The sequence below is a fragment of the Enterobacter cloacae complex sp. P2B genome (assembly GCF_014895985.1).
Classification (GTDB): Bacteria; Pseudomonadota; Gammaproteobacteria; order Enterobacterales; family Enterobacteriaceae; genus Enterobacter; species Enterobacter bugandensis.
Map to the genome: position 1 here is coordinate 114660 of NZ_JADBQQ010000007.1, position 57069 is coordinate 171728.

The following is a 57069-nucleotide window of genomic DNA, read 5'->3' on the forward strand; positions in this document are numbered from 1 at the left end:
TGGTGAAGCGCCACCTGCGCCCGACACCACGTATTCTGCACGGTCAGGCGCTGCGCGAGCGGGCCAGTTCGGCTATCGATCTCTCTGACGGTCTCATCTCGGACCTCGGCCATATCCTGAAGGCCAGCGGGGTGGGCGCGCGCGTTGACCTGGATCTGTTCCCGCTGTCGGAGCAACTGCTTCGCCATGTGGAGCCTGAGCAGGCGCTGCGCTGGGCGCTCTCCGGTGGGGAAGACTACGAGCTGTGCTTCACGGTGCCAGAGCTGAACCGTGGAACGCTGGACGTGGCATTGGCCCATCTTGGCGCAAAGTTTACCTGCATCGGTCAGATCATGCCGGAGAGTGAAGGGCTGAAGTTTGTGAAAGACGGTGCGCCCGTTACGCTGGACTGGAAAGGGTACGATCACTTCGGGTAAGTTTGTGCGCTCAGTATTGCCGGGTAAGCGTACGCCACCCGGCAAGTGTTTACTTAAACCCCACCACCGGATGCTGCTGATACGGCGTCTCCAGCTCGGCAACCTGCTCCGGCGTCAGCGATAAATCTACCGCGCTTAACAACTCGTCCAGCTGTTCTTCCCGCGATGTACCAATAATCGGTGCGGCGACACCCCGCTTGCCCAGCAGCCACGCCAGCGCCACCTGCGCGCGCGTTGCGCCGATATCGTCGGCGATCCCGGCTAAACGTTCGGCAATCAGCGCATCGCTGGCTTCGGTACCGGAATAAAGATTTTTACCCACTTCATCCGATACCAGCCGCGCCGTGGTTTCTCCCCACGGACGAGTTAAGCGTCCGCGCGCCAGCGGGCTCCACGGGATCACCGCCACGCCTTCTTGGTAGCAGAGCGGCAGCATCTCGCGTTCTTCTTCCCGGTAAATCAGGTTGTAGTGATCCTGCATGGTGACAAAGCGCGCCCAGCCGTGCTGCGCCTGGAGATCGAGCGCCTGAGCAAACTGAGATGCGTGCATTGACGACGCGCCGATATAACGCGCTTTACCCGCTTTCACGACATCGTTCAGCGCTTCAAGCGTCTCTTCAATTGGCGTGTTGTAATCCCAGCGGTGAATTTGCAGCAGGTCGACGTAATCCATGTTCAGGCGTCTGAGGCTGTCATCAATGGAGCACAGGATCTGCGCGCGAGAGAGGCCTTCAGCCAGATCGCCTGACGGGTAATACACCTTGGTGGCGACCACAATCTCATCCCGACGAGCAAAATCACGCAGAGCGCGGCCCACAATCTCTTCGCTGCTGCCGTCAGAGTAGCTGTTGGCGGTATCGAAGAAGTTGATGCCGCCGTCTATGGCGCTCTTGATGATAGGGCGGCTGCTCTCTTCCGGCAGCGTCCAAGCGTGGTTTCCCCGGTCAGGCTCGCCAAAGGTCATGCAGCCCAGGCAAAGCCGGGACACCTTGAGGTCCGTTTTTCCTAATGTCGTGTATTGCATGGTTCCGCTCCTGCTGTTTAAACAATACGTTTAAGCATAGCAGGAGCAGAAAAGGGGAGGGATCAGGCCAGCCAGCTGCAGATTCTGGCTTCGATACCGGCGGCGTCCAGGCCGATATCGGCACGCGCCTCGTCCTGAGTGCCTTGCGGGATGAAGTGGTCCGGCAGGCCGAGGTTCAGCACCGGAACCATTTTACGGTTCGCCATCAGTACCTCGTTAACGCCGCTGCCCGCACCGCCCATGATGGCGTTCTCTTCCAGCGTGACCAGCACGTCATGGCTTTCCGCCATGCTCAGAATCAGAGATTCATCGAGCGGCTTCACAAAGCGCATATCCACCAGCGTCGCGTTCAGGGTTTCAGCGACTTTTGCCGCTTCCGGCATCAGCGTACCAAAGTTCAGGATCGCCACTTTTTCGCCGCGACGTTTCACCAGACCTTTACCGATGTCCAGTTTTTCCAGCGGCTGAAGTTCAACGCCAAGGGCATTGCCGCGCGGATAGCGTACCGCGCAGGGGCCGTCCTGATAGTGGTAGCCGGTATACAGCATCTGACGACACTCGTTTTCGTCGCTTGGCGTCATGATGACCATGTCCGGGATGCAGCGCAGGAAGGAGAGATCAAACGCCCCCTGGTGCGTCTGGCCGTCAGCCCCCACGATGCCCGCGCGATCGATAGCAAACAGCACCGGCAGCTTCTGGATGGCAACGTCATGGATCACCTGGTCGTAGGCGCGCTGCAGGAAGGTGGAGTAAATCGCCACCACCGGCTTGTAGCCGCCAATCGCCAGCCCCGCCGCGAAGGTGACCGCGTGCTGCTCGGCAATGGCGACGTCGAAATACTGGTCCGGGTATTTTTTGGAGAACTCGACCATGCCGGAGCCTTCACGCATGGCAGGCGTGACCGCCATCAGCTTGTTATCTTTTGCCGCCGTCTCGCACAGCCAGTCGCCAAAGATTTTTGAGTAGCTTGGCATTCCGCCGCTGCTTTTCGGCAGGCAGCCGCTGGTATGGTCGAACTTTGGCACCGCGTGGAAGGTGATCGGATCTTTCTCTGCCGGTTCGTAGCCACGCCCTTTTTTGGTCATGATGTGCAGGAACTGCGGGCCTTTCAGGTCGCGCATGTTTTTAAGCGTGGTCACCAGACCCAGCACATCGTGCCCGTCCACCGGGCCGATATAGTTAAAGCCCAGCTCTTCGAACAGCGTGCCCGGCACGACCATGCCTTTGATATGTTCTTCGGTACGCTTGAGCAGCTCTTTGATCGGCGGCACGCCGGAGAAAACTTTTTTCCCGCCTTCCCGCAGCGATGAGTAAAGCTTGCCGGAAAGCAGCTGCGCCAGATGGTTGTTCAGCGCGCCGACGTTCTCGGAGATCGACATTTCGTTATCGTTGAGGATAACCAGCATGTCCGGCTTGATATCGCCCGCGTGGTTCATGGCTTCAAAAGCCATCCCGGCGGTGATCGCCCCGTCGCCAATGACGCAGACGGTGCGGCGCTGCTTGTTCTCTTTCTCGGCAGCAACGGCAATACCGATGCCCGCGGAAATGGAGGTCGATGAGTGGCCGACGCTCAGCACGTCATACTCGCTCTCACCGCGCCACGGGAACGGGTGCAGGCCGCCCTTCTGACGAATGGTGCCAATTTTATCGCGACGTCCGGTCAGAATTTTGTGCGGATAAGCCTGGTGGCCCACGTCCCAGATAAGCTGATCGAACGGCGTGTTATAGACGTAATGCAACGCCACGGTCAGCTCAACCGTGCCAAGCCCGGAGGCGAAGTGGCCGCTGGAGCGGCTAACGCTGTCGAGCAGGTAGCGACGCAGCTCGTCACACAGCTTCGGCAGACTCTCTTTCGGCAACAGACGTAGCTCCTGGGTGGAGTCAACTAACGCCAGTGTCGGGTATTTGGCAATATCAAAACTCATCAAAGGCTCATCGAGATATATAGTTTATTTATCACGCTGGATTATATAGTCCGCTAGCGCTTCCAGTGCCGAGGTATCCAGCGATTGCGCGGCCAGCTCATTCAGCGACTGGCGGGCATCGTCAATCAGATCCCGGGCTTTACGTTGGGCTTGCTCAAGACCCAGCAGGGCGGGATAGGTACTTTTGCCAAGCTGCTGGTCCGCACCCTGACGTTTACCCAATGTTGCAGTATCGCCCACCACATCCAGAATGTCATCCTGAACCTGGAATGCCAGACCGATACTTTCTGCGTATCTGTCCAGAATCGGCAGGGCTTTGCGCCCTTGCTCACCCGCGCTCAGCGCGCCCAGGCGAACGGCGGAACGAATAAGCGCGCCCGTCTTATGGCGATGAATACGCTCCAGCTGTTCCAGATTAACCTGACGTCCTTCCGCTTCAAGATCCAGCGCCTGACCGCCGCACATGCCGGCCACGCCGCTGGCCATTGCCAGTTCGGAGATCATCGCCAGGCGGTCGCGGTCGGCCACTTCCGCCATCGGCGCATCACTGAGAATCGAGAACGCCAGGGTTTGCAGAGCATCGCCCGCCAGAATGGCATTCGCCTCGCCAAACTTAATGTGGCAGGTTGGCTGACCCCGGCGCAGATCGTCGTCGTCCATCGCCGGGAGATCGTCGTGGATCAGCGAGTAGGCATGGATGCACTCCACGGCGGCTGCCGGGGCGTCCAGCGTATTATCGCTGATGCCAAACATGTTGCCCGTGGCATACACCAGGAACGGACGCAGGCGTTTTCCCCCTAAGAGTGCGCCATAGTGCATGGCTTCAACCAGTGGAGTGTTCTGAAAAGGCTGCGGCTCAATAAAACGGCGCAGGGCGTCGTTGGCGCGAACGACGCGCGCCTGAAGCGCGTTGGTAAAATCCATTTACTCGGCGTCCGGTGTGAATGGCGTGGTTTTAGCGTCTTCGCTGTCGGAAAGCAGGATCTGCACACGCTGCTCGGCCTGCTGGAGTTTTACCTGCCCCTGGCGCGCAAGCTGCACACCGCGCTCAAATTCGTTGAGGGCGTCTTCCAGCGGTAAATCGCCGCTCTCGAGGCGGGTAACAATCTGCTCAAGCTCACTCAGCGCAGTTTCAAAACTGGCCGGTGCGTCGTTCTTCTTCGGCATAGTGAATTAACTCTTATATTCTTCGCCCCAACATGGTAACGGACTCGGGGCAATTATCAAATAACGCGAGTGGCGCGATGGTGGTATACTTGCGCGCCTGGATGCAGCCACGGGTGTGGGCTGCTGTATCATTTTCCACTACAAGCCTTTATAAGCTTGCCTAAGAAACATTGCCGCCATGAAGTTTATCATTAAATTGTTCCCTGAAATCACCATCAAAAGCCAATCTGTGCGTTTGCGCTTTATTAAAATTCTCACCGGGAACATTCGTAACGTATTAAAACACTACGACGAAACGCTCGCCGTAGTGCGTCACTGGGACCACGTTGAAGTCCGCGCGAAAGACGAAAGCAAACGCCTTGATATTCGCGACGCGCTGACCCGTATTCCAGGTATTCACCATATTCTGGAAGTGGAAGACGTTCCGTTCAGCGATATGCACGATATCTTCGAAAAGGCGCTGGTACAGTACCGCGATCAGATCGAAGGCAAAACCTTCTGCGTGCGCGTGAAGCGTCGCGGTAAGCACGAGTTTAGCTCGATTGAAGTCGAGCGCTACGTCGGCGGCGGTCTGAACCAGCACGTTGAGACGGCGCGCGTGCGCCTGACTAACCCGGACGTCACCGTTAACCTTGAGATCGAGAACGATCGTCTGCTGCTGGTTAAGGGCCGTTATGAAGGTATTGGCGGTTTCCCGATCGGCACGCAGGAAGATGTGCTGTCGCTGATCTCGGGCGGCTTCGACTCCGGCGTCTCCAGCTACATGCTGATGCGTCGCGGTTGCCGCGTGCACTACTGCTTCTTCAACCTGGGCGGCGCGGCGCATGAAATTGGCGTTCGTCAGGTGGCGCATTACCTGTGGAACCGCTTCGGCAGTTCCCACCGCGTGCGTTTTGTGGCGATCAACTTTGAGCCGGTAGTGGGCGAAATCCTTGAAAAAGTGGATGACGGCCAGATGGGCGTGATCCTCAAACGTATGATGGTGCGCGCGGCGTCCAAAGTCGCCGAGCGCTACGGCGTGCAGGCGCTGGTCACCGGCGAAGCGCTGGGCCAGGTCTCCAGCCAGACGCTGACCAACCTGCGTCTGATCGACAACGTATCAGATACGCTGATCCTGCGTCCGCTGATCTCCCACGATAAAGAGCACATCATCGACCTGGCGCGTGAAATCGGCACCGAAGACTTTGCCCGCACCATGCCGGAATACTGCGGCGTGATCTCAAAAAGCCCGACCGTCAAGGCAGTGAAGGCGAAGATCGAAGCGGAAGAAGAGAACTTCGATTTCAGCATCCTGGAAAGAGTGGTGGCAGAAGCGTCCAACATCGACATCCGCGAGATTGCCCAGCAGACCGAGCAGGAAGTGGTTGAAGTGGAAACCGTGAGCGGTTTCGGTGCGAACGATGCGATTCTGGATATCCGCTCCATTGACGAGCAAGATGACAAGCCGCTTAAGGTGGAAGGCGTAGAGGTGGTTTCTCTGCCGTTCTACAAGCTGAGCACTAAGTTTGGCGACCTCGATCAGAGCAAAACGTATCTGCTGTGGTGTGAGCGCGGGGTGATGAGCCGCCTGCAGGCGCTGTACCTGCGCGAGCAGGGATTCGCGAATGTGAAGGTGTATCGTCCGTAGCGTGCGGCCTGGTGCCCTCACATTAAAAACGGCAACCAAAGGTTGCCGTTTTGCTTTTACCTAGCGCCACCCGGCTTTTTTTATGCACTACTCTTCATAGTAATTATAAATCCCCGCCGGCATCACCAGCGACGACGCCACTTCGTAGGCCTTCTCCCGCCCGACCAGCAGATCAATAATCTTTAAGCCAAAATCAATCGCGGTGCCGGGTCCCTGGCTGGTCAGCAGGTTGACGCGCGGATCCCAGACGACGCGTTTATCCACCCAATGCTCCTCCGGGATCGTATCCTTAAGCCCCGGGAAGCCGGTCATATTGCCGATGGGGAAGATGTCGTGCGGAATCAGAACTGTTCCAGCGGCGGCACAGATTGCCGCGACGATGCGGCCGGACAGATGAAACTGACGCACGGTCTCGACCAACAGCGGGCTGTCGCGGAAACATTCCGCGCCTTTTAAGCCGCCGGGCAGGACGATGATGTCGTAATCGCCGTCAGCAACCTGGACAAGCGGTGCGTCTGCCAGGATTTTCACCCCTCGTGAACAGGTGATTGCCAGATTGCCGTCGCTGGCTACGCTGGCGGTTGTTACCTTAATGCCGCCACGTACCAGTAAATCAATAGTAGTGACCGCTTCCATCTCTTCGCTACCAGGAGCGAGGCAAATCAGTGCCGACGCGCTCATATTCATTCTCCTTACGTTTAACCAGGTCATACAGACGGGCGTTTTCCGGCACGGCGATGCCGTGCGAGCGGGCGCGCTTTAGCAGATAGCCGGTAATGTAATCTATCTCCGTATGGCGTAATGCCCGAACGTCCTGCAGCATCGAGGAGATGTTCTCAGCCGTACTCTCAATAACCTGCTCGACATAACAGCGTAAATCCTCTGCTGAGGTGTGCAGGCCTTCTCGCTCAATGACCGACGCGACTTCTGCACACAGGGACGCCACCTCCTGCGGATGGTTTTTCAGTTCCCCGTTCGGGCAGTTCCACAGCGCCGTCAGCGGATTGATCACGCAGTTTACGGCCAGCTTGCGCCACAGCTGAGGGCGGATGTTGTTGTGCCAGGCGACGTCCGGCAAGACCTTTTGCAGAACATCGGCCAGATAGCTGTAGTCGCCATCCTGTGTTCTGGCCGGGCCGATGTGCGTCACGCCGCTGGCGACATGCACGATAATAGTCCCGTCGCGACGCGCAGCGTGGGTGGTGGTCGCCATTAGCAGAGGCTGCGGGACGCTTTTCAGCTCATCAAGGGTTCCCATACCGTTATGCAGCAGCAGAATGGGGGACGTGGGGGGGAGCTGCGCGGCCAGAGTCTTAACCGCATCTGAGACCTGCCACGCCTTGAGCGTCACCAGCAACAGGTCGCTTTGCGCCAGGAAATCAGGATCGTTCGCGGTGAGGGATTCGTTAAAAATGCTTCCGTCTTCACCAATCAGGTTGACACTGCAATAGGGCTGGGGCACGCGCAGCCAGCCCTGAACCTCATGTCCGTGCTTGCACAGCGCGGTCAGCCACAGCTGGCCGAGCGCTCCGCATCCGAGCACCGTAATTTTCATTGTTCCTCCTCACCTGCAACTGCGCCAGGTGTTACAGCTTAATTATACAGCTAAGCTTCTGTTGAGTTATGCCTCGTAGCGGGTATTATGCAACGCAACAAAAGTGAAGGGAGAAGAAAAGATGCCATCTTTCGATATTGTTTCCGAAGTTGATATCCAGGAAGTTCGCAACGGCGTTGAGAACGCAACCCGCGAAGTTGAGTCACGTTTCGATTTTCGCGGCGTTGAGGCGTCGTTTGAGCTGAACGACGCAAATAAGACCATTAAGGTGCTGAGCGAGTCTGATTTCCAGGTGAATCAGCTGCTCGACATTCTGCGCGCCAAGCTGTTAAAACGCGGCATCGAAGGAACGTCTCTGGACGTGCCGGACGAGTTTGTCCACAGCGGTAAGAACTGGTTTGTAGAAGCCAAACTGAAGCAGGGCATCGAGAGTGCGGTGCAGAAGAAGATCGTTAAGCTGATTAAAGACAGCAAGCTGAAGGTGCAGGCGCAGATCCAGGGCGAAGAGATTCGCGTCACCGGAAAATCCCGCGACGACCTGCAGTCCGTGATGGCGCTGGTGCGCGGTGGGGATTTGGGACAGCCGTTCCAGTTTAAAAACTTCCGCGATTAAGACAAAAAAAGCCCGGTTCAACCGGGCTTTTTTCACGCTTTAAGCGCCTGCTCCACCTCAAAGCGGTTCGTCACTTTGCTGTCAATTTTGACATAAGCACTGCGCTCTTCGGGAACAATCAGCACCTCTGTGACCCCTTCTTTTCCTTCCAGACGCTGCTTCAGCGCGTCGCTAATCTCCACGTCATCCGGGATTTCTACCCGCAGGCTGCTCACGTAGCGAGGCTCTTTCATGGTGCTGGCGACCAGCAGCCAGACTGTTGCCAGCAGCGCGCCCGCGAGAAACACGGTTTGTGAATCAAACAGGCCGTCGACCCAGCCGCCAAGCGAGCCGCCGATCGCCACGCCGAGGAACTGGCTGGTGGAGTAAATGCCCATTGCCGTGCCTTTGTAACCGGCGGGGGACTCTTTGCTGATCAGCGACGGCAGCAGGGCTTCCATCAGGTTAAACGCCAGAAAGAACAGCTGCACGCCTGCGATCAGCTCCCAGAAGTGCGGACCAGCGCCCCAGAGCACAATCTCGGCAATCAGCAGTAACGCCACGCAGCCCACGAAGACGCGTTTCATTTTGCGCTTCACTTCGGCGTAAATAATAAAGGGCACAACGGAGACAAACGAAATCAGCATTGTGACCAGATAAATTTTCCAGTGCTCGGCCGCTGGGAAACCTGCTGCGGCAAGCTGGCCGGGCAGGGCGACGAAGGTGGACATCAGCAGAATATGCAGGCACATAATGCCGAAGTTAAGCTTTAGCAGACGCGGCTCGGCGATGACTTTGCTAAAGCAGCCTTTAACCATCCCGGATTCACGGTTAAGGACATGATTTTTACTGTCTGGCACAACCCACAGGGTGAGTGCGATCCCGATGGTCGCCAGCACCGCAATCATCCAGAACAGGGCATGCAGACCCAGTTTGTGCGTAATGATGGGACCGAGCACCATAGCAATCGCAAACGTCACGCCAAAGCTCACGCCGATGAACGCCATCGCTTTGGTGCGGTTTTGCTCACGGGTTAAATCTGACAGCAGCGCCATCACCGCAGCGGCAATCGCACCGGAGCCCTGCAGGGCGCGGCCCAAAATAATGCCCCAGATGGAGTGGGAGAGGGCGGCAATAACGCTCCCGAGCACAAAGATCAGCAGCCCGCCGACAATCAGCGGCTTGCGACCCACCCGATCAGAGAGCAGGCCAAAGGGGATCTGGAAAATTGCCTGCGCCAGGCCGTAGATACCGATCGCCAGACCAATCAGCGCTTCGCTGGCACCCTGTAACGCCATGCCGTACGTGGTCAGAACGGGCAGGACCATAAACATGCCAAGCATCCGCAGCGAGAAAACAGTCCCTAAACCCCAGGTCGCACGCAGCTCGCCCGGCGTCATTTTATAATCGTTCATTACCACCTCAGTTCAAAAGCAGGCCATAGTGTAGTGCGGGGAAGGGGCGGGGTAAATAAAGGCTTATTTAACAAATATTACATGCGTAATTAATAGATTTCGTGAATAAAAAAGGGTGCCGAAGCACCCTTTTCATCATCACATAAACTTACCAGACGTAAGTCAGCAGGTTTTGCGAGTCCGGCACCATGAAGTCTACGGACATCATCACGGACAGGGAGGTGATGGCGACAATCGAGAACACAAACAGCTTGCGCGCCCAGACTTTGTCATCTTCCACCTTGTAGCCGCGCAGGGCCATGCCGAGCCACCAGACGCTCACCGCGGCCGCTACCACCAGATATTTATATCCGGCGTAACCGCCCAGAGAGAGCATCAGCGTTGCCACGGCAAAAGCGATGATGTAGAGCGTGATGTGGTTCTTGGCAACTGAAATGCCCTTCACGACCGGCAAAACCGGAATGTTCGCTGCCTGATAATCCTTGAAGCGGAAAATCGCGATGGCATAGGAGTGCGGCATCTGCCACAGGCTAAAGATAGCCAGCAGGATCAGCGCACCGCTGTCGAACTCGTTCGTGACGGCGCAGTAGCCAATCACCGGCGGCGCAGCGCCGGAAAGAGAACCAATCAGCGTGCCATAGACGGAGTGACGCTTCATATACAGGCTGTAGACGCCTACATACACCACGAACCCCATCACCCCCAGCCAGCAGGCCAGCGGGTTAGCACCAAACCACAGCAGCATAAAGCCAGCAATACCCAGCAAGGTGGCGTACACCAGCGAGACGGAAGGGGCAATCAGGCCTTTAACCAGCACCCGATTCTTGGTCCTTTCCATCTTCTTGTCGATATCCATGTCGATGTAGTTGTTAAATACACAACCGGACGCAACCACCAGTGACACACCGACCAGCGTGTAAATAAAGAGGGTGTAATCAATGCTGCCTTTAGAGGCCAGCAGGAACCCTCCGATTACGGAGATCAGGTTGCCAAAGATGATGCCTGGTTTCGTGACTTGCAGGTATTGCTTAAACATACTCGCCGCTCTTAGTGAACCATCATGTTGTAGTTGAGGTTCCACATAATCCAGATGGAACCGACTACCAGGATAGCGATGATAATCACGGTAAAGATAAAGGCAGTCATATTCCAGCCTTCATCGGACTTGGTGTTCATGTGCAGGAAGCAAACCAGATGCACCAGAATCTGAATCACCGCGGTCACCAGGATTGCTCCCAGGATAACCGGCTTGGACGCAGAACCGCTCATCACCATCCAGAACGGGATCACCGTCAGGATGATCGACAGGATGAAACCTGTCATGTAGGTTTTTACGCTGCCGTGGGAAGCGCCATGATCGTTAGAATGACTCATTACATCGCCCCCATCAGATAGACAACAGAGAACACGCAGATCCATACCACGTCCAGGAAGTGCCAGAACAGGCTCAGGCACATGATACGGGTACGGTTAGTGCTGGTCAGGCCGCGGCGGGAGATCTGGAACATCAGTACTGCCATCCAGATCAGACCCGAGGTCACGTGCAGACCGTGGGTACCCACCAGCGCGAAGAACGCGGACAGGAAGCCACTGCGATCCGGACCGAAGCCTTCCATAATCAGGTGGTGGAATTCATAGATTTCCATCCCGATAAAGCCAGCACCAAACAGCCAGGTCAACGCCAGCCAGGAGACAACCTGGCTCTTGTTGTTTTTGTACATGGCGATAGCCGCCATGCCGTAGGTGATGGAGCTGAATAACAGCAGTGCGGTTTCAACCAGAACGAACGGCAGTTCAAAAATGTCCTTGCCGGTCGGGCCGCCCGCTGTGCCGTTCACCAGAACGGCATAGGTCGCGAACAGACAGCAGAACAGAATGCAGTCGCTCATCAGGTAGATCCAGAAACCGAAGACTTTGGTCGGTCCTGTATCATGGTGCGCATGTTCATGCGCGTGGGCAGTTGAGTGCGCCAGAGTATCAGTTGCCATTTTTCAGCCCCGCTTTAGAAATCTCGTCGAAATGCTGATTTTCCAGCTTTTCAACTTCACGGACTGGTACGTAGTAGTCCACGTCCTCGTCAAAGCTCTTCACAATCCAGCTGATTACGATGCCAGCGAAGCCAACAATCGCCATCCACCAGATGTGCCAGATCATTGCGAAACCAAATACCGTTGCGAAAGCGGCAATCACGATGCCCGCAGCGCTGTTTTTCGGCATATGGATCTCTTCGTAATGCTCAGGTTGCTTGTACGCTTCACCTTTTTCTTTCATTTCCCAGAATGCGTCACGCTCGTGAATGTGCGGCACTACGGCAAAGTTATAGAACGGTGGTGGAGAAGAGGTTGCCCACTCCAGCGTACGGCCACCCCATGGGTCACCGGTCAGGTCGCGGTTCAGGTTACGGTCGCGGATGGACACGTAGTACTGAATCAGCTGGCACAGAATACCGCAGGCAATCAGCGCTGCACCGCCCGCTGCAACCATCAGCATTGGGTGGAACTGCGGATCGATCTGCTGGCTCAGACGACGGGTCATACCCATGAAGCCCAGCACGTACAGCGGCATAAACGCCACGAAGAAGCCAATGATCCAGAACCAGAACGCGCGTTTACCCCAGGTTTCGTTCAGCGTGAAGCCAAACGCCTTAGGCCACCAGTAAGTCACACCTGCGAAGCAGCCGAAGACCACGCCGCCGATAATAACGTTATGGAAGTGCGCAATCAGGAACAGGCTGTTGTGCAGAACGAAGTCAGCACCTGGCACCGCCAGCAGTACGCCGGTCATCCCACCTACGGAGAAGGTCACGATGAAGCCGATGGTCCACAGCATTGCTGAGTGGAACACGATACGGCCCTGGTACATGGTGAACAGCCAGTTGAAGATCTTCACCCCGGTAGGGATGGCAATAATCATGGTGGTGATACCGAAGAAGGCGTTTACGTTCGCGCCCGCACCCATGGTAAAGAAGTGGTGCAGCCAAACGATGAACGACAGAACGGTAATACACACGGTTGCCCACACCAGAGAGGTGTAACCAAACAGACGCTTACGCGAGAAGGTTGCCGCGATTTCGGAGAACACACCGAAGACAGGCAGAACCAGAATGTACACTTCCGGGTGACCCCAGGCCCAAATCAGGTTGATGTACATCATCATGTTGCCACCCATATCATTCGTGAAGAAATGGGTGCCCAGGTAGCGGTCCAGGGTCAGCAGCGCGATGGTGACGGTCAGAATTGGGAACGACGCGATAATCAGTACGTTGGCGCACAGAGATGCCCAGGTAAATACTGGCATCTTGAACATCGTCATACCTGGTGCACGCATCTTCAGGATGGTCACGAAGAAGTTGATACCGGTCAGGGTAGTACCGACACCGGAGAGCTGAAGCGCCCAAATCCAGTAGTCAACGCCTACACCCGGACTGTACTCAATTCCCGAAAGCGGCGGGTAAGCCAGCCAGCCGGTCTGTGCAAATTCGCCCACGCCCAGTGACAGGTTAACCAGGATAACGCCGACAACCGTGAACCAGAAGCTCAGGTTGTTCAGGAACGGGAACGCTACGTCGCGCGCGCCAATTTGCAGCGGAACGACAACGTTCATCAGACCGATTACCAGCGGCATCGCCACGAAGAAGATCATGATAACGCCGTGGGCGGTAAAGATCTGATCGTAGTGGTGCGGTGGCAGGAAGCCGGCTTCGCCCGCAGACGCGAGTGCCTGCTGGCTACGCATCATGATTGCATCCGCAAAGCCACGAATTAACATGACGATACCGACGATGCAGTACATGATACCGAGTTTTTTGTGGTCAACCGAAGTCAGCCACTCATTCCACAGGTAGCTCCACTTACCGAAGTAAGTGATCAGGCCAACTAAGGCCGCGCCACCAATGATAATTGCAGCCACCGTAACCATGATAATCGGTTCATGGTAGGGCACTGCATCCAGTGTCAATTTTCCGAACATTTTCTTCCTCGGCCCCTTAGTGAGCGATTTCCGCGTGGCTCATGTCCATGCCTTCCATACCTTCGTGCGCGCTGTGCTCGCCTTCTGGCTGGGTCATGTCCATGCTCTTGCCGTGATCCATAAATTTGCCAATAACGTCTTTGAACAAATCTGGTTTCACGTTAGAGAAGTACTCCACCTTGTTGTATTCGCTAGGTGCAGCCACTTTTTCGAACGCCGCCATGTCAGACATGGTGTTTGGAGACTGCTTCGCTTTTTCAACCCACTGGTCGAAAGCGGCACGGTCCGGCGTCGCAATAGCTTTGAACTTCATACCTGAGAAGCCCGGGCCGCTATAGCTGGCGGAGATACCATCGTAGGTGCCTGCTTCATTCGCGATCAGATGCAGGTTCGTCTGCATACCGGCCATCGCGTAAATCTGGCTACCCAGACGCGGGATGAAGAAGGAGTTCATTACGGAGTTGGAGGTCACTTTGAACTGAACCGGAGTGTTCGCCGGGAAGGCGATTTCATTCACGGTAGCAATGCCCTGCTCTGGATAGATGAAGAACCATTTCCAGTCCATGGAGACCACTTCAATGGTAATAGGTTTTTCATCGTGAACCAGCGGCTTGCTTGGCTCAAGTGCGTGAGTGGTTTTCCAGGTCAGCACGGCAAGGAACAGGATGATCAGGATAGGTACCGTCCAGACCACAGCTTCAACTTTGTTGGAGTGTGACCAGTTCGGGCTATACTTCGCATCTTTATTGCTCGCACGATACTTCCAGGCGAAACCAACAGCCATCAAAATGGCAGGAATAACCACAATCAACATCAGGCCAAAAGCCGTCAATATCAGTGAACGTTGTTCCAGTCCAATCTGTCCTTTGGGGTCTAGTAGTGCAGAATCACAGCCACTGAGTAATACAGTACCTGCGAATAATGACAACCATCCCAAACTTTTATTGTATTTCCTGAGTCTCATTTAACGACCTCAATTCCACGGGAGTCTGGTGGCGTTTAAAGTGTGCGGGCATTTTACGGGAAGGTTACATTACTGTAAACATCATTAGGCCTGTGTCAGGAAGGTGTTACCGGGTTCTGCCGCACGTGTCACAAGTGTTGCAGATTATGTCGGTTTTTATGACCGAAGCCGCATGATATGGGCTTTATAACGAAAGGACCCCCAAGCATACCCTAAAAGGGGCAATTGGTATAACCATTGTTAAAAATATACAAAAAATTAACAATTAATTATCAATAAAAAGACATCTAAAAAACGAAAAATCAAACTTTCCAATGCTGAATCGTTTAATGAAAAATAGCGTTTTGGAATTGGCTCCAATAATTTCCAAATCCTATCCCGCACAAAACAACAAATATTTTTTTAGCGGCTGTTGGCTATTTCACCGTTATAATTTCGGTTAGTGATTACAACGGGAAATAACCTTTCACTTTTTCTTCAGGTCATCTGCGTTTTACGCAATGCCATAAAATCGAGCAGACCGCCCGTCAGGATCCCGGCGATGGCCAGCAGGGCTCCTGCGTCCAGCAGAAGAGCTTCGAGGGGGAGCGCCAGAGACGTACTGGCGTTAACGATAAGTACCACAAGCCATAGCGCCAGCGCGCCGCAGCCCGCCATTAGCAGACGTAACGCAAATCGGTAGGCGCGGTGATATTCAGTACGCGGCATAAAGTGTTCGGTCCGCTGGGTATATTCCAGCGTCTGGCGACACACCAGCAATAATAAAATCCCCGGCACGGCAGCCGCGACCGAGAAGAGATAAAACGTTGGCCAGCCGTGGGCTTCTACAAACCAGCCGGCAATCGGACCTACGTACACGCGGCCAACGGCCGAGAGCGCCGAGAGCAGCGCAAACTGCGTGGCGGAAAACGATTTATTGCACAGAGTCATCAGCAGGGCGACAAACGCCGCCGTCCCCATGCCGCCACAGAGATTTTCAAAGAACACCGCCGCGGCCATGCTGAACATATGCTTGTCAGTCACCGACAGCAGCCAGTAGCCCGCGTTAGATGCGCCCTGCAGGATGCCGAAGATCAGCAGCGCGCGGAACAGCGTCAGGCGCTGCATCAATACGCCGCCATAAAGCGCACCGACGATGGTCGCAAACAGCCCCAGCGTTTTATTCACCACGCCCACTTCACCGGCATCAAAACCGACGCCGCGGATCAGGAAGGTGGTGGTCAGGCTCATGGCAAAGGCATCGCCCAGCTTATAAAGGACGATGAGCAGCAGGATCAGCCAGGCATTGTTGCGGCCAAAAAAGTCACGCAGCGGTTCGGCCACGGCCTGTTCCAGAGAGCGGGGAACCGGAATGACGTCGCTCGGTTCGGGTGCAAATAGCGTAGCGATAATGCAGGGGATGAGCAGGGCAGCCATCAGCCAGTACATACCCTGCCAGCCGAGATAACGGTCGGCCAGCCACAACGCCAGCCCGCCGGAGACCAGCATCCCGAGGCGATAGCCCAGCACGCTGATCGCCGCACCGGCCCCGCGCTCTTCCGCAGGTAACACGTCCGTCTTCCAGGCGTCGAACACGATGTCCTGAGAGGCGGAACAGAAGGCTATCACCACCGCAAGCGCGGCCATCCAGCGGAGCTGTGTGGTCGGCTCAAGAAAGCCCATCGCCGCAATCGCCAGCAGCAGCAGGACCTGTGTCATCACTAACCAGCCGCGACGACGCCCCAGAAACGGCGGCGTATAGCGATCCATCACCGGCGACCACAGGAACTTAAAGACATACGCCTGACCGACAAGCGAGAAGAAACCAATGGTTTTGAGATCGATGTTCTCAACCGTCATCCACGCCTGAAGCGTGCCGGAGGTGAGCGCGAGGGGTAAACCGGAGGCAAAGCCGAGGATCAGCAGAATCGCTGATTTCGGTTGCTGGAAAATGCGTAAGTAGTGACTGGACATGTTCTTATGAACTGACCCGGTGAAGCACCGGGTCAGTGAGCAGGATTAACGTGCGTTCTGCTTGATAAAGTCGTGAATGCTGGTGTCCTGCGCCATATCGGCGATGGTGTCCGTCAGCACGCTGTTAACGGCGTTAGCAATATTCTTGTTAGAGGCCTGGAACGCGCCTTCAACAGAGTAGCTGGCGCGGTAGTTTTTGGTCATCTTGTTGCCGTTCTTCGCGGTGGCAATGATGGCGATATCCGCTTTGGTCGCAATGTTGTAGCGCACGTTGCCCTGAGAGACGTCTGCGTACAGGTTGTTGACGATAATCTGCAGATCAACCGCGCCGCTTGGGCCAATCATGTAGCCGCGAGCGGTCATTTGCTTCTCAAGCACTTCCTGCAGCAGGAAGCGCAGGTCGCGGGACGCGGTCAGCGTCACCTGCTGGTTGTCGCGGGTCACTTTTGCCAGCGCCTGGTCCTGACGCTGATCGGCACCGTTAATGCTCACGGTGACGCCCATCAGGCTTGGGTCCTGCTGAGGCAGGGTGATTTTTGGTGAGACATCAATAGTGGTAGGCGGAGTCGCACAGCCTGCCAGCATAAAAAGGGCTACCAACGGAAAGAAGAGTTTTTTAAACATTTTCAGGTTCTCAACGAATCGTAAGCATTAAAGAGAGAAAAATTGCCGCCATCATATCATCGACTACGGCCAGGGGAAGTGGTCAACGCATGTAAATTCATCGTCTTGTCTGAAAACTGACCAGCTCATCCTTTTTCTCCTCCCGCCAGAGACGACAGGTATGAGTCTCACAGTGAACTTCATGCATTTGAATGAGAAAATCAGACGAAAGCTAAATATTTGTTGTCAAGGTGTAATGGAAACGGTAAAAGCGGCTAACATTTAAAGGGATGGGTGACATCTTAGCGTTGTCGGAGGAGTAATTTCATGATGATACGTGAACAGATAGAAGAAAAATTAAGGGCAGCGTTCAACCCTGTGTTCCTCGAAGTCGTCGACGAAAGCTATCGTCATAACGTGCCGGCAGGTTCTGAAAGCCACTTTAAAGTGGTTCTGGTTAGCGATCGCTTCACGGGAGAACGTTTCCTGAACCGACATCGCCTGATCTACAGCACCTTGACGGAAGAACTCTCCACGACCGTGCATGCGCTGGCACTGCATACCTACACCATTAAGGAATGGGAAGGCTTGCAGGATACGGTTTTTGCGTCGCCGCCTTGTCGCGGTGCAGGCACCATCGCCTGATAAATCGGATTTGCAACGGCTGGAGCTTTTCCAGTATGTTGCTTACAGATTTCCTCAAAACGGCCTCCGGGCCGTTTTGTTTTGTCTGAGTTTTGAGCGGATGGTGCGATTTTAAGGCTAAAAATAGCCTTAAAGTGTGAAAAAAGCCGCAGCAACATGCTCCAACCGTTCTCGACTCACCTAAGTGATGCCGCTATAATGCCGCGTCTTATTGAATGTCTTCGGGATGATTCTGGCGACAGGGAATGTGAATCTGCACTAAGAGAGCATCCCGGTATAACAGACAGATTCAGAGTTGACCGAGCACTGTGATTTTTTTGAGGTAACAAGATGCAAGTTTCAGTTGAAACCACTCAAGGCCTTGGCCGCCGTGTAACGATTACTATCGCTGCTGACAGCATCGAAACTGCTGTGAAAAGCGAGCTGGTCAACGTAGCAAAAAAAGTACGTATTGACGGCTTCCGTAAGGGCAAAGTACCAATGAATGTTGTTGCTCAGCGTTATGGCGCTTCCGTGCGTCAGGATGTGCTGGGTGAACTGATGAGCCGCAACTTTATCGACGCGATCATCAAAGAAAAAATCAATCCAGCCGGCGCGCCAAACTACGTGCCAGGTGAATACAAACTGGGCGAAGACTTCACCTACTCCGTAGAGTTCGAAGTGTACCCGGAAGTTGAGCTGAAAGGCCTGGAATCTATCGAAGTTGAAAAACCGATCGTTTCCGTGACCGACGAAGACGTTGACGGCATGCTGGACACCCTGCGTAAGCAGCAGGCGAACTGGAAAGAGAAAGAAGGCGCTGTTGACGCGGAAGACCGCGTAACCATCGACTTCACCGGTTCTGTAGACGGCGAAGAGTTCGAAGGCGGCAAAGCGTCTGACTTCGTACTGGCAATGGGCCAGGGTCGTATGATCCCAGGCTTCGAAGACGGCATCAAAGGCCACAAAGCGGGCGAAGAGTTCACCATCGACGTGACCTTCCCTGAAGAGTACCACGCTGAAAACCTGAAAGGTAAAGCAGCGAAGTTCGTCATCAACCTGAAGAAAGTTGAAGAGCGCGAACTGCCAGAACTGACTGAAGAGTTCATCAAGCGTTTCGGCGTGGAAGATGGTTCTGTTGCTGGCCTGCGTACCGAAGTGCGTAAGAACATGGAGCGCGAGCTGAACGGTGCTGTGCGTAACCGCGTGAAATCTCAGGCGATTGAAGGTCTGGTAAAAGCGAACGAAATCGACGTTCCTGCTGCCCTGATCGACAGCGAAATCGACGTGCTGCGCCGTCAGGCTGCACAGCGCTTCGGTGGCAACCAGCAGCAAGCGATGGAACTGCCGCGCGAGCTGTTCGAAGAGCAAGCGAAACGCCGCGTTGTTGTTGGCCTGCTGCTGGGCGAAGTGATTCGTACCCACGAGCTGAAAGCTGACGAAGAGCGTGTGAAGGGCCTGATCGAAGAGATGGCGTCTGCATACGAAGATCCATCAGAAGTGATCGAGTTCTACGGTAAGAACAAAGAGCTGATGGACAACATGCGCAACGTCGCACTGGAAGAGCAGGCTGTTGAAGCGGTACTGGCGAAAGCGAAAGTGACCGAAAAAGCGACCTCTTTCAACGAACTGATGAACCAGCAGGCGTAATTTCGCTCTAACGGTTTAAAGTTTGAACAAAAAACCCGTTGCCTTCCGGCGACGGGTTTTTTTTATCGCTGCATGGGTTCTGGAAGGGTGCTAAAACGCCCTTTCAGTGTTAGCGTTACAACAAAAGGTTGTTATGCTTGAAATAGGGCGTGGCGAACCCCATAAGTATGTAATCACGATGATTGAGACTGGCTGATAATCCGTCCATAAGGTTACAATCAGTACAGCAGGTGTTTTCAATTTTGAACCAGGAGACGGAAATGTCATACAGTGGCGAACGAGATAACTTTGCACCCCATATGGCGCTGGTGCCAATGGTTATTGAACAGACCTCACGCGGTGAGCGTTCTTTCGATATCTATTCCCGTCTGCTCAAGGAACGCGTTATCTTTCTGACTGGCCAGGTAGAAGACCATATGGCTAACCTGATCGTGGCGCAGATGCTGTTCCTGGAAGCGGAAAACCCGGAAAAAGACATTTACCTGTATATCAACTCGCCTGGCGGTGTGATTACGGCGGGCATGTCCATTTATGACACCATGCAGTTCATCAAGCCAGATGTCAGCACTATCTGTATGGGGCAGGCTGCATCCATGGGGGCCTTCCTGTTAACCGCAGGGGCGAAAGGTAAGCGTTTCTGCCTGCCTAACTCCCGCGTGATGATTCACCAGCCGCTGGGGGGTTACCAGGGGCAGGCGACGGATATCGAAATCCACGCCCGCGAAATTCTGAAAGTAAAAGCGCGCATGAATGAACTTATGGCGCAGCATACAGGTCAATCTCTTGAGCAGATCGAGCGCGATACCGAGCGCGATCGCTTCCTCTCTGCTCCAGAGGCAGTTGAGTACGGCTTAGTCGACTCCGTATTGACCCATCGTAATTGATGCCCGCGACGCGAGTGTGCCGCTATACTAAGGTAGGGCGGCACGCTGCTTAAAGCACACGCGTCTTAGAATGGCATTTGCGTCGTCATGTGCGGCACAAAGAACTTAAAAAGAGGTTTGGACTCATGACAGATAAACGCAAAGATGGTTCGGGCAAACTGCTGTACTGCTCTTTTTGCGGCAAAAGCCAGCATGAAGTGCGTAAACTGATTGCCGGGCCGTCCGTGTATATCTGCGACGAATGCGTCGATTTATGTAACGACATCATTCGCGAAGAGATTAAAGAAGTTGCGCCGCACCGTGAGCGTAGCGCATTGCCAACGCCGCATGAGATTCGTCATCACCTTGACGACTATGTCATCGGTCAGGAGCAGGCAAAGAAAGTGCTGGCGGTGGCGGTATACAACCACTACAAACGTCTGCGTAACGGCGACACCAGCAATGGCGTAGAACTGGGCAAAAGTAACATTCTGCTGATCGGGCCAACCGGCTCCGGTAAAACGCTGCTGGCGGAAACCCTGGCGCGCCTGCTGGATGTTCCGTTTACCATGGCGGATGCCACCACCCTGACCGAAGCCGGTTATGTGGGTGAAGACGTTGAGAACATCATTCAGAAGCTGCTGCAGAAGTGCGATTACGACGTTCAGAAAGCACAGCGTGGGATTGTTTATATTGATGAGATCGACAAGATCTCCCGTAAATCAGACAACCCGTCCATCACCCGTGACGTGTCGGGTGAAGGGGTGCAGCAGGCCCTGCTGAAGCTGATCGAAGGTACGGTTGCGGCCGTTCCGCCGCAGGGTGGACGCAAACATCCGCAGCAGGAGTTCCTGCAGGTCGATACCTCCAAGATCCTGTTTATTTGCGGCGGCGCGTTTGCTGGTCTGGATAAAGTCATTTCCCACCGTGTTGAAACCGGCTCCGGCATTGGTTTTGGCGCAACGGTGAAGGCGAAGTCCGAGAAAGCCAACGAAGGTGAACTGCTTTCGCAGGTTGAGCCTGAAGATCTGATCAAATTTGGTCTGATCCCTGAATTCATTGGCCGTCTGCCGGTTGTGGCAACGCTGAATGAGCTGAGCGAAGACGCGCTGATTCAGATCCTGAAAGAGCCGAAAAATGCGCTGACCAAGCAGTATCAGGCGCTGTTCAATCTGGAAGGCGTTGAGCTGGAATTCCGTGACGAAGCGCTGGATGCGATTGCCAAGAAAGCGATGGCGCGTAAAACCGGTGCGCGTGGTTTGCGCTCTATCGTTGAAGCGGCATTGCTCGACACCATGTACGATTTGCCGTCGATGGAAGACGTCGAAAAAGTGGTTATCGACGAGTCCGTGATCGGCGGCCAATCCAAGCCGCTGCTGATTTACGGTAAACCGGAAGCCCAGCAGGCATCTGGCGAATAATTCACCAAATCATACAAGCAGTTAATCAAAAAGGGGGGATTTTATCTCCCCTTTACTTTTTCCGTATTCATAGCGTTGAATGTGTGGGAAACATCCCCATATACTGGATACATGTTAATGGTTATGTGAAGCACTGTGACATGACCAGCTTACCTGGCGGACACTAAACTAAGAGAGAGCTCTATGAATCCTGAGCGTTCTGAACGCATTGAAATCCCCGTATTGCCGTTGCGCGATGTGGTGGTTTATCCGCACATGGTCATACCCTTATTTGTAGGGCGGGAAAAATCTATCCGTTGCCTCGAAGCCGCCATGGATCATGATAAAAAAATCATGCTGGTGGCCCAGAAAGAAGCATCAACGGATGAGCCGGGTGTAAACGATCTTTTCACCGTCGGGACCGTGGCCTCTATTTTACAAATGCTGAAGCTGCCGGACGGCACCGTGAAGGTGCTGGTCGAAGGCTTACAGCGTGCGCGTATTACCACGCTGTCAGACGATGGCGAACACTTCTCTGCCAAGGCAGAGTACCTTGATTCACCTGAACTTGATGAGCGCGAGCAGGAAGTGCTGGTACGTACCGCGATTAGCCAGTTCGAAGGCTATATCAAGCTGAACAAGAAAATCCCACCAGAAGTGCTGACGTCGCTGAACAGCATCGACGATCCTGCGCGTCTGGCGGACACCATCGCTGCACACATGCCGCTGAAGCTGGCTGACAAACAGTCCGTGCTGGAGATGTCCGACGTTAACGAACGTCTGGAATATCTGATGGCGATGATGGAGTCTGAAATCGATCTGCTGCAGGTTGAGAAGCGCATTCGTAACCGCGTGAAAAAGCAGATGGAAAAATCTCAGCGTGAGTACTATCTGAATGAGCAAATGAAGGCCATTCAGAAAGAGCTGGGCGAGATGGACGACGCACCGGACGAAAACGAAGCGCTGAAGCGTAAGATCGACGCGGCGAAGATGCCGAAAGAGGCGAAAGAGAAAGCCGAAGCAGAACTGCAGAAGCTGAAAATGATGTCTCCGATGTCGGCTGAAGCAACCGTCGTGCGCGGCTACATTGAGTGGATGGTGCAGGTTCCGTGGAACGCCCGCAGCAAGGTCAAGAAAGACCTGCGTCAGGCCCAGGAGATCCTCGATACTGACCACTACGGCCTGGAACGCGTGAAAGACCGCATCCTTGAGTACCTCGCGGTACAGAGCCGTGTAAACAAAATTAAAGGCCCAATTCTGTGCCTGGTAGGACCGCCGGGGGTGGGTAAAACCTCTCTGGGCCAGTCCATCGCCAAAGCGACCGGACGTAAGTACATCCGTATGGCGCTGGGCGGCGTGCGTGATGAAGCGGAAATCCGCGGTCACCGCCGTACCTACATCGGTTCTATGCCGGGTAAACTGATCCAGAAAATGGCGAAAGTGGGGGTTAAAAATCCGCTGTTCCTGCTTGATGAGATCGACAAAATGTCGTCGGACATGCGCGGCGACCCGGCGTCTGCTCTGCTGGAAGTGCTTGATCCAGAACAGAACGTGGCGTTCAGCGATCACTACCTGGAAGTGGACTACGACCTCAGCGATGTAATGTTCGTGGCAACGTCCAACTCCATGAACATACCGGCACCGCTGCTGGACCGTATGGAAGTGATCCGCCTCTCCGGTTATACCGAAGACGAAAAGCTGAACATTGCTAAACAGCACCTGCTGCCGAAGCAGATTGAGCGTAACGCGCTGAAAGCCAACGAGTTGACCGTCGAGGACAGCGCGATTATCGGCATCATTCGCTACTACACCCGTGAAGCGGGCGTGCGTAGCCTTGAGCGCGAAATATCTAAGCTGTGCCGTAAGGCGGTAAAACAGCTGCTGCTGGATAAGAGCCTGAAGCACATCGTGATTAACGGTGACAATCTGCATGCCTACCTCGGCGTTCAGCGCTTCGACTATGGCCGCGCGGATAACGAAAACCGCGTGGGTCAGGTGACCGGTCTGGCATGGACGGAAGTGGGCGGCGATCTGCTGACCATCGAAACCGCCTGTGTGCCGGGCAAAGGCAAGCTGACCTACACCGGCTCGCTGGGTGAAGTGATGCAGGAGTCCATCCAGGCTGCGCTGACCGTGGTGCGCGCGCGCGCGGAAAAACTGGGTATCAACCCGGATTTCTACGAAAAACGCGACATTCACGTTCACGTTCCTGAAGGGGCGACGCCGAAAGATGGCCCAAGCGCGGGTATTGCCATGTGTACCGCTCTGGTTTCCTGTCTGACGGGCAACCCGGTACGTGCCGATGTGGCAATGACCGGTGAAATTACCCTGCGCGGTCAGGTCCTGCCAATCGGCGGGTTAAAAGAAAAACTGCTGGCGGCACACCGCGGTGGGATCAAAACCGTATTGATCCCTTACGAAAACAAACGCGATCTGGAAGAGATTCCGGACAACGTGATTGCCGATCTGCAGATCCATCCTGTTAAGCGAATTGAGGAAGTTCTCAGTCTGGCACTGCAGAATGAACCCTCCGGAATGCAGGTTGTAACCGCAAAATAGTGACCTCGCGCAAAGAGCGTCAATAAAAACAAGGCTGGTAAGTCATTTCGCACTTGCCAGCCTTTTTTTGTATAGCTAATTTAGATTGCTGATTAGGTCAGCCATCAACAACGGGTGTTGTAAGGTCATGGCAGGCCTGATATAACTGCTGCGCGGTCGCGTTGTGAAGGACTCAGGCGCGATATAAATTATAAAGAGAGGAAGAGAACAGTGAATAAATCTCAACTGATTGACAAAATTGCTGCTGGTGCTGATATTTCTAAAGCTGCAGCTGGACGTGCGTTAGATGCATTAATTGCTTCTGTTACTGAATCTCTGCAGGCTGGGGACGACGTTGCACTGGTAGGCTTCGGTACTTTTGCTGTTAAAGAGCGTGCTGCCCGTACTGGCCGCAACCCTCAGACCGGTAAAGAGATCACCATTGCTGCTGCTAAAGTGCCGGGTTTCCGTGCAGGTAAAGCGCTGAAAGACGCAGTAAACTGATTGCTTTCCCGTTTCAGGGAAGCCGGATAGTACAAGGGCGCATCGTTTGATGTGCCTTTTTTGTTTGTCCAGACCTGATTTGTGCGAGTTTATGCGAGTTGTGGGCTGACAATCGCCCCGTTTTCTTGTCACAATACGCCTTCACGCGCGACGGGCAGGATTTTCCGTCAGCGTCAGGTAACCAGTCACCTACAGCGGAGTGTTGTTACACCATGATGGACAGCTTACGCACGGCTGCTAACAGTCTCGTGCTCAAGATTATTTTCGGTATCATTATCGTGTCGTTCATATTGACCGGCGTGAGCAGTTACCTTATTGGCGGTGGCGCGAACTATGCCGCAAAAGTGAATGGCCAGGAAATCAGCCGTGATCAGTTCGAGAATGCTTTTGCCGGTGAGCGTAACCGTATGCAGCAACAGCTGGGCGACCAATTCTCTGAACTGGCGGCGAATGAAGGGTACATGAAAACCCTGCGCCAACAGACACTGAACCGTCTTATCGACGAAGCGCTGCTGGCTCAGTATGCCAAAAAGCTGGGCCTTGGCATCAGCGACGAGCAGGTCAAAAAAGCGATCTTCGCCACTCAGGCATTCCAGTCTAACGGTAAATTCGACAACGCGCGTTACAACAGTATCGTTAACCAGATGGGCATGACGGCGGATCAGTACGCGCAGGCGCTGCGTAACCAGCTGACAACCCAGCAGCTCATTAACGCTGTCGTGGGTACCGATTTCATGCTTAAAGGTGAAACCGACGAACTGGCCGCGCTGGTGGCACAGCAGCGCGTGGTCCGTGAAGCGACAATTGATGTGAACGCCCTGGCGGCGAAACAGCAGGTGAGCGACGCAGACGTTAATGCTTACTACGAGCAGAATAAAAACGCCTTTGTTTCTCCGGAGCAGTTCCGCGTCAGCTACATCAAGCTGGATGCAGCTGCGCTGCAGGAAAGCGCGTCTGATGCCGAGATCCAGTCTTACTACGACCAGCATCAGGATCAGTTCACTCAGCCGCAGCGTAACCGCTACAGCGTGATTCAGACCAAAACTGAAGCAGATGCTAAGGCGGTACTGGATGAGCTGAACAAAGGCGCTGATTTCGCCACCCTTGCGAAAGCGAAATCCACCGACATTATCTCTGCGAAAAACGGCGGTGATATGGGCTGGCTGGAAGACGCAACCACGCCCGACGAGCTGAAAAATGCCGGCCTGAAAGAGAAAGGCCAGCTGTCTGGTGTGATTAAATCATCCGTTGGTTTCCTGGTCGTGCGTCTGGACGACATCACCCCGGCGAAAACCAAGCCGCTGGCTGAGGTTCGTGATGATATTGCCGCGAAAGTGAAACAGGAAAAAGCCCTGGATGCCTACTACGCGCTGCAGCAGAAGGTGAGCGATGCTGCCAGCAACGACAACGAATCTCTGGCAGGTGCAGAGCAGGCGGCGGGTGTGAAAGCGGTTGAGACCGGCTGGTTTGGTCGCGACAACCTGCCGGAAGAGCTGAACTTCAAACCGGTTTCTGATGCCATCTTTAACGGTGGTCTGGTGGGCGAGAACGGCACGCCGGGCAGCAACTCTGACATCATTACCGTTGACGGCGATCGCGCCTTTGTTCTGCGCGTCAGCGAGCACAAGCCAGAAGCGGTCAAACCGCTGGCGGAAGTGAAGGATCAGGTCGTCGCTCAGGTTAAGCACAACAAAGCAGAACAGCAGGCTAAACTGGACGCTGAGAAGATTCTGGCCGATCTGAAAGCGGGTAAACAGGACGCGCTGAAAGCGGCAGGTCTGAGCTTCGGTGAGGCGAAAACGCTTAGCCGCACCGGTCAGGACCCAATCAGTCAGGCCGCGTTTAGCCTGACGCTGCCGGCAAAAGACAAGCCAAGCTTCGGTACCACCACCGATATGCAGGGTAACGTTGTTCTGCTGGCGCTGGACGACGTGAAAGCCGGCACTCTGCCAGAAGCGCAGAAGAAGGCGATGGTTCAGGGCATTACTCAGAACAATGCTCAGATTGCTTTCGAAGCCATGATGAGCAACCTGCGTAAAGACGCCAAAATCAAGCTGGGCGATGTCATGACTCAGCAGCAGTAATTACGTGTCTGCTCGCAGATTTTCGTAACGCTCTGCAAAAACTAAAGGCCGCTTTCGCGGCCTTTTCCATTTCTGCAATCTGCTGTTTGTGCCTGTTTTCACAGGCGGCTATCGTTGCGTGGCTGTCAACAAACAAGGAGATAACAGCATGAAATGTGGAATCAAAGCACTGTTAATTACGCTGGCTATTGCCACCACCGGGATGAGCGCGGGCGCGCAGGCGGCGGCGACCGCCGCCAAACCACAGGCTACGCAGAGCAAGTCCGACGCGGCCGCGCCGGTACAAGGGCAGACCAAAGCGGCTGACGCCGGTAAAAATGCGGATGATGACGGTACGCGGGTCAGCATTAACTCGGCCTCGGCAGAGGATCTCGCCCGCGCAATGAATGGCGTGGGCCTGAAAAAAGCGCAGGCTATCGTCAGCTATCGTGAAGAGTACGGCCCATTCAAAACGGTCGACGATCTCAAACAGGTTCCGGGCATGGGCAGCGCGCTGGTTGAGCGCAACCTCTCACACCTGACACTGTAATAACGCAATTTCTTGCACTGCGGCAAAAGTTTGCCAGGATAAAGAGGTCATACCAGTTATGACCTCTGATCCTATAACAATGAAAGGCTATTGCGCTATGCAGACAAAAATCAAAGTACGCGGTTTCCATCTTGATGTTTATCAGCACGTCAATAATGCTCGCTATCTCGAGTTTCTTGAAGAAGCGCGCTGGGACGGGCTGGAAAACAGCGAAAGCTTTCAGTGGCTGACCGCGCACAACATCGCGTTCGTGGTCGTCAATATCAACATCAACTATCGCCGTCCGGCCGTGCTGGGCGATGTGCTCACCGTGACCAGCCAGGTACAACAGCTAAACGGCAAAAGCGGCGTGTTAAGCCAGGTGGTGACGCTCGATCCAGAAGGGCAGGTGGTGGCTGATGCACTGATCACCGTTGTCTGTATCGATCTGAAAACTCAGAAAGCGCTGCCGCTGGAAGGGGAATTGCGGGAAAAGCTGGAGTTGATGATCGTATAAGACATATTAAGGCGCACTCGTGCTGTCGACTCCTGTTTTGCGACAGCACGGTCAAAAAACGCTATTTAAGTCCGGTCTTTTGCTTCATTGCCGCCATCACGCCGACTTTATCAGCCAGGTAATGGTTAAGCCCGTTAGCGCGCAGATTACAGGCGGCGCACTGGCCGCAACCGTCGCCTTTGATGCCGTTATAGCAGGTGAGGGTTTCGCTGCGAACCAAATCCAGCTTGCCCCAGTAGTCGGCCAGCGCCCAGGTTTCGGCTTTATCCAGCCACATGAGCGGGGTTTCAAAGCGCGTCTCTTTCGCCATCCCCAGATTGACGGCGTGGTTGAGCGCTTTGACAAACTCATCGCGGCAGTCCGGGTATCCTGAGAAGTCGGTCTCGCATACGCCCGTAATTACCGCTTCGGCTTTTACCTGATAGGCATAAATCGCCGTCAGGGTCAGGAACAGAATATTACGCCCCGGCACAAACGTGTTCGGAATGCCGCTGGCATCGGGTTCGTAGTCCGGTACAGGAATACTGTCCCGGGTGAGGCTGCTGACGGCCAGTTCATTTAACAGCGTAACGTCCAGCACCTTGTGCGCGCGTGCCCCTAGTTTGAGGGCCAGTTCACGGGCAACGTCGATTTCAGCGCGGTGACGCTGGCCATAATCGAAAGTCACACAGTGAACTTCATCATACTGATGAAGGGCCTGAACCAGGCAGGTTGTAGAGTCTTGTCCTCCGCTGAACACGACGACGGCACGTTTCATAAATCATCTCGACTGTTACGGTAAAAACGTTATGTTACCGTCTGGCTACGGCGGCGACCAGCTTCTTCACGATTTGGGGGCGGGTAGCCAGGCTTCGGTAAAATCAAACCAGCCGCGGGTGTTGAGGCGTATGCCGTTGACTCCCGGCGGGGCGCTGATTTGATATTGATAGTTAAAAAGTGGCGTCAGCACCGCATTCTCCATCAGGCGGTTGAAAATGGCTTGCAGGCCGGCGTGTCGGTCCCGAGCTTCGGCCTGAGACTGCACCGCATCCAGCGTGGCTTGCAGATGGGCGTAGGCCGGTGCGCTTAACACGTGCGGCCACAGGGCATCGCAGCGCAGCCACTGCTCAAGCGTATACGCTGGCGCTTCGCCAATCAGCCTGTCCCCCATCATGATATCTGCATCGGCAAGCTGCTGGCATCCGTCCCACGTCTTGGCGTCGTGGAAGATGACGGTCAGGTCACAACCCTGTCGCGCCAGGTACGCCTTTAACTGGCTGGCCATGGTGTGAAGCTCAACGGGAAGATGGTAAACCAGCGTCAGCGCCTCAGGCAGGGCAACGTCCGTTAAGTCAGGCCATTCGGGGATTGTCCAGCCGGGAAGCAGTTCCCCGGTGGGCGTAATGAGTCCTTCGTTGAGCGGAAGCGTGTGCAGAAGCCTGGAGAGATGGATGATATTGATAAGCCGCTTCGCCTGGATCTCACTCAGACGCGCGCTCTGTTTCAGCGTGAGGTAACAGAAGCCCAGGCTGGTGCTGCTGCTGACCAGCCTCAGGGTTTCAAGCTCATCGGCCTCGCCAATCGCGATTTGCACCGGGTGACGACAGCTGGTGCCCAGCCTGTAATCAAACAGCTGGGGGGTGATCCAGTATTCGATGGCTTTGAGCAGCGGATGGCTCAGGTGGTATTGCTCATGGCTTTCCAGACGAACCAGGTCGGGCTCAAAGGCGGCCAGCCGGAAGGGGCCGCAGCCAAGTTCAGGATAGTCGGGATGCGCCAGACGGCTGCAGTAGGTTGCCAGCCTGTGCGCCAGCCAATAGTCCGGTTGATGCAGCGTAAATGTCAGACACTGTGGATGCGTTGTTTCGATACGTAAAACGCTCCTGAACAGGGTGCGCAGGGCGGGAAGCGTCAACAGTGCCGTCAGGCTTCGCTGGAGCTGCGCCGTTTCTATTTTATCGCCGTTATGCCAGTGCAGGGTGGAGCGAATGTAGAAATGCCAGCGCAGCCCGTCAGCAGAGACCTCCCAGTGATGCGCGAGATCGCCCGTGGGTTCACTGCTGTTACCGTTAAAACGCGTCAAGCCTGAAAATACCTGTCCCGCCAGATGCTGCTCCGCCCGGCCAGGCAAAAAGCCCGGCTGAAGCGGCTCCAGCGAGCGATAGTAGGGGATGCGCAGCGTCGGCGTGTCGTTTTGCCACTGCCCGCCTAAAAACGGATGCAGCAACGATCTCAGTGCTTCAGGAGCAAGCTGGGCCAGCTCCAGCGCGTTATGCTGCTGCCCGCTCTTCAGCGCCTCTTCCATCATCGCATTGCGCAGTGACTCCGGGCTGGCATGGAACGTCAGCTCACCGCGTTTGCCGCGACCAGACCGCGCGTGCCAGCTGAGCCAGCCCGCCTCCTGAGCCTGACGCAGCAGGGTGCGGACATGGCGCTCGCTACAAAAACAGCGGCTGGCAAGCTCACTTATGGTGACCTGCTGTGGAGCGCCAGCGGAAGGTTGCCACAGGCGTTGATACTGGTTAAGACGGTTAAGCTGGCGCATAAGAAACCCGGAACAATAATTTTCATCTATTCACTATTACTTCCGTATATCTCACACGATACTGATGCACAAGTTAATCGCATCACATTTCAGGAGTAATCATGGCCCGCCTCGCTGCATTTGATATGGACGGTACGTTGTTAATGCCGGATCACCGTCTGGGGGAGAAAACGCTGAGTACCCTGAAGCGTCTGCGCGAGCGTGATGTCACCCTGACGTTTGCCACTGGCCGCCACGTGCTGGAGATGCGTCATCTGCTGGGCACGTTTTCCCTGGATGCGTTTTTAATCACGGGTAACGGAACGCGCATTCACACCGTTGAAGGAGAGGTGCTGCACCGCCAGGATCTCAACCCGGAAGTGGCGGATAGTGTTCTGCACAGCACGTGGGACACGCAGGCCAGTATCCACGTATTCAACGATCAAGGCTGGTTTACCGGAAGCGAAATCCCCGAATTATTACACGCGCATGTTTATAGCGGCTTCAAATACCAGCTTATCGATCTGCGCCGGATCCCTGCCCACGCGGTGACCAAGATTTGCTTCTGTGGCGATCATGACGATCTTTGCCGCTTACGCATTCAATTAAATGAGGCGCTGGGCGACCGGGCGCACCTGACCTTCTCGGCGGTGGATTGTCTTGAAGTCCTGCCGGTGGGCTGTAACAAAGGTTCAGCCCTGGCGGTGCTCAGCGACCACCTGGGCTTAACGCTGCAGGAGTGTATGGCGTTTGGCGACGCCATGAATGACCGCGAAATGCTGGGCAGCGTGGGGCGCGGCCTGATTATGGGGAATGCGATGCCGCAGCTGATCGCAGAGCTTCCTCATCTGCCGGTTATCGGACACTGCGGCAACGAAGCGGTGTCCCATTTTTTGACGCATTGGCTGGACAACAACAACCTCCCATATTCCCCCGAATAGTGAGACCCTTCCAGCAAGCCAGACTTCGGTCTGGCTTTTTTTTATTTCAGCAGCTGCGCAATCTGCGCTTTCCACGGGGTGATGTCGCCGATGTTGGCCTGTACCCACTCCGCATTGTAGTAGGTCTCAAGGTAGCGCTCGCCGCTGTCGCACAGCAGCGTGACGATGGAGCCGGTACGGCCTTCCTCGCGCATGCGTGCCGCAAGCTGCAGTACGCCCCACATGTTGGTGCCCGTTGATGCACCAACTTTGCGGCCGAGCTGCGTCTCCAGCCAGTGCGCGGTGGCGACGCTGGCGGCGTCCGGCACGCGGAGCATTTCGTCGACAACGTCAGGAATGAACGACGGTTCCACGCGCGGGCGGCCAATTCCTTCAATTTTACTGCCCACCGGGCTGCGCAGGCCGGCATCGCGGCTTTGCCAGTAGTCGAGGAACACGGAGTTCTGGGGGTCAACTACCATCAGCTGGGTATCGTAGCCCTGACAGCGAATGTAGCGTCCGATAGTGGCTGACGTGCCGCCCGTACCGGCGCTCATCACAATGTACGACGGAACCGGATGCGGTTCGTGGGTCATCTGGCGGAAAATACTGTCGGCAATGTTGTTATTGCCGCGCCAGTCCGTTGCGCGCTCGGCAAAGGTGAACTGGTCCATATAGTGGCCGTTTAGCTCGCGGGCGAGTATTTCAGAGGCGGCATAGATTTCGCAGGCGCTTTCCACAAAATGGCAGCGTCCGCCGTAAAATTCGATCTGCTCGATTTTTCGTTTTGCGGTGCAGGAGGGCATCACGGCGATAAACGGCAGGCCCAGCAGACGAGCGAAATAGGCTTCAGACACCGCCGTTGAACCGGATGAGGATTCAATAATGGTCGTGCCTTCTTTGATCCAGCCGTTGCACAAACCGTATAAAAACAGAGAGCGCGCCAGGCGATGCTTCAGGCTACCGGTAGGATGGGTGCTTTCATCCTTCAGGTAGAGCTGAATACCGCCAAATCCCGGCAGGGGGAGGCGAATCAGGTGGGTATCCGCCGAGCGCTGGTAGTCGGCATTGATTTCGCTGATGGCATGTTTAACCCAGGTGCTATTCATCGTAGTTATCCGTTTGTCATTTTGTGCCCAGCATAGCGAAAAGCACAGAAAAAATTGTTGCTATCTGGCCTTTAAAATAGAATGAAGGGAGAAAAATTTTCTCTATGAGGTGGGTATGCTAGATAAAATTGACCGCAAGCTCCTTTCATTGCTGCAAAGTGACTGTACCCTCTCTTTGCAGGCGCTGGCAGATGCCGTTAATCTGACCACCACACCGTGCTGGAAGCGCCTAAAAAAGCTGGAAGATGACGGCATTCTTCTGGGGCGCGTCGCATTACTCGATCCCGAAAAACTGGGGCTTGGGCTGACAGCATTTGTGCTGATAAAAACCCAACACCACAGCAGCGAGTGGTATTGCCGCTTCGTCACTCAGGTGTCTGAGATGCCCGAGGTGCTCGGCTTCTGGCGTATGGCCGGCGAGTACGATTACCTGATGCGCGTCCAGGTGGCTGACATGAAGCGCTATGATGATTTCTACAAGCGGCTGGTGAACAGCGTCCCGGGCTTGTCGGACGTCACCTCAAGCTTCGCCATGGAACAGATTAAGTACACCACAGCCTTACCCATTGAATAACTTCGTAAAATACCTTCAGGAACAAACCGCGTGCGATTATTTGCCCAATTAAGCTGGTACTTTCGTCGGGAGTGGCAACGCTACCTCGGTGCAGTCGCCCTGCTTATTATCATTGCCATTTTGCAGCTGATCCCGCCGAAGGTGGTGGGCTACGTCGTGGATGGCGTCACTGAACAGCATTACACCACCGCACGGGTGTTGATGTGGGTCGGCACGCTGGTGCTGACGGCGGTCATTGTTTATCTCCTGCGCTACGTCTGGCGCGTGCTGCTGTTTGGTGCGTCCTATCAGCTGGCCGTTGAGCTGCGTGAAGATTTTTACCGCCAGCTGAGCCGACAGCATCCCGAATTTTATCTGCGTCATCGCACCGGGGATCTCATTGCCCGCGCGACGAACGACGTCGATCGCGTGGTCTTTGCCGCCGGGGAAGGGGTGTTAACGCTGGTGGACTCGCTGGTGATGGGCTGTGCGGTGCTGATCGTCATGTCCACGCAGATCAGCTGGCAATTAACCCTGCTCGCCCTGCTGCCGATGCCGATCATGGCGCTGGCGATCAATCGCTACGGCGAACAGCTGCACGAGCGCTTCAAGCTGGCGCAGGCGGCTTTTTCTTCTCTGAACGATCGCACCCAGGAGAGCATGACCAGCATCCGCATGATCAAAGCGTTTGGCCTGGAAGATAGGCAGTCCGCGCTGTTTGCGGCCGATGCGGCAGACACGGGGGCGAAAAACATGCGCGTCGCGCGTATTGATGCGCGATTTGATCCAACGATTTATGTCGCAATCGGCATGGCAAACCTGCTTGCCATTGGTGGCGGGAGCTGGATGGTGGTGCAGGGCACATTGACCCTGGGGCAATTGACCAGCTTTGCGATGTATCTGGGGCTGATGATCTGGCCGATGCTGGCGCTGGCCTGGATGTTTAACATCGTAGAGCGCGGCAGCGCCGCCTACAGCCGCATCCGCGCCATGCTGGCCGAAGCGCCGGTGGTCAATGACGGCAGCGAAGCGGTGCCGAAAGGGCGCGGCGTTATGAACGTCGACGTTCGCAAATTTGTCTATCCGCAAACGGAACATCCGGTGCTGGAGAACGTTAGCTTTACGCTGCGGCCGGGCCAGATGCTGGGCATCTGCGGCCCGACGGGGTCCGGAAAAAGTACCGTGCTCTCTCTGCTTCAGCGCCACTTTGACGTCACCGAGGGCGATATCCGTTTCCATGATATCCCCCTGGCGAACCTGCTGCTGGACGAGTGGCGTGGCCGTCTGGCGGTAGTCAGCCAGACGCCGTTTTTATTTTCGGACACCGTGGCGAATAACATTGCGCTTGGTCACCCGTCGGCGACGCAGGAAGAGATCGAACACGTGGCGCGCTTAGCCAGCGTACATGACGATATTTTGCGTCTGCCGCAGGGCTACGAAACGGAAGTCGGGGAACGTGGCGTCATGCTGTCCGGCGGGCAGAAACAGCGAATCTCGATTGCTCGCGCGCTGCTGCTGAATGCTGAAATCCTCATTCTGGATGATGCGCTCTCCGCCGTGGATGGTCGTACCGAGCATCAGATTCTGCATAACCTGCGCCAGTGGGGCGACGGACGCACGGTGATTATCAGCGCCCACCGTTTGTCAGCGCTCACCGAGGCCAGCGAAATTCTGGTCTTACAGCACGGACACATTGCCCAGCGCGGGCAGCATGAAACGCTTGCCGAGCAGCCGGGCTGGTATCGCGATATGTACCGCTATCAACAGCTTGAGGCGGCGCTGGACGATGCGCCGGAACAGGATCAGGAGGCCACCAATGCGTAAGCTCGGAACGATGTGGCCGACGCTCAAACGTCTGCTGGCCTACGGCTCGCCGTGGCGCAAACCGCTCTCCGTGGCCGTGCTTTTACTCTGGATAGCGGCGATTGCTGAGGTGAGCGGGCCGCTGCTCATCAGCTACTTCATCGACAATATGGTCGCCAAAAGCTACCTGCCGCTGGGGCTGGTGGCGGGCTTAGGCGTGGCCTACGTTGGGTTGCAGCTGGCGGCGGCAGGGCTGCACTATGCGCAGTCGCTGCTGTTTAACCGTGCCGCCGTGGGCGTGGTTCAGCAGCTGCGCACGGATGTAATGGACGCGGCGCTTCGCCAGCCGCTCAGCGAGTTTGATATCCAGCCGGTCGGGCAGGTGATTTCGCGCGTGACCAACGATACCGAAGTGATCCGCGACCTGTACGTCACCGTGGTCGCGACGGTGTTACGCAGTGCGGCGCTGATCGGCGCGATGCTGGTGGCGATGTTCAGCCTCGACTGGCGCATGGCGCTGGTGGCGATTACCATCTTCCCGGCGGTGCTGATCGTGATGATCATCTACCAGCGCTACAGCACGCCAATCGTGCGTCGGGTGCGCGCCTATCTGGCCGACATTAACGATGGCTTCAACGAAGTGATTAACGGCATGAGCGTCATCCAGCAGTTCCGCCAGCAGGCGCGCTTTGGCGAGCGGATGGGCGAAGCCAGCCGATCGCACTATATGGCGCGTATGCAGACGCTGCGCCTCGACGGCTTCCTGCTGCGTCCGCTGCTCAGCCTTTTCTCTGCGCTGGTGCTTTGCGGTTTACTGATGCTCTTTGGCCTGAGCTCAAGCGGTACGATTGAAGTGGGCGTGCTGTACGCTTTTATTAGCTATCTGGGGCGCCTTAACGAGCCGCTGATCGAGCTCACGACCCAGCAATCGATGCTGCAGCAGGCGGTCGTCGCCGGCGAGCGCGTGTTTGAGCTGATGGACAGGCCGCGCCAGGCCTACGGTCATGACGAGCGACCTCTGCAAAGCGGCGCCATTGCCTTTGATAACGTCTCGTTTGCCTATCGCGAAGACCGGCTGGTGTTGCAGGACATTACGCTGGATGTCCCGTCGCGCGGTTTCGTGGCGCTGGTGGGACATACGGGCAGCGGCAAGAGCACGCTCGCCAGCCTGTTGATGGGCTACTACCCGGTCACGCAAGGCGAAATCCGCCTCGACGGTCGCCCGCTCGCGTCTCTCAGCCACAACGTGTTGCGTAAAGGCGTCGCGATGGTGCAGCAGGATCCGGTCGTCCTGGCCGATACCTTCTACGCCAACGTGACCCTGGGGCGAGACTACTCTCAGGAGCAGGTATGGGAGGTGCTGGAAAAAGTGCAGCTGGCAGACCTGGCGCGCGGGTTTAGCGACGGGATTAACACCCGGCTGGGCGAGCAGGGAAACAACCTTTCCGTTGGGCAAAAGCAGCTTCTCGCGCTGGCGCGGGTGCTGATTGAAACTCCGCAGGTGCTGATTCTGGATGAAGCGACGGCCAGCATTGACTCCGGCACCGAGCAGGCTATCCAGCAGGCGCTGGCCGCGGTACGCGACCATACGACGCTGGTGGTGATTGCCCATCGCCTTTCCACCATTGTCGATGCCGATACCATTCTGGTGCTGCATCGTGGACAAGCCGTGGAGCGCGGGACGCACCGTGAGCTGCTGGAAGCCAAAGGGCGCTACTGGCAGATGTATCAGCTTCAGCTGGCGGGCGAAGAGCTCGCGGCCAGCGTGCGCGAGGAAGAGTCGCTCAGCGCCTGATGCACCAAAACAAAGCAACGCGCTAACAGTCATTCCTGTTGGTGCAATACTGAAATGCACCGTGCACCGACATGGTGCGTTTTTTTTCGCCGGTTCATTAAGGAAGACGGCATAACGCTCGTCGCACCGCTTTTCTCCCTCCATTTCATTTCTGGCACACCCCTTGCAATACCTTCTGCGTGAGCTGCGGCCATTACCGAATTCTGACTGGAGGGGATCTATGAAGCTGGTTACGGTGGTAATCAAACCATTCAAACTGGAAGACGTGCGTGAAGCATTGTCCTCAATGGGTATTCAGGGACTGACTGTCACCGAAGTGAAAGGCTTTGGTCGTCAGAAGGGTCATGCCGAGCTTTATCGCGGGGCGGAATACAGCGTTAACTTTCTGCCAAAAGTAAAAATTGATGTCGCGATTGCTGACGATCAGCTTGATGAAGTGATTGATGTGATTAGCAAAGCGGCCTACACCGGCAAAATTGGCGACGGCAAAATTTTCGTTGCCGAACTGCAGCGCGTCATTCGCATTCGTACCGGCGAATCTGACGAAGCGGCACTGTAAATAACGCCTGGCACACAGTGATAGGGATCGAGAAAATGAAGATAGCAACACTTAAAACGGGTCTGGGTTCGCTGGCACTGCTGCCGGGCCTGGCGCTGGCTGCTCCTGCCGTGGCAGACAAAGCCGATAACGCCTTTATGATGATCAGCACCGCGCTGGTGCTGTTCATGTCTATCCCGGGCATTGCGCTGTTCTACGGCGGCCTGATCCGCGGCAAAAACGTTCTCTCCATGCTGACGCAGGTTGCCGTGACGTTCGCGCTGGTCTGCGTGCTGTGGGTGGTTTACGGTTACTCGCTGGCCTTCGGTACCGGCAACGCCTTCTTTGGTAACTTCGACTGGGTAATGCTGAAAAATATTGAGCTGACCGCGCTGATGGGCAGCTTCTACCAGTACATCCACGTCGCGTTCCAGGGCTCGTTCGCCTGCATTACCGTCGGGCTGATTGTGGGCGCGCTGGCGGAGCGCATCCGTTTCTCTGCCGTTCTGATCTTCGTGGTGGTCTGGCTGACCCTCTCCTATGTGCCGATTGCGCACATGGTCTGGGGCGGTGGTCTGCTGGTAACGCACGGCGCGCTGGACTTTGCGGGCGGTACCGTTGTACATATCAACGCCGCGGTAGCGGGTCTGGTGGGCGCATACCTGATTGGCAAACGCGTGGGCTTCGGTAAAGAGGCGTTCAAACCGCATAACCTGCCGATGGTGTTTACCGGTACGGCTATCCTCTACTTTGGCTGGTTCGGCTTCAACGCCGGCTCCGCAAGTGCCGCTAACGAAATCGCCGCGCTGGCCTTCGTGAACACCGTTGTGGCGACGGCGGGTGCAATTCTCTCCTGGGTATTCGGCGAGTGGGCGGTACGCGGTAAACCTTCCCTGCTGGGTGCCTGTTCAGGGGCGATTGCCGGTCTGGTCGGTATCACCCCGGCGTGTGGCTATGTGGGTGTCGGTGGTGCGCTGCTGGTGGGACTGGTCGCGGGCCTGGCAGGTCTGTGGGGCGTCACCGCACTGAAACGCGTGCTGCGCGTGGATGACCCTTGCGATGTGTTCGGCGTCCACGGCGTGTGCGGCATCGTTGGCTGTATCATGACCGGCATCTTCGCCGCGAAATCACTGGGTGGCGTGGGCTACGCAGAAGGTGTCACCATGGTTCATCAGGTGCTGGTGCAGCTGGAAAGTATCGCTATCACCGTGGTGTGGTCTGCCGTTGTCGCCTTCATCGGCTATAAGCTGGCGGATATGACCGTTGGGCTGCGCGTACCGGAAGAGCAGGAGCGCGAAGGTCTGGACGTCAACAGCCACGGCGAGAATGCGTATAACGCCTGATAAAAAGCAAAACGGCAACTTCGGTTGCCGTTTTTAATGTTTATTCCCTCTCCCATGGGAGAGGGTCAGGGTGAGGGCATCAGGCCGCCACACCATTACCCGCGATTACGCATTACCCCTTCCTGCACCGTAGAAGCGACCAGCACGCCGTCCTGGGTATAAAACTCTCCACGCACAAACCCGCGAGCGCTCGACGCTGACGTACTCTCCACGCTGTAAAGCAGCCACTCATTCATATTGAACGGACGGTGGAACCACATGGAGTGATCGATGGTTGCGACCTGCATCCCTTTTTCAAGGAAACCAACGCCGTGCGGCTGTAGCGCAACCGGCAGAAAGTTAAAGTCTGACGCGTAGCCCAGCAGATACTGATGCACGCGGAAATCTTCCGGCACGGTGCCATTGGCGCGGATCCAGACCTGACGCTTCGGCTCGGCGGTGTGGCCTTTCATGGGGTTGTGGAACTCAACCGGGCGGATCTCCAGCGGTTTATCGCAGAGAAACTTCTCTTTGACCTGCGGCGGAAGCAGATGCGCCAGCGCGCGGGCGATATCGGTCTCTGATTTGAGTTCGTCCGGCGACGGTGCTGGCGGCATCACTTTCTGATGTTCATACCCCGGTTCCGGCGCCTGGAAAGAGGCGGTCATATAAAAGATTGGCTTACCGTTCTGAACGGCCGCCACGCGGCGTGCGCTGAAGCTGTTGCCGTCTCTCAGGACTTCAACGTCATACACGATCGGTTTTGCGCTGTCGCCAGGGCGTAAGAAATAGCTGTGGAATGAGTGCACCAGGCGGTCTGCAGGGACGGTCTCCTTTGCAGCGTAGAGCGCTTGTCCAACGACCTGGCCGCCGAAAACCTGACGTAAGCCGAGGTCTTCGCTCTGCCCGCGATAGAGTCCTTCCTCAATTTTTTCCAGATTCAGTAATGTCAGCAGATTGTTCAGTGCCTGACTCATAATTATCCTCAATAAACGCCGTAGCGAAAGATAGGCAGAGTATAACGCAGAAATGAAAGTGGTCCGATGGGTAGAATAATCTGAATGTCGGCACGTTTTTAGGCATTAATCGGTGATCTGTGCCACACTTAAAAACGTTATGTGATTGAAACGACATCGGATGGGATCGATCCCGCTGGTGCATTGATGATAAGGAGACTTCAATGAAACTCGTGCCCATGCTAAGTGGTGTAGCTATTGCGGTGGCGTTGTCCGCCTGTGCCGGTAAGAGCGCCCAGGTGCCGGTACCAGCTGCAGATCCGAACGGGATTAATACCCTTTCACAGCAATCCATTCAGCAGCCTAACGTTTCCGGTACAATCTGGATTAAACAGAGAGTCGCTTTGCCGCCGGATGCGGTACTAACGGTCACGCTGTCTGATGCTTCCCTGGCGGACGCGCCGTCGAAGGTGCTGGCTCAGCGCGCGGTCCGTACTGAAGGTAAGCAGGCTCCGTTTAGCTTCGTGTTGCCGTATAACCCGTCAGACGTGCAGCCGAATGCCCGTATTCTGCTGAGCGCAGCGGTAACCATCAACGGCAAGCTGGTCTTTATCACCGATACGGTCCAGGAAGCGATTAACCACGGTGGAACCAAAATCGACCTGAATCTGGTGCCGGTGCAGCAAACCGAAGTCCCGGTTGCTCCACAGACCAATCAGCCGTCCCTGCCAACCCCACCGACCCAGATGTAACTGTTGCTCTTACCCTCTCCTTCGGGGGAGGGTTTAGTACACCCAGCGGTATTTCTGCAAATCTATCTGTCCTGCGCCCGACACCTGCACACCCTCTGAAAGCAACGCCTGACGCTGACGCTGGAGATCCGGCCCGGTCAGCGAGATAGCGCCATGACGGTTCACTACCCGATGCCAGGGCAACGTACTGCCTTCCGGCAGCCGCTTCAAGACGCCGCCGACCTGTCGCGCCGCGCGCGGAGAGCCTGCCAGCCTTGCCACATCACCATAGGTGGTGACATAGCCTTCCGGAATCGAGGCCACGATTTGCCATACGCGCTGGGGAAAGGAGTCGTTTTCGTCCATACCTTCACCTGTGGGGATGTTTGGACCGTCATGGTAAACGAAGATCGTCCTGATTGCTGCGCCTGTTTGCGCAAGAAACCAGCATCCGGTTCCTGGTCGCTTGCAATTGGCTCTTCGCACAGGGATAATGCGCCAGCGCGTTGGTTATCAACGCTCTCAATGGGGGCTCTGTTGGTTCTCCCGCAACGCTACTCTGTTCACCAGGTCAGGTCCGGAAGGAAGCAGCCAGGGCAGACGACGTGGGTGCCGGGATGTAGCTGGCAGGGCCCCCACCCATTTCTGGCCTCATCCATCTTTCCTGTTTCCATCTCTTTTTAGCCTTTATTCCACAATAATATAATGCCTATACCGTGTAATATATATTTCATCGCTCTGAAATATTACTGTCATAAACCTGTAATAATAGACTGGCATTTTATAATTGGACGTCTATTTTCGTCAAAATTCAAAAAAATATAGATCTGGATAACAGTGATAACTTCGTGTATTAAATAAAGTACTTATTCCGAAGGGAAGTGACAAACATGGCTACTGCAGTTTTAAATGTTAAAATTGACGAAGCGCTAAAAGAAAGACTCCGCCACTCTGCGGAAGTAAATAACGAAAATTTAAGCGTGACCACAGAGAAACTGCTGCTGCTGGCGTTTGAAGCAGTAGAAGAGGCGGGAGTATCGGAAGAGGATATTGATAATCAGCATACGGAAGAAGAGAATGTTTCTCCTTTTACTCCTAAAGAAATCAAGGCTCTACGTAAACTTCTGAAGAAGAGAAAATGAAACAACAACTGTCAACTGCCAGTGACTACAACGAGGCCTGCGCTCTGTTGCGTTCAGGCTACGTGAAGCATGTACGTCTTGGCTGGAATGTTGGAAGCGATGAGTTCTTTCGTATTGCGTCTGACTGGTGTGATACCGGTGCAAAAATAAAGAAAGACGGTGATAATTTCGTTATTTCCCTGAAAGGTTTCCCCATTCCTCCTCAGCACTAAATCCTGACCAGTGAAAACTGCTGACTGCATATATTACAGTCAGCAGTTTTTATTTTATGATCCAGTTCAAAATTTTAATATTAAACCAGGCGGCGTTTGACTGCTGGCGTATTTGAATTTAGCGCGAGCCATAACGGTTTAATCCGCAGCAATGCCGCTTCCAGCTCCGCTGGCTCCAGCGAAAAGGGCATACGTAAAAAGCGGTCAAACGCCCCCGATAAGCCAAACCGCGTCCCGGTTCCCAGGTTAATCCCGATGATTTCTGCCCGTGCGGCAAGCTGTGTCGCCAGCATGCCAGGAAGTTCGATCCAGTAAGAGAGCCCACCCTCCGCCTCATGAAACGTCCACTCCGGGAAATGTTCTCGCAGCAGGTTACTGCAGCGATCGCGCCGTTCCGCCAGCATCTTGCGGCGAGCGGGCAGAAAACGCTCGCTGTTGTCGATAAGCCACAGCGTCGCCAGCTGCTCAAGCAGCGGCGAGCCTAAATCCAGCGTATCGCGCGTCTGGGCGAGCGTGGCGATAGTCCGCGAGGAGGCGCGGATCCAGCCGAGACGCAGCCCGCCCCAGAAGCTTTTTCCGGCAGAGCCTAGCGTAATCACGCTGGCCTGCGGGTTAAACGATGCCAGCGGTGGCGGCGGTGGCGAATCAAACCAGAGATCGACCATCGTTTCATCCACGACCAGCGCCGTGCGGGTCTGGGCTGCTATATCAGCGATTGCCTGACGGGTGGCGATATCCATGCATCGACCGGTTGGGTTGTGAAAATCTGGCATCAGGTAGGCCAGGCGCGGCGCGGTCTGGGCAAGCGTAGCCGCAAAGCCATCCGTATCCCAGCCCGTTTCCGGTAACGACACTCCTACTGGCCGACACTGTGCTCCCTGAATAGCGGCAATCGCCAGCGGATAGGTGGGGTGATCGACCACGACGCGATCCCCCGGTCCGGCCATCATCCGCAGCACCAGCGCGAACCCGCTGACGGCACCGTTGACCACCATCACCTCGTCTGCACGGGTGGGAAGACCTCGCGCGGTATAGCGCGCAGCGATGGCCTCCCGTAGCGACGGCAGCCCAAGCTGCTCGTAGCCCGTCAGCGATAGGTGTTGAGTAATAGCCGTAAGTGCATGGGTGTAAGCCTGGTGGATCTCCGGCCCTGCGCTGAGGGCGGCAGTGGAAAGATCCAGGGCGACGCTCGCTGCGGAAAGGGTGGGAACGGCGCGTGCATCCGGGAGGATGACGCGCGACCCGCTGCCGTGGCGGCTTTCAAGATAACCCTCTTCACGCAGGTGGGCGAGGGCGCTGCTGACGGTGGTTCGGCTGACGTTCAGCGCCGTCGCCAGCTCACGCTCACCCGGCAGGCGCGTATGCAGCGCCAGCCGGCCATCAAGGATTAATAAGCGCAGCGCGTCGGCCAGCTGGCGCCAGAGCGGAGTGCGGGATGAAGTTTGCTGCCAGTGCCCTATAAGGCGTACCACAGACTGGCTTCCGAAGCGGCGTGATGACATGAGCAGTCCACTATTTAAAAACTGGACATTAATCTTAGTGCCATTTTAGGTCAGGATGAAAGCCGGGTTCACTGGAGAAGATAAAAATGGTACGTCGTCTGCTACAACTTTATGTCGGTTTAGGGCTGTATGGGCTTTCCACCGCGATGTTTATTCGTGCGGATCTGGGGGTCGATCCGTGGGATGTGTTTCACCTTGGCGTGGGAATACAGCTGGGGATGAGCATCGGGACGGTGATCATTTTGACCGGGGCTGCGGTGCTCTTACTGTGGATCCCACTGCGTCAGATGCCCGGTCTTGGCACGATCAGCAACGTGATTTGTATCGGTCTGGCGGCGGACGCCAGCATGGCGCTTATCCCCGAACTGAGTTCGTTATCCGTGCGCATCGCTTTCCTGGTGTCGGGCATCGTGATGAACGCGATCGCCACCAGCATGTACATCGGGGCCGGTTTCGGGCCTGGTCCGCGCGACGGCCTGATGACCGGCATTCACGCCCGGCTGGGGTGGTCCATTCGCAGCGTGCGTACCTCCATCGAAGTGTCCGTCCTGCTGATTGGGTGCGTGCTGGGTGGCTCGTTTGGGGTGGGAACCGTGGCGTATGCTCTGACCATTGGCCCGCTTATTCAGCTCTGTTTGCCCTGGTTCCGCCAGAAGCCGCGCGGTGAAAAAATGACGCAGCCGGAGCGGGTTGTTTAATTTGCGAAGCGCTCACATGTTTTAACGGCGTCGCTGTGCCAGAATAGACGCTTCGAAAATCGCGATGCCAGAACGCATGAAAGCAATCACTCTTTATGATGTCGCCCTCCTTGCGGGGGTTTCTTATCAGACCGTTTCCCGCGTGATTAACGACGCGGAGCACGTCTCTGCCCGCACGCGGGAAAAGGTGCAGCAGGCAATGGCGGAGCTGCATTACGTTCCCAACCTGCGGGCGCAGCAGCTGGCGGGGAAACGCACCCGTACGCTGGGGCTCATTACCACCGATCTGGCGCTGCACGCGCCTTCGCAAATTGTCTCGGCGGTAAAATCCCGGGCTGCAGGGCAGGGGGCGAGCGTCCTGATTTCCATGGTGGAGCAGCCGCAGCAGTGTCAGGCGGCGCTTCAGGCGCTGCTGGCGCAGCGGGTAGACGCGCTGCTGGTAAATGTGCCGCTTGACGATCCGCACGCCGAAGCGCTCAGGTCGCTGGCGACGCCCGTCCCGGTGCTGTTCCTCGACGTGTCACCTTCAGCGCAGGTAAATAGCCTCGTGTTTAACGCCGAGGAGGGGGCACGCCTGGGCGTTGAGCATCTGCTTTCGCTGGGGCATCAGCATATTGCCCTGCTGAGCGGGCCGGAAAGCTCGGTCTCTGCGCGCGCGCGTCTGGCGGGATGGAAAGCGACGCTGGCGCAGGCGGGTCTTGACGCGGCTGCGGTGGCCTACGGCGACTGGAGCGCGGCCAGCGGCTATGAGAAGGGACATGTGCTGCTCTCGGGGGCGGTACTGCCGGATGCCATTCTGGTGGCGAACGATCAGATGGCGCTTGGGGTAATGCGCGCCTGTGCGGAAAAAGGGATAGCTGTTCCTGGCCAGATATCGGTGGTCGGGTTTGACGATACGGCCGACAGCGCCTGGTTTTCTCCGCCGCTGACGACCATTCGTCAGGCGTTTCGCGAGGCGGGCGAGCGCAGCGTGGAGTGGCTTCTGTCCCCCAGCGGGGGGGAGGAGTGCTGGCAGGTTCAGCTGCCGGTAACGCTGGTGACCCGCCATTCCAGCGCGCGCCGTACCCCGCAGCAGGCCGAACGCGAGGATCTGGCGCAGCAGCTCAGAAGCCTGGCCCTCCTTGCCGGGCAGCTTGCCCGCAAATAAAACTTTGTGATCGGACTCGCTACCCCGCGATTGCGTGCTTTACCGTCGCCGGGTGCCAGGGCATGTTAACCAAAATTGTGAGCGCTTCGCAAAGAGGTTAATATGCCCAACACTTTATCGCTGACTCTCAGCGCCATTCTGGCCCGACGGGACTGGGAAAACCCGGGTGTCACCCAGTGGAACCGTCTGGAGGCACATGCGCCGTTACACAGCTGGCGTCTTGAACAGCCTGCCCTGGATGATGCTGGATCCGCCAGCAGACGCTCCCTCAATGGGGTGTGGCGATTTAACTACTTTCCTGCACCCGAGCAAATCCCGGAGGCGTGGGTAACCGAAGACTGTGCGGACGCTGTTGCGATGCCCGTGCCGTCGAACTGGCAGATGCAGGGGTTTGACACGCCCATCTACACCAACGTCACCTATCCTATCCCCGTTAATCCGCCTTTTGTGCCGCAGGAAAACCCAACCGGCTGTTACTCGCTCACATTTAATGTGGATGACGCGTGGCTTCAGAGCGGGCAGACCCGCATCATCTTTGACGGCGTGAACTCTGCGTTTCATCTGTGGTGCAACGGGCGGTGGATGGGCTATTCCCAGGACAGCAGGCTGCCTGCCGAATTCGATCTCTCGACGGTCCTGCGGCCCGGTGAGAACCGCCTGGCGGTCATGGTGTTGCGCTGGTGCGACGGCAGCTATCTGGAAGATCAGGACATGTGGCGCATGAGTGGTATTTTCCGCGATGTGACGCTACTGCATAAACCCGAAACGCAGATTGCCGATTATCGCGTGGTGACGGACCTGAATGCGGAACTGGACCGCGCGGTGCTTAAGGCAGATGTCGCGCTGGCAGGGGCGGGCTTTGCAGACTGCGAGGTGGTCTTTACCCTGTGGCGCAAGGGTGAAAAATGCGCCAGCGTTTCCCGGCGTCCGGGGTCTGCCGTTGTGGACGAGCGCGGCAGCTGGGACGAACGCTTAACGGTGGCGATCCCCATTGACCGTCCCGCGCTCTGGAGTGCTGAAACGCCGGAACTGTATCGCCTGACGATGGCGCTTCTCAGTCCGCAGGGCGAGGTGCTGGAGGTTGAGGCGTGCGATGTGGGCTTCCGCCGCGTTGACATCAGCAACGGCCTGCTGAAGCTTAACGGTAAGCCGCTGCTGATCCGCGGGGTTAACCGTCACGAGCATCACCCGGAAAACGGTCAGGTGATGGACGAGGCGACCATGCGTCGCGACATCGAAATCATGAAGCAGCATAACTTCAACGCCGTTCGTTGCTCGCACTACCCGAACCATCCGCTGTGGTACAGCCTTTGCGATCGCTACGGACTGTACGTCGTTGACGAAGCCAATATTGAAACCCACGGCATGGTGCCAATGAGCCGCCTCGCTGACGATCCACGCTGGCTGCCCGCCATGAGTGAGCGCGTAACCCGCATGGTGCAGCGCGATCGCAATCATCCCTCAATTATCATCTGGTCGCTGGGTAACGAGTCCGGCCACGGCGCGAATCATGATGCGCTGTACCGCTGGCTGAAAACCACCGATCCCACGCGCCCGGTACAGTACGAAGGCGGCGGGGCGAATACGGCGGCGACCGATATTGTTTGTCCGATGTACGCCCGGGTCGATTGGGATCAGCCCTTCCCGGCGGTGCCTAAATGGTCAATCAAGAAATGGATCGGCATGCCCGACGAAACGCGTCCGCTGATCCTCTGTGAATACGCCCACGCGATGGGAAACAGCTTCGGCGGGTTTGCGAAATACTGGCAGGCGTTTCGCAGCCATCCTCGCCTGCAGGGTGGGTTTGTCTGGGACTGGGTCGATCAGGCACTGACGAAGAAAGACGAAAAGGGCAACGCGTTCTGGGCCTACGGCGGGGATTTTGGCGATACGCCGAACGATCGCCAGTTCTGCCTTAACGGACTGGTATTCCCCGATCGCACGCCGCATCCGGCGCTGTACGAGGCGCAGCGCGCCCAGCAGTTCTTTACCTTTACGCTGGTCAGTACCTCTCCGCTGGTGATTGAGGTGCAAAGCGGCTACCTGTTCCGCCCTACCAATAACGAGGTGCTGAGCTGGACGGTTGCCCGGGACGGAGACGTGCTGGCCGCAGGTGAGGTGACGCTCGCGATAACGCCTGAAGGCGCCCGGCGTCTGGAACTCGACCTGCCGGAGCTGAAGGCCGGGCCGGGTGAAATCTGGCTGAACGTTGAGGTTCGCCAGCCGCTGGCAACGCCGTGGTCACCGGCAGGCCATCGCTGCGCGTGGGAGCAGTGGACGCTTCCGGCCCCACTCTTTATTGCACCGTCAGCCTCTACGGGCGAGCCGCCGGTTTTAACGCAAAACGATCGCATCCTGGAGGTCACGCATCGTCAACAGCGATGGCAGTTCGATCGCGCATCCGGAAACCTGACTCAATGGTGGCGAAATGGCGTTGAAACGCTGCTTTCACCCGTGACGGATAACGTCAGCCGCGCGCCGCTGGACAACGACATTGGGGTGAGCGAAGCGACGCGCATCGATCCAAACGCGTGGGTTGAACGCTGGAAAGCGGCGGGCATGTACGATCTCACCTCGCGCATGCTGCACTGTGAGGCAGAGCAGCATGCGCGTGAGGTGGTGGTTACCACGCTTAATGTCCTGGAGCATCGCGGCAGGGCGCTGTTCCTGAGCCGTAAAATCTGGCGGGTGGACGAGCAGGGTGTTCTGCATGGCGACATTCAGGTCGATATTGCGTCTGATATCCCGGAGCCCGCGCGCATTGGCCTGAGCGTTCATCTCGCTGAAACGCCAGAAAAGGTTGACTGGCTGGGGCTGGGTCCGCATGAAAACTACCCGGACAGAAAGCTGGCGGCGCAGCAGGGGCGCTGGACACTGCCCCTGGCAGACATGCACACGCCGTATATCTTCCCGACGGAAAATGGTTTGCGCTGCGATACCCGCAAACTTGTGCTGGGTGCGCATCAGCTGAATGGCGCGTTCCATTTCTCAGTGGGCCGCTATAGCCAGCAGCAGCTGCGTGAGACAACCCATCATCATCTGCTGCGGGAAGAGCCGGGGTGCTGGCTCAACCTCGATGCGTTTCATATGGGGGTGGGCGGCGATGACTCCTGGAGCCCCAGCGTTTCGCCGGAATTTATCCTGCAGACGCGCCAGCTTCGTTATACCTTTAGCTGGCAGCAGACTCTTACCTGACCTGAGAGGCGGCCACCGGGCGTGGCCGCCTGCTTACGCCAGAATGCCGCTCAGGCCATGCAGGCTCATGTAAATCCCTACCACGATAATCAACGCGGCGGAGATCCACGGCGCTTTGCGAGAAAGTTCGCTAAATCCGGGCCAGCGTTTTGTCGCGTGCTTGAGGCTCAAGGCGGCAATCGCGCCGGAAGCGACCAGCGTTAATGCCAGACCGATGCTGAAGCTGAAAACCAGCGTCGCGCCGAGCGCAAAATGCTTCAGCTGCAGGCAGATCAGCAGAACGGTGATGGACGCTGGGCAAGGGATAAGCCCGCCGGTCAGGCCAAACATCGCGATCTGTCCTGTCGTCACGTTTTGTCCGTTGAAACGCCGGTTGATATCCTGCGCGTGCGCGCGCTGGTGGGCGTCCTGCCACTCCTCTTCAACCAGCGGGTGTTCATGGTGATGATCATGGTGGTCATGGTCATGGTCATGATGGTGGTGGCAATCGTGATGATGATCGTGTGGCCGGCTCTCTTTCCAGGTTCGCCACGCCATCCACAGGGCGATTGCAACGATCAACACCCCGGAGATCAGCTGGAACCAGGGTTCGGACGTATGTGCGTCCCAGCCACGGCCAAACCATAGTCCTGCCATGGCAATGATCCAGACTACCGCCGTATGGGAAAGCGTAGCCGCCAGACCGAGCAACACAGCCTGCTTCAGCGTGCCGCGGATAGCCACGATAAAGGCAGCCATCATTGTTTTTGAGTGGCCCGGCTCCAGGCCATGCAGCGCACCGAGCAGGATAGCGCTGGGAACAAACAGCCAGGCATTACCCTGCTGCAGGAGTGAAGCAAAATCGTTCATTGAAATTTCCAGTATGGAAAGCGTGCGCAAATAGTACTCCCCCCCAGTAGCCTAATACTACCCCCCAGTAGAAAAATACTCAGGGGGAGTAGAGCGTGATATGCTTTAAAAGCCAAAACTGAGGGAGACAGAGATGTCACATACCGTTCGCGATAAGAAGATGTTATTGACTCGCCTGAAGAAAATTCAGGGGCAGAGCACCGCGCTGGAGAAGATGCTCAACAGCGATCACGAATGTGCCGAGGTGTTACAACAGCTGGCGGCGATCCGTGGCGCGGTCAATGGCATGATGATGCAGGTGATTGAAGGGCATCTTACCGATCATGTCGTGAAAGAGCCCGAAGAGGCGCAGCGTGAAGCCGATCTTGGCGTCGTGCTGCAGGTGATCAAATCCTATCTTAAGTAGAGCGCGTGGCGAGGTTGTTCTCTGCCCAAAGGATAAATTCCGTCCTGGGCAGCGCCTTACTGTAGAACCACCCCTGCCCATACTGCACGCCGTGGCGGTGCAGCCAGGTAAGCTGCCCTTTGGTCTCCACGCCTTCCGCCACCATTGCCAGCTGCAGCGACTTCGCCATTTCGATAATGTGCGGCGTTACGTTTTTGTACTCCAGTGCATCCACGAACGATTTGTCAATTTTTAGCGTGTCGACATCGAGATGCTGCAGATAGCTGAGGCTGGAATAGCCCGTGCCAAAATCATCAATGTAGACAGGGTGGCCCGAACGGCGAAACGCGGCGATAGCCGGCGCGCTGATTTTGGGGTCGGCAAAGCCACGCTCGGTTAACTCAAGGGCGATTTGTCGGGGATGAATCTGCCACTTATTCAGGAGTTGGCTCAGTAAAGGCGGCAGATTACCGGAGGTCAAATCGGCCGGGGCGAGGTTGATGGAGATATGCTGATCGGGGTGGAGCCGCAGCCAGTGGCCCATATCTTCAAACACTTTTTCCATAACTAACTGCGTCAGCTGCGAGATGAGGCCGGTTTGCTCGGCAAGCGGCACAAATATATCAGGCGAGAGACTGCTTCCGTCTGGCTGGGGCCAGCGCGCAAGCGCTTCCGCACCCACGATTTTTCCACTGCACAGCGCCACGATGGGCTGATAGTGAACCACAAAATCGCGGCTGTTAATGGCGTCCAGCAGGCGATTGCGCGGCGACTGGATACGTCGCAGGATCCGCAGGACAAACAGTGCCGCCAGCAGGCTTATCATGACGCCAAACGGCAGCCAGAAAAGCAGCTGTCGGTGCCAGCTTTCAGCCAGGGGGGTGAGCGATGCCCACGTGACGACAGTAAATCCAAGCTCAGGTACCGGCTTCATGACGTACATGGAGCCCTTGTACTGAACGCTGGAGACGCCTAGATCGTTGATCCGATCGCGGATATGCGGATCAAGCGTGTTACTGCTGGCGAAAATAAGATGCGTTGCGCTTCCCACCAGAGCGGCATCAATGGCAATCGCCCCGAAAGGGATCACATCCACAAGCGAGGCAGGATCGACCAGAACAAGGTAATGGCCCTTCCCGAGCACGGCCATATAGCGGTGAAAGCCAAGATCGTTCTGTGCGGTAAGCCACGCGCTGTAGCCATCTTCGGTGATACGCATGGGAGGAGGATAAGCGGCGGATTTACTCGCCTGCTCAAGCGAAGAGCAGAGGGGTGTGAGGTTGTCGATATAGATCACCTCCTGGATATAGCGCCACGAGAACGCGACCCGACGTATCTCCCTCAAATGCAGCGGACTACAGGGAACGCCCTTAAATCCCTGCAGGTGATTTAACGCTTCTTTAGCCTGATCCACGACCCTGTCGGTGCGCATCAGCACGCGAGAAGCATAGCTATCCAGCGCATCAACAAATTTCTCTTCCGCCTGGCGATGGGCAAGCCAGATGCTGAGGCAAATGGGAACCAGCACGGAAAAGATAAGTACGCCAGTCACCAGACTGACCAGATGTCGGGTTTTCATGCTGTCGTTTCCTTTCCCATATGCCCGAATCCGGACGCTGAGTTTCCTGCCTGAAGAGAAAGATTTTACCGCGAAATGAAATAGTTATAGCACGTGGGGGCAGGGTTTTCATGTTATCTAAAGCAAATCAGAAAATATCCTCAGGAGAGAGAGGGTTGTTTTTTCAACCTTGCCTGGATATTATTTGTTATGTTATAACAAAACACAAAGGATTTATGATGAAACCAAACATCCATCCAGCGTATCGCACCGTGGTATTCCACGACACCAGTGCCAATGAATACTTTAAAGTGGGTTCAACCATTAAAACCGACCGCGAAATTGAACTCGACGGTGAAACGTATCCGTACATCACTATCGAGGTTTCTTCAAAATCGCATCCGTTTTATACCGGTAAGCAAAAAACGTTTTCCACGGATGGCAGCGCAGCGCGCTTCCGCAAGCGTTTTGGCGGTTTTCTTAATGCGAAGCGGGGCTAACCATGCAGGTGCTTAACTCATTGCGCAGCGCAAAACAGCGTCACCCGGATTGCCAGATAGTCAAACGCAAGGGACGCTTGTACGTGATTTGCAAATCCAATCCGCGCTTTAAGGCGGTGCAGGGACGTAAAAAAAGACGCTAGACGCGCGTTTCTCGCCAGCTTTCCAGGGATCTTTTCTGTTTGCCATCGGCAGTAAAATTGTCGGTGGCAAGCCAGCCTTCAAAGGCGCTCGCCAGCGCCGGCCACTCTTTGTCGAGAATCGAAAACCAGTCGGTATCCCGGTTACGGCCTTTTATGACCAGCGCCTGGCGAAAACGGCCTTCAAACTGAAAGCCCAGACGCAGTGCCGCTTTGCGTGATGGTTCGTTCAGGCTGTTGCATTTCCATTCATATCGCCGGTAGCCCAGGGTATCGAACGCGTACTGCATCAGCAGATATTGCGCTTCTGTTGACATGGGCGTGCGGCTTAACAGCACGGAGAAGTGAACGTGTCCCACTTCCACAACGCCGTTTTTAGGATCGATCCGCATCAGGGCCAGCGTCCCGACCGGGGCCTGGGTCTGATTATCTATAACGGTAAAGTGCATCGGGTCAGATAACTCACACACGCTTGCCACCCATTCGGCAAACTCAGCGGCCGTGGCATCGGGTTCACGCAGAAGCCACGTCCAGCTCCGGGTGTCTCCGGCCAGAGCATAGGCGGAGAACAGCGCCCCGGCATGCTCCACGCGCAGCGGTTCAAGCCGACAATAATGCCCCTGCAGTACCACCCGGGACGGATGAGGGCGAGGCTGCCAGTCGGTAAGGGCTTCGCCCACAGGTTGTCCATACTCATTGAATGTCTTCATCTTTATTTCCGTGACGTTGAGAAGAGTTCCAGATTAGAAAATTACTGGTTCCTTAAAAAGAACCACTCAGCTATGTTTTGGTGGTACCACAAGGAGATGAGATGAACATACCGGGCGATGAACTTTATACCTTGCTCCATGCTGCGCTTAAAACGCGTGGGGAAGAGACGCTCCAGCGCGCGCTCTATCTCGCTTTGCGGGAGGCCATACTGGGCGGAAGGCTTCGGTCCGGCAGCCAGCTGTCCGGCTCGCGAACGCTGGCGCAGCAGCTTTCCGTTTCACGGAACACCGTCAATGCGGCGCTGGACCAGCTCACGCTCGAAGGCTATTTGCTGCGTAACCGTCAGGGGACGCGGGTGGCGCAATTCGCCCATCGTGCCAGCCCGCGGGTTCTGACCGATCCTGAGGTCAGGCTGGCAAAACGTGTCGTCCAGCTGCCTGCGCCTGTGTCGCGCGACACCCCGGTGATGGCCTTTACGCCGGGAACGCCCGCCATCAACTATTTCCCCTTGCCGCTGTGGCGGCGATTGTACGATCGTGTCCTGCGGGAGGAGGGGAGCGCTCTGCTGGGCTATGGCGACCCGGCCGGTGAGCCGTCGCTGCGGGCAGCCATCGCCCGTCACCTTGCGCTTTCTCGCGGCATTGACTGCGACGCCAGCCAGATTGTGATAACCGAAGGGGCGCTGGAGGGCGTCAATCTGTGCACGATGCTGTTAAGCGAGCCGGGGGATGTCGCCTGGGTGGAAAATCCCGGCTACAGCGGGGCCAAAAGCGCCTTCGTCAAAACCGGCCTTGCGATGATCGGCATACCGGTGGATGACGAGGGAATGTGCTGGGAAGGGTTGCATGCGCCTTCACCTGCGCTCATTTTCACTTCGCCGTCGCATCAGTTTCCTTACGGGAGCGTGCTCAGCGCGCGGCGGCGTCTGGCGCTGCTGGAACTGGCCCGCCAGCACAAGGCCTGGATCATTGAGGACGATTACGACAGCGAGTTCCGCTATGTCGGCGAGCCCGTACCGGCGATGCTGGGCATGGTCAACAACGCGCCCGTTGTGTATCTGGGGACGTTCAGTAAAACGCTGTTTCCGTCGCTCCGAATGGGGTTCATGGTGTTACCGCCAGCGCTGGCGAAAGCGGCGCGTCCGGCCATCGGCTCGCTGCTGCGCGGCGGGCATCGCGCAGAACAGCGCACCCTGGCGCTGTTTATCGAGGAGGGGCACTATGCCCGTCATCTTGCCGCCATGCGTCGCCTGTATCGTAAGCGTTACCGCCAGCTGCGGGAGGTGCTGAGCGCAGAGCTTTATACTCCGCACCGTGTTCTTGCCGGTGAAGGGGGAATGCACCTGACATTGGCGATTGACGGTATCGACGACCAGCGGCTGGTGGAGAAAGCGAGGGCATTTCAGCTTGCACCCGCTGCGCTGAGCGGCTATTACCTGGAGACGAAGCAGGGGCAAACCGGCCTGGTTTTAGGTTACGGCAACACCTCTGCTTCGCAGTTTGCGCCGGGTATCCGACGCCTGCAGGCGTTAATTACGCAGCAGCAGGGCGGGAAAGGGTAAAAACATCATAAAAAGAGAGCTGGCCTTTCGTTGCGACCATTTTCTGCAGCTTCTCTTTGTGCACGGTTTCGACAGCCGGAGAGTGCAGGATGCTGTCGATAAGCTCATTTGGCACAAAACGCGTGTTGTACCATTCGCCGTTGTAGCAGACCCGGAAATCGAGGACATCGATATCTTCGTAACGGTAGCGGGGATTCACGTCGAAAAAGAAAAAGGCGTTAAACACGACAAACAGCACCACCAGCAGCCAGACGGAGTCCACCAGCGTTTCGGACTTCAGCATGACAATCAGCGTTGCCAGCCAGGCGGCATACATGGCAATAAACAGCCCGGGATGTTTGCGGATAAAGCTAATGCTAAAGCGCGGGCGATTGTCTCGCTTTTCGCGGTGGTTAAGATCGTTGATGGTAGCGGTAAGCAGGCGCTGTATCTCGGTCATTTTTGGCCTTTTGAGTGTTGACAATACAGGGTATCTGCCAATTTTAGGGGAGCCATCCGGCTGAAAAAAGTAACAGTCGGGCGCTAAAAGACCATAACAGTTGGCCCCCCGGATCGTTACAGCGTTTTGATGATTTTCGCCGGGTTGCCGCCCACGACGACGTTAGCCGGCACGTCTTTCGTCACGACGGCACCGGAAGCCACAACCACATTATCCCCGATGGTGACGCCTGGGTTAATGACCGCACGTCCACCAATCCAGACATTATTGCCAATGGTGACGGGCTTACCAAACTCCACTCCGCTGTTACGTTCTTGCGCATCCAGCGGATGGGTGGCCGTATAAATATGAACGCCCGGCGCGAGCATGCAGTTGTCGCCAATATGTACAGGGCAGACATCCAGCATTACGCAATCGAAGTTGGCGTAAAAGTCTTTGCCCAGATAAATGTTATATCCATAGTCACAGCGGAAGCTCGGCTCAATATACGCCCCTTCGTTTTGTCCCAGCAGTTCCGCCAGAATGTTCTGGCGTTCTGTTTTTTCGTCAGGCGCAGTGTGGTTATAGCGGTGAAGCAGATGGCGCGCCCGAAGCCGATCGGCGCGTAACGTCTCATCACCAGGGCGGTAATGTTCACCTGAAATCATCTTCTGTTTTTCTATGCTCATCGGAAACCTCTCTGGATGTTATTCCTGAAGGGTAATCGCAACGGGCGTTAAGGGGAACGTTCCCGGAAGGCCGATGTGACCAAAGTCACAACATTGTTGCTGATGAGCGCGTTTAACACGGAGACCTGGCTTTCGCGCAGGGAGCATAACGGGACAGGTGAATACAGCTTATAACGTGGCGTAGAAACTCTACAGACACACTTCAAAGATTAACGGACAAATTTCCATACAGAAGTAGGGATTTTGTCATACAGCTTATTCATCGTTAGCTCTGCAAGGCGATGGTCAGCGGCTGAATAAAATACCGCCAGTTCATTATCAGAAAGCTCGTATTTATTCTTTTCAATGACGCGTTCAAGGGTGTCAATTGACTGACAACGTCGTAAGCGCATCAAATAATCGATTTTTGTGAGTGGTTTATCAGACATAAATTCACCTTAGTAATTGTAATAATTTTAACAGGAAAGACTAACCGGGTTAGCTCTGCTCACGTTGACGAAACAGCGGAATAGCCGGTTTCCCGATTTACGCCATTTTTGCAAATCCTGAGTGTTAATGCCGTAACTGCTGAACAACATAAAGGTGTCGTCCAGGTATTCATCAATTTGCTCAATGAGCTTATTATCTTCATTGTACTTAATTTTATAATTAAGTGCGAAGGTAGCGATATGCTCTATCAGCTCATTCAACTGTAAATTGATGGCAGACGTAGGGTCATTTACCCAGCCATGGTTGCTTTCATCAAGATTGGCAAGGCAGTCATGGTACAAGGATTCGCAGAGAAATTTCAACTGCGCGATATCATGCCTTTTTGGCGAGTACTCGTCCATAGCGCATCCCCTTCTGAGTGATTTCTTACTCACCGAACATCATTGTCGGGATGGATACATCTGACTTAGCTACATGAGCGCTGTGTTCCTGATAACCTAACTATAAGCCACTCCTTCCTGGATTTCACCGCGCTATTACGAAAAATTACAAATAAAACCGCAGGCTGCGAGCGTCTACGCAAATGTTCATCCGAAACTGAACTTTTTTATCAGGATTAACGATAGTTTTTTTCGCTTCCTTACATTTCATTGGCTTAGCTTACAGCCATAAGAAAAGTTCACATCCGGAGTTCCGTTTGTCTTAACTTTTAATTAGGAATATTCCTAACAACTTAAGCAGGGAAATAGATTTAAAAAAATCCTGAGTTCACCTATTAAGTTATCAGTTAAATATGATATGTCTGTTTAAGATGACAGAAAATAAATAGGACCTCAATAAGCTTATTTTATGATTTTTTCTGAAAATGAAAAAGGCCGCAAATGCGGCCTTTTTATTATATGAAACCGGTATCAGTGAGGTTCTACCGAATGACTGTGCTCAACATCTTCATTCTTCCGGCTGAAGCGGCGGCGCACCACCACGAAGAACACCGGGACGAAGAAGATAGCCAGTACGGTCGCGGTGATCATACCGCCCATTACACCTGTACCGACCGCGTTCTGCGCACCGGAGCCTGCACCGGAGCTAATAACCAGCGGCATTACGCCGAGGATGAACGCCAGAGAGGTCATCAGGATTGGACGCAGACGCATACGCACCGCTTCCAGCGTCGCCTCAATAAGGCCTTTACCCTCTTTCTCCATCAGATCTTTGGCGAATTCAACGATAAGTATCGCGTTCTTCGCCGACAAGCCAATGGTTGTCAGCAGGCCTACCTGGAAGTACACGTCGTTGGTCAATCCACGGAACGTTGCCGCAAGCAGCGCACCAATAACCCCGAGTGGAACCACCAGCATAACGGAGAACGGAATTGACCAGCTCTCGTACAGCGCCGCCAGACACAGGAAGACCACAATCAGGGAAATGGCGTACAGGGCAGGGGCCTGGTTACCGGACAGACGTTCCTGATAGGACATACCAGTCCAGTCATAGCCGATACCCGCAGGCAGTTTGCTAGCCAGCTCTTCCATCAGATTCATGGCTTCACCGGTGCTTCGGCCCGGTGCTGCCTGACCCAGGATTTCCATCGACGGCAGACCGTTGTAACGTTCCAGACGCGGAGAGCCGTATTCCCAGTGTGACGTTGAGAAGGATGAGAACGGCACCATCTGACCGTTGCTGCCGCGAACGTACCAGTTGTTAATATCGTTCGGCAACATACGGTACTGCGCTTCGGACATGACGTACACTTTCTTCACGCGACCACGGTCGATGAAGTCGTTAACGTAGCTACCGCCCCAGGC

At 55.6% G+C, this 57069-nt stretch carries 55 protein-coding genes, 1 other RNA gene and 1 pseudogene (2 of these 57 running past the window's edge); 29 read left to right on the forward strand and 28 right to left on the reverse strand.

The window, feature by feature from the left end; translation table 11 throughout:
- Positions 1-416, forward strand: the final stretch of a protein-coding gene (gene thiL, locus IM313_RS06895; protein WP_041911088.1) for a thiamine-phosphate kinase. It extends 556 nt beyond the left edge of the window; 416 of the gene's 972 nt are visible here — the last part of the coding sequence; its start codon lies beyond the left edge, outside the window; it ends in the stop codon at positions 414-416.
- Positions 417-465: 49 nt separating this feature from the next.
- Here the strand turns inward: thiL and IM313_RS06900 are convergent, their stop codons facing one another.
- From IM313_RS06900 to xseB, 4 genes are all read right to left on the reverse strand, one after another.
- Positions 466-1440, reverse strand: a complete 975-nt coding sequence (locus IM313_RS06900; protein ID WP_192971485.1) for an aldo/keto reductase — start codon at positions 1438-1440, stop codon at positions 466-468.
- Between the two features lie 62 nt (positions 1441-1502).
- Entirely contained in the window at positions 1503-3365 is a 1863-nt protein-coding gene (gene dxs, locus IM313_RS06905; protein ID WP_192971484.1) for a 1-deoxy-D-xylulose-5-phosphate synthase, read from the reverse strand.
- A 24-nt stretch (positions 3366-3389) separates the two neighbouring features.
- The gene (gene ispA, locus IM313_RS06910) at positions 3390-4289 is read right to left on the reverse strand and encodes a (2E,6E)-farnesyl diphosphate synthase (protein WP_028012152.1); all 900 of its coding nucleotides are present in this window, start codon (positions 4287-4289) and stop codon (positions 3390-3392) included.
- A complete protein-coding gene (xseB, locus tag IM313_RS06915) occupies positions 4290-4532 on the reverse strand; it encodes an exodeoxyribonuclease VII small subunit (RefSeq protein WP_003859094.1) in 243 nt (80 codons plus the stop codon).
- 178 nt (positions 4533-4710) lie between these two features.
- Between xseB and thiI the strand changes: the two genes are divergently transcribed.
- The gene (gene thiI / locus IM313_RS06920; RefSeq protein WP_045259896.1) at positions 4711-6159 is read left to right on the forward strand and encodes a tRNA uracil 4-sulfurtransferase ThiI; all 1449 of its coding nucleotides are present in this window, start codon (positions 4711-4713) and stop codon (positions 6157-6159) included.
- Between the two features lie 87 nt (positions 6160-6246).
- Here thiI and yajL read toward each other — a convergent pair whose 3' ends face one another.
- Entirely contained in the window at positions 6247-6840 is a 594-nt protein-coding gene (yajL, locus tag IM313_RS06925; RefSeq protein WP_045259897.1) for a protein deglycase YajL, read from the reverse strand.
- Positions 6803-7714, reverse strand: a complete 912-nt coding sequence (gene panE / locus IM313_RS06930) for a 2-dehydropantoate 2-reductase (RefSeq protein ID WP_192971483.1) — start codon at positions 7712-7714, stop codon at positions 6803-6805. Before panE ends, yajL begins: the two co-directional genes overlap by 38 nt.
- Before the next feature lie 121 nt (positions 7715-7835).
- Here panE and IM313_RS06935 point away from each other — a divergent pair, with 121 nt between their 5' ends.
- Complete coding sequence (locus IM313_RS06935; protein WP_023293165.1) at positions 7836-8327, forward strand: YajQ family cyclic di-GMP-binding protein; 492 nt, start codon at positions 7836-7838, stop codon at positions 8325-8327.
- A gap of 32 nt (positions 8328-8359) precedes the next feature.
- Here IM313_RS06935 and IM313_RS06940 read toward each other — a convergent pair whose 3' ends face one another.
- The 8 genes from IM313_RS06940 to IM313_RS06975 all read right to left on the reverse strand — a co-directional run bounded on the left by IM313_RS06940 (position 8360) and on the right by IM313_RS06975 (position 17231).
- Positions 8360-9721 (reverse strand): MFS transporter, encoded by a 1362-nt coding sequence (locus tag IM313_RS06940; protein WP_192971482.1) that lies wholly within the window; start codon positions 9719-9721, stop codon positions 8360-8362.
- A 148-nt stretch (positions 9722-9869) separates the two neighbouring features.
- Positions 9870-10757: a heme o synthase gene (gene cyoE / locus IM313_RS06945; RefSeq protein WP_003859062.1), complete on the reverse strand. Its 888-nt coding sequence runs from the start codon at positions 10755-10757 to the stop codon at positions 9870-9872.
- Between the two features lie 11 nt (positions 10758-10768).
- Entirely contained in the window at positions 10769-11095 is a 327-nt protein-coding gene (locus IM313_RS06950) for a cytochrome o ubiquinol oxidase subunit IV (protein ID WP_006176899.1), read from the reverse strand.
- Entirely contained in the window at positions 11095-11709 is a 615-nt protein-coding gene (locus IM313_RS06955) for a cytochrome o ubiquinol oxidase subunit III (protein ID WP_003859057.1), read from the reverse strand. Before IM313_RS06955 ends, IM313_RS06950 begins: the two co-directional genes overlap by 1 nt.
- A complete protein-coding gene (cyoB, locus tag IM313_RS06960) occupies positions 11699-13690 on the reverse strand; it encodes a cytochrome o ubiquinol oxidase subunit I (RefSeq protein ID WP_028012157.1) in 1992 nt (663 codons plus the stop codon). The genes IM313_RS06955 and cyoB overlap by 11 nt, the downstream gene beginning before the upstream one ends.
- A 16-nt stretch (positions 13691-13706) precedes the next feature.
- On the reverse strand, positions 13707-14654 hold the full coding sequence (cyoA, locus tag IM313_RS06965; RefSeq protein WP_192971481.1) for a cytochrome o ubiquinol oxidase subunit II: 948 nt from the start codon (positions 14652-14654) through the stop codon (positions 13707-13709).
- Between the two features lie 477 nt (positions 14655-15131).
- Positions 15132-16607: a muropeptide MFS transporter AmpG gene (ampG, locus tag IM313_RS06970; RefSeq protein WP_028012159.1), complete on the reverse strand. Its 1476-nt coding sequence runs from the start codon at positions 16605-16607 to the stop codon at positions 15132-15134.
- 45 nt (positions 16608-16652) lie between these two features.
- A complete protein-coding gene (locus IM313_RS06975; RefSeq protein WP_028012160.1) occupies positions 16653-17231 on the reverse strand; it encodes a lipoprotein in 579 nt (192 codons plus the stop codon).
- A gap of 306 nt (positions 17232-17537) precedes the next feature.
- On the opposite strand from IM313_RS06975, the gene bolA reads away from it, so the two are divergent.
- The 9 genes from bolA to IM313_RS07020 all read left to right on the forward strand — a co-directional run bounded on the left by bolA (position 17538) and on the right by IM313_RS07020 (position 27898).
- A complete protein-coding gene (gene bolA / locus IM313_RS06980) occupies positions 17538-17855 on the forward strand; it encodes a transcriptional regulator BolA (protein WP_003859051.1) in 318 nt (105 codons plus the stop codon).
- Between the two features lie 330 nt (positions 17856-18185).
- Positions 18186-19484 (forward strand): trigger factor, encoded by a 1299-nt coding sequence (gene tig / locus IM313_RS06985; protein WP_008503318.1) that lies wholly within the window; start codon positions 18186-18188, stop codon positions 19482-19484.
- Positions 19485-19744: 260 nt separating this feature from the next.
- Positions 19745-20368: an ATP-dependent Clp endopeptidase proteolytic subunit ClpP gene (clpP, locus tag IM313_RS06990; protein WP_014069126.1), complete on the forward strand. Its 624-nt coding sequence runs from the start codon at positions 19745-19747 to the stop codon at positions 20366-20368.
- A gap of 125 nt (positions 20369-20493) precedes the next feature.
- A complete protein-coding gene (clpX, locus tag IM313_RS06995; RefSeq protein ID WP_028012161.1) occupies positions 20494-21768 on the forward strand; it encodes an ATP-dependent protease ATP-binding subunit ClpX in 1275 nt (424 codons plus the stop codon).
- A gap of 183 nt (positions 21769-21951) precedes the next feature.
- Entirely contained in the window at positions 21952-24306 is a 2355-nt protein-coding gene (gene lon / locus IM313_RS07000; protein ID WP_023334706.1) for an endopeptidase La, read from the forward strand.
- Between the two features lie 210 nt (positions 24307-24516).
- On the forward strand, positions 24517-24789 hold the full coding sequence (hupB, locus tag IM313_RS07005; RefSeq protein WP_002444653.1) for a nucleoid-associated protein HU-beta: 273 nt from the start codon (positions 24517-24519) through the stop codon (positions 24787-24789).
- 212 nt (positions 24790-25001) lie between these two features.
- Positions 25002-26873: a peptidylprolyl isomerase gene (gene ppiD / locus IM313_RS07010; RefSeq protein ID WP_192971480.1), complete on the forward strand. Its 1872-nt coding sequence runs from the start codon at positions 25002-25004 to the stop codon at positions 26871-26873.
- A gap of 148 nt (positions 26874-27021) precedes the next feature.
- Positions 27022-27402 (forward strand): helix-hairpin-helix domain-containing protein, encoded by a 381-nt coding sequence (locus tag IM313_RS07015; protein ID WP_045259901.1) that lies wholly within the window; start codon positions 27022-27024, stop codon positions 27400-27402.
- A 97-nt stretch (positions 27403-27499) separates the two neighbouring features.
- Entirely contained in the window at positions 27500-27898 is a 399-nt protein-coding gene (locus tag IM313_RS07020; RefSeq protein ID WP_192971479.1) for a YbgC/FadM family acyl-CoA thioesterase, read from the forward strand.
- A gap of 61 nt (positions 27899-27959) precedes the next feature.
- Here IM313_RS07020 and queC read toward each other — a convergent pair whose 3' ends face one another.
- On the reverse strand, positions 27960-28655 hold the full coding sequence (gene queC, locus IM313_RS07025) for a 7-cyano-7-deazaguanine synthase QueC (protein WP_023332238.1): 696 nt from the start codon (positions 28653-28655) through the stop codon (positions 27960-27962).
- Between the two features lie 66 nt (positions 28656-28721).
- Positions 28722-30422 (reverse strand): SgrR family transcriptional regulator, encoded by a 1701-nt coding sequence (locus IM313_RS07030; RefSeq protein WP_192971478.1) that lies wholly within the window; start codon positions 30420-30422, stop codon positions 28722-28724.
- 101 nt (positions 30423-30523) lie between these two features.
- On the opposite strand from IM313_RS07030, the gene cof reads away from it, so the two are divergent.
- Complete coding sequence (gene cof, locus IM313_RS07035) at positions 30524-31342, forward strand: HMP-PP phosphatase (protein WP_192971477.1); 819 nt, start codon at positions 30524-30526, stop codon at positions 31340-31342.
- Between the two features lie 41 nt (positions 31343-31383).
- Here the strand turns inward: cof and IM313_RS07040 are convergent, their stop codons facing one another.
- Positions 31384-32430: a PLP-dependent cysteine synthase family protein gene (locus tag IM313_RS07040; protein WP_192971476.1), complete on the reverse strand. Its 1047-nt coding sequence runs from the start codon at positions 32428-32430 to the stop codon at positions 31384-31386.
- Positions 32431-32545: 115 nt separating this feature from the next.
- Between IM313_RS07040 and IM313_RS07045 the strand changes: the two genes are divergently transcribed.
- The 5 genes from IM313_RS07045 (at position 32546) to amtB (ending at position 38462) form a co-directional block, all read left to right on the forward strand.
- Positions 32546-33004 carry an Lrp/AsnC family transcriptional regulator gene (locus IM313_RS07045; RefSeq protein WP_008503307.1) on the forward strand — a complete coding sequence of 153 codons (459 nt, stop codon included), beginning with the start codon at positions 32546-32548 and terminating at the stop codon, positions 33002-33004.
- 30 nt (positions 33005-33034) lie between these two features.
- Positions 33035-34807, forward strand: a complete 1773-nt coding sequence (locus tag IM313_RS07050; protein WP_192971475.1) for a SmdA family multidrug ABC transporter permease/ATP-binding protein — start codon at positions 33035-33037, stop codon at positions 34805-34807.
- A complete protein-coding gene (locus IM313_RS07055; RefSeq protein ID WP_047367613.1) occupies positions 34800-36581 on the forward strand; it encodes a SmdB family multidrug efflux ABC transporter permease/ATP-binding protein in 1782 nt (593 codons plus the stop codon). Before IM313_RS07050 ends, IM313_RS07055 begins: the two co-directional genes overlap by 8 nt.
- A 220-nt stretch (positions 36582-36801) precedes the next feature.
- A complete protein-coding gene (gene glnK, locus IM313_RS07060) occupies positions 36802-37140 on the forward strand; it encodes a P-II family nitrogen regulator (protein WP_008503304.1) in 339 nt (112 codons plus the stop codon).
- A gap of 35 nt (positions 37141-37175) precedes the next feature.
- Positions 37176-38462 carry an ammonium transporter AmtB gene (gene amtB, locus IM313_RS07065; RefSeq protein ID WP_192971474.1) on the forward strand — a complete coding sequence of 429 codons (1287 nt, stop codon included), beginning with the start codon at positions 37176-37178 and terminating at the stop codon, positions 38460-38462.
- Positions 38463-38557: 95 nt separating this feature from the next.
- On the opposite strand, the gene tesB is transcribed toward amtB, so the two are convergent.
- The gene (gene tesB, locus IM313_RS07070; protein ID WP_028012172.1) at positions 38558-39418 is read right to left on the reverse strand and encodes an acyl-CoA thioesterase II; all 861 of its coding nucleotides are present in this window, start codon (positions 39416-39418) and stop codon (positions 38558-38560) included.
- Positions 39419-39621: 203 nt separating this feature from the next.
- Here tesB and IM313_RS07075 point away from each other — a divergent pair, with 203 nt between their 5' ends.
- Positions 39622-40149 (forward strand): YbaY family lipoprotein, encoded by a 528-nt coding sequence (locus IM313_RS07075; RefSeq protein WP_028012173.1) that lies wholly within the window; start codon positions 39622-39624, stop codon positions 40147-40149.
- Between the two features lie 33 nt (positions 40150-40182).
- On the opposite strand, the pseudogene IM313_RS07080 reads toward IM313_RS07075, so the two are convergent.
- Positions 40183-40579: pseudogene (locus tag IM313_RS07080) on the reverse strand (MGMT family protein).
- Positions 40580-40663: 84 nt separating this feature from the next.
- On the opposite strand from IM313_RS07080, the gene ffs reads away from it, so the two are divergent.
- The 3 genes from ffs to IM313_RS07095 all read left to right on the forward strand — a co-directional run bounded on the left by ffs (position 40664) and on the right by IM313_RS07095 (position 41482).
- Positions 40664-40760, forward strand: an RNA gene (gene ffs / locus IM313_RS07085) — signal recognition particle sRNA small type.
- Positions 40761-41018: 258 nt separating this feature from the next.
- Positions 41019-41270 carry a hypothetical protein gene (locus IM313_RS07090; protein ID WP_192971473.1) on the forward strand — a complete coding sequence of 84 codons (252 nt, stop codon included), beginning with the start codon at positions 41019-41021 and terminating at the stop codon, positions 41268-41270.
- Positions 41267-41482: a hypothetical protein gene (locus IM313_RS07095; protein WP_028012176.1), complete on the forward strand. Its 216-nt coding sequence runs from the start codon at positions 41267-41269 to the stop codon at positions 41480-41482. Before IM313_RS07090 ends, IM313_RS07095 begins: the two co-directional genes overlap by 4 nt.
- Positions 41483-41562: 80 nt before the next feature.
- Here the strand turns inward: IM313_RS07095 and IM313_RS07100 are convergent, their stop codons facing one another.
- Positions 41563-42984, reverse strand: a complete 1422-nt coding sequence (locus IM313_RS07100) for a PLP-dependent aminotransferase family protein (RefSeq protein ID WP_192971472.1) — start codon at positions 42982-42984, stop codon at positions 41563-41565.
- Positions 42985-43070: 86 nt separating this feature from the next.
- On the opposite strand from IM313_RS07100, the gene IM313_RS07105 reads away from it, so the two are divergent.
- The 3 genes from IM313_RS07105 to IM313_RS07115 all read left to right on the forward strand — a co-directional run bounded on the left by IM313_RS07105 (position 43071) and on the right by IM313_RS07115 (position 48024).
- Positions 43071-43682 carry a YitT family protein gene (locus tag IM313_RS07105; RefSeq protein WP_028012178.1) on the forward strand — a complete coding sequence of 204 codons (612 nt, stop codon included), beginning with the start codon at positions 43071-43073 and terminating at the stop codon, positions 43680-43682.
- Between the two features lie 76 nt (positions 43683-43758).
- Complete coding sequence (locus IM313_RS07110) at positions 43759-44829, forward strand: LacI family DNA-binding transcriptional regulator (protein WP_028012179.1); 1071 nt, start codon at positions 43759-43761, stop codon at positions 44827-44829.
- 102 nt (positions 44830-44931) lie between these two features.
- Positions 44932-48024, forward strand: a complete 3093-nt coding sequence (locus IM313_RS07115) for a beta-galactosidase (protein WP_192971471.1) — start codon at positions 44932-44934, stop codon at positions 48022-48024.
- A 33-nt stretch (positions 48025-48057) separates the two neighbouring features.
- On the opposite strand, the gene IM313_RS07120 is transcribed toward IM313_RS07115, so the two are convergent.
- Positions 48058-48873 (reverse strand): nickel/cobalt efflux protein RcnA, encoded by an 816-nt coding sequence (locus tag IM313_RS07120; RefSeq protein WP_192971470.1) that lies wholly within the window; start codon positions 48871-48873, stop codon positions 48058-48060.
- A 133-nt stretch (positions 48874-49006) separates the two neighbouring features.
- Between IM313_RS07120 and IM313_RS07125 the strand changes: the two genes are divergently transcribed.
- On the forward strand, positions 49007-49279 hold the full coding sequence (locus IM313_RS07125; protein WP_028012182.1) for a metal/formaldehyde-sensitive transcriptional repressor: 273 nt from the start codon (positions 49007-49009) through the stop codon (positions 49277-49279).
- On the opposite strand, the gene IM313_RS07130 is transcribed toward IM313_RS07125, so the two are convergent.
- On the reverse strand, positions 49272-50837 hold the full coding sequence (locus IM313_RS07130) for an EAL domain-containing protein (protein ID WP_192971469.1): 1566 nt from the start codon (positions 50835-50837) through the stop codon (positions 49272-49274). The two genes, IM313_RS07125 and IM313_RS07130, sit on opposite strands and share 8 nt — an antisense overlap.
- 218 nt (positions 50838-51055) lie before the next feature.
- On the opposite strand from IM313_RS07130, the gene IM313_RS07135 reads away from it, so the two are divergent.
- Together IM313_RS07135 and ykgO are read left to right on the forward strand one after the other, a co-directional pair.
- Positions 51056-51316: a type B 50S ribosomal protein L31 gene (locus IM313_RS07135; RefSeq protein ID WP_006176933.1), complete on the forward strand. Its 261-nt coding sequence runs from the start codon at positions 51056-51058 to the stop codon at positions 51314-51316.
- A 2-nt stretch (positions 51317-51318) separates the two neighbouring features.
- Complete coding sequence (gene ykgO / locus IM313_RS07140) at positions 51319-51459, forward strand: type B 50S ribosomal protein L36 (protein WP_003859006.1); 141 nt, start codon at positions 51319-51321, stop codon at positions 51457-51459.
- Here the strand turns inward: ykgO and IM313_RS07145 are convergent.
- On the reverse strand, positions 51456-52166 hold the full coding sequence (locus IM313_RS07145; protein ID WP_192971468.1) for a GNAT family N-acetyltransferase: 711 nt from the start codon (positions 52164-52166) through the stop codon (positions 51456-51458). The two genes, ykgO and IM313_RS07145, sit on opposite strands and share 4 nt — an antisense overlap.
- A 101-nt stretch (positions 52167-52267) precedes the next feature.
- On the opposite strand from IM313_RS07145, the gene IM313_RS07150 reads away from it, so the two are divergent.
- Positions 52268-53728: a PLP-dependent aminotransferase family protein gene (locus IM313_RS07150; protein WP_192971467.1), complete on the forward strand. Its 1461-nt coding sequence runs from the start codon at positions 52268-52270 to the stop codon at positions 53726-53728.
- On the opposite strand, the gene IM313_RS07155 is transcribed toward IM313_RS07150, so the two are convergent.
- The 5 genes from IM313_RS07155 to acrB form a co-directional block, all read right to left on the reverse strand.
- Positions 53700-54167 carry a YlaC family protein gene (locus tag IM313_RS07155; RefSeq protein ID WP_048999073.1) on the reverse strand — a complete coding sequence of 156 codons (468 nt, stop codon included), beginning with the start codon at positions 54165-54167 and terminating at the stop codon, positions 53700-53702. The genes IM313_RS07150 and IM313_RS07155 overlap by 29 nt on opposite strands.
- Before the next feature lie 116 nt (positions 54168-54283).
- Positions 54284-54835 (reverse strand): maltose O-acetyltransferase, encoded by a 552-nt coding sequence (gene maa / locus IM313_RS07160; protein WP_192971466.1) that lies wholly within the window; start codon positions 54833-54835, stop codon positions 54284-54286.
- Between the two features lie 209 nt (positions 54836-55044).
- The gene (locus tag IM313_RS07165) at positions 55045-55263 is read right to left on the reverse strand and encodes an HHA domain-containing protein (RefSeq protein ID WP_008499287.1); all 219 of its coding nucleotides are present in this window, start codon (positions 55261-55263) and stop codon (positions 55045-55047) included.
- A 27-nt stretch (positions 55264-55290) separates the two neighbouring features.
- Complete coding sequence (gene tomB, locus IM313_RS07170; RefSeq protein ID WP_028012188.1) at positions 55291-55665, reverse strand: Hha toxicity modulator TomB; 375 nt, start codon at positions 55663-55665, stop codon at positions 55291-55293.
- Between the two features lie 510 nt (positions 55666-56175).
- A protein-coding gene (gene acrB, locus IM313_RS07175) for a multidrug efflux RND transporter permease subunit AcrB (protein WP_041911061.1) crosses the window boundary here: on the reverse strand, positions 56176-57069 show its 3' end. It continues 2253 nt past the right edge of the window; the window shows 894 of its 3147 coding nt (coding positions 2254-3147); its start codon lies off the right edge, out of view — the gene reads right to left on this strand; it ends in the stop codon at positions 56176-56178.

Coding starts and splice junctions, on each gene's coding strand:
- IM313_RS07165 (WP_008499287.1), bottom strand. CDS start 55,263: ATGTCTGATAAACCACTCACAAAAATCGATTATTTGATGCGCTTACGA.
- IM313_RS06935 (WP_023293165.1), top strand. CDS start 7,836: ATGCCATCTTTCGATATTGTTTCCGAAGTTGATATCCAGGAAGTTCGC.
- yajL (WP_045259897.1), bottom strand. CDS start 6,840: ATGAGCGCGTCGGCACTGATTTGCCTCGCTCCTGGTAGCGAAGAGATG.
- cof (WP_192971477.1), top strand. CDS start 30,524: ATGGCCCGCCTCGCTGCATTTGATATGGACGGTACGTTGTTAATGCCG.
- IM313_RS07155 (WP_048999073.1), bottom strand. CDS start 54,167: ATGACCGAGATACAGCGCCTGCTTACCGCTACCATCAACGATCTTAAC.
- IM313_RS07020 (WP_192971479.1), top strand. CDS start 27,500: ATGCAGACAAAAATCAAAGTACGCGGTTTCCATCTTGATGTTTATCAG.
- maa (WP_192971466.1), bottom strand. CDS start 54,835: ATGAGCATAGAAAAACAGAAGATGATTTCAGGTGAACATTACCGCCCT.
- tesB (WP_028012172.1), bottom strand. CDS start 39,418: ATGAGTCAGGCACTGAACAATCTGCTGACATTACTGAATCTGGAAAAA.
- IM313_RS07105 (WP_028012178.1), top strand. CDS start 43,071: ATGGTACGTCGTCTGCTACAACTTTATGTCGGTTTAGGGCTGTATGGG.
- cyoE (WP_003859062.1), bottom strand. CDS start 10,757: ATGTTTAAGCAATACCTGCAAGTCACGAAACCAGGCATCATCTTTGGC.
- tig (WP_008503318.1), top strand. CDS start 18,186: ATGCAAGTTTCAGTTGAAACCACTCAAGGCCTTGGCCGCCGTGTAACG.
- IM313_RS06950 (WP_006176899.1), bottom strand. CDS start 11,095: ATGAGTCATTCTAACGATCATGGCGCTTCCCACGGCAGCGTAAAAACC.
- IM313_RS07015 (WP_045259901.1), top strand. CDS start 27,022: ATGAAATGTGGAATCAAAGCACTGTTAATTACGCTGGCTATTGCCACC.
- IM313_RS07045 (WP_008503307.1), top strand. CDS start 32,546: ATGCTAGATAAAATTGACCGCAAGCTCCTTTCATTGCTGCAAAGTGAC.
- xseB (WP_003859094.1), bottom strand. CDS start 4,532: ATGCCGAAGAAGAACGACGCACCGGCCAGTTTTGAAACTGCGCTGAGT.
- ppiD (WP_192971480.1), top strand. CDS start 25,002: ATGATGGACAGCTTACGCACGGCTGCTAACAGTCTCGTGCTCAAGATT.
- IM313_RS06940 (WP_192971482.1), bottom strand. CDS start 9,721: ATGAACGATTATAAAATGACGCCGGGCGAGCTGCGTGCGACCTGGGGT.
- IM313_RS07150 (WP_192971467.1), top strand. CDS start 52,268: ATGAACATACCGGGCGATGAACTTTATACCTTGCTCCATGCTGCGCTT.
- IM313_RS06955 (WP_003859057.1), bottom strand. CDS start 11,709: ATGGCAACTGATACTCTGGCGCACTCAACTGCCCACGCGCATGAACAT.
- clpX (WP_028012161.1), top strand. CDS start 20,494: ATGACAGATAAACGCAAAGATGGTTCGGGCAAACTGCTGTACTGCTCT.
- ampG (WP_028012159.1), bottom strand. CDS start 16,607: ATGTCCAGTCACTACTTACGCATTTTCCAGCAACCGAAATCAGCGATT.
- amtB (WP_192971474.1), top strand. CDS start 37,176: ATGAAGATAGCAACACTTAAAACGGGTCTGGGTTCGCTGGCACTGCTG.
- cyoB (WP_028012157.1), bottom strand. CDS start 13,690: ATGTTCGGAAAATTGACACTGGATGCAGTGCCCTACCATGAACCGATT.
- IM313_RS06900 (WP_192971485.1), bottom strand. CDS start 1,440: ATGCAATACACGACATTAGGAAAAACGGACCTCAAGGTGTCCCGGCTT.
- IM313_RS07145 (WP_192971468.1), bottom strand. CDS start 52,166: ATGAAGACATTCAATGAGTATGGACAACCTGTGGGCGAAGCCCTTACC.
- IM313_RS07090 (WP_192971473.1), top strand. CDS start 41,019: ATGGCTACTGCAGTTTTAAATGTTAAAATTGACGAAGCGCTAAAAGAA.
- ykgO (WP_003859006.1), top strand. CDS start 51,319: ATGCAGGTGCTTAACTCATTGCGCAGCGCAAAACAGCGTCACCCGGAT.
- dxs (WP_192971484.1), bottom strand. CDS start 3,365: ATGAGTTTTGATATTGCCAAATACCCGACACTGGCGTTAGTTGACTCC.
- panE (WP_192971483.1), bottom strand. CDS start 7,714: ATGAAAATTACGGTGCTCGGATGCGGAGCGCTCGGCCAGCTGTGGCTG.
- IM313_RS07095 (WP_028012176.1), top strand. CDS start 41,267: ATGAAACAACAACTGTCAACTGCCAGTGACTACAACGAGGCCTGCGCT.
- IM313_RS07110 (WP_028012179.1), top strand. CDS start 43,759: ATGAAAGCAATCACTCTTTATGATGTCGCCCTCCTTGCGGGGGTTTCT.
- IM313_RS07125 (WP_028012182.1), top strand. CDS start 49,007: ATGTCACATACCGTTCGCGATAAGAAGATGTTATTGACTCGCCTGAAG.
- glnK (WP_008503304.1), top strand. CDS start 36,802: ATGAAGCTGGTTACGGTGGTAATCAAACCATTCAAACTGGAAGACGTG.
- lon (WP_023334706.1), top strand. CDS start 21,952: ATGAATCCTGAGCGTTCTGAACGCATTGAAATCCCCGTATTGCCGTTG.
- IM313_RS06975 (WP_028012160.1), bottom strand. CDS start 17,231: ATGTTTAAAAAACTCTTCTTTCCGTTGGTAGCCCTTTTTATGCTGGCA.
- queC (WP_023332238.1), bottom strand. CDS start 28,655: ATGAAACGTGCCGTCGTCGTGTTCAGCGGAGGACAAGACTCTACAACC.
- IM313_RS07030 (WP_192971478.1), bottom strand. CDS start 30,422: ATGCGCCAGCTTAACCGTCTTAACCAGTATCAACGCCTGTGGCAACCT.
- IM313_RS07130 (WP_192971469.1), bottom strand. CDS start 50,837: ATGAAAACCCGACATCTGGTCAGTCTGGTGACTGGCGTACTTATCTTT.
- IM313_RS07120 (WP_192971470.1), bottom strand. CDS start 48,873: ATGAACGATTTTGCTTCACTCCTGCAGCAGGGTAATGCCTGGCTGTTT.
- bolA (WP_003859051.1), top strand. CDS start 17,538: ATGATGATACGTGAACAGATAGAAGAAAAATTAAGGGCAGCGTTCAAC.
- clpP (WP_014069126.1), top strand. CDS start 19,745: ATGTCATACAGTGGCGAACGAGATAACTTTGCACCCCATATGGCGCTG.
- IM313_RS07135 (WP_006176933.1), top strand. CDS start 51,056: ATGAAACCAAACATCCATCCAGCGTATCGCACCGTGGTATTCCACGAC.
- cyoA (WP_192971481.1), bottom strand. CDS start 14,654: ATGAGACTCAGGAAATACAATAAAAGTTTGGGATGGTTGTCATTATTC.
- IM313_RS07075 (WP_028012173.1), top strand. CDS start 39,622: ATGAAACTCGTGCCCATGCTAAGTGGTGTAGCTATTGCGGTGGCGTTG.
- IM313_RS07100 (WP_192971472.1), bottom strand. CDS start 42,984: ATGTCATCACGCCGCTTCGGAAGCCAGTCTGTGGTACGCCTTATAGGG.
- ispA (WP_028012152.1), bottom strand. CDS start 4,289: ATGGATTTTACCAACGCGCTTCAGGCGCGCGTCGTTCGCGCCAACGAC.
- IM313_RS07055 (WP_047367613.1), top strand. CDS start 34,800: ATGCGTAAGCTCGGAACGATGTGGCCGACGCTCAAACGTCTGCTGGCC.
- IM313_RS07040 (WP_192971476.1), bottom strand. CDS start 32,430: ATGAATAGCACCTGGGTTAAACATGCCATCAGCGAAATCAATGCCGAC.
- IM313_RS07115 (WP_192971471.1), top strand. CDS start 44,932: ATGCCCAACACTTTATCGCTGACTCTCAGCGCCATTCTGGCCCGACGG.
- tomB (WP_028012188.1), bottom strand. CDS start 55,665: ATGGACGAGTACTCGCCAAAAAGGCATGATATCGCGCAGTTGAAATTT.
- thiI (WP_045259896.1), top strand. CDS start 4,711: ATGAAGTTTATCATTAAATTGTTCCCTGAAATCACCATCAAAAGCCAA.